This window comes from Bacteroides intestinalis DSM 17393 (genome assembly GCF_000172175.1).
In the GTDB taxonomy this organism is placed as follows: domain Bacteria; phylum Bacteroidota; class Bacteroidia; order Bacteroidales; family Bacteroidaceae; genus Bacteroides; species Bacteroides intestinalis.
Map to the genome: position 1 here is coordinate 288,358 of NZ_ABJL02000007.1, position 57,671 is coordinate 346,028.

A 57,671-nucleotide genomic window follows, 5' to 3' on the forward strand; every position below is an offset into this window, starting at 1 on the left:
TTCTTTCTTTTTGAAAGTGTAATGGATATTTTCTCCTTCCAATGATAAGACTTTTCCTTGTTTGTCCCTGTCTCCATCAGGAAATAGAATAGCTTGTGTGGGAGTGACGGATCGGTTGTCCGGTTTAGTAAAAAAATGTATTTCCGCATGAATGTCGTTGTTTTCAGCAGAATAACTGATTTCCGGAGATATCGCTTCGGATACGGGATCGGATATATAAATCAATTTATGGGGAAAGTACTCTTCACCTATATTCTGCATGAACCAAGTATAGGCCCTGAGAGAATAGTTGCCTTCCGGCAGGTCTTCACCCAATGGAATATGTCCGTAAAAACACCCCAAAGAGTCCGGTCTTATTTTCACTCTCTCCACCAGGTTGCCCAACGGATTCACCAACTCTACATATACATATCGGCTGGCATTAGCTTGCTTTAGCATAAGGGCATCTACTAAGTGCGCCCTGAACCAAAGGGTTTCACCGGACATGTAGATGCCACGGTCTGTCTGAAGGTAAATCTTTTCCTGGGGGAAATTTGACAGTTGCTCTCTAAATAGATTTTCAAGGGTATCTGTCGGTACAGACTGGGGAGCGGTACCATCTGCCCAAAGGCTGGGAGACAGCATCAGGCAGCACAACCATACCATGTATTTGACAGAACTGTTCGCAATGTTCTTCATTATTTTTTCTTTTTAATTATTAATTCACCACAGAATACACAGATTAACACGAATACTTTCTCATTATCAGCATTGTAGAGTAACAGATTGCTTTCTTCCTTGTTTTCCATTGGAAAACAAGGAAGAAAGCAATGGAAAGATTTCACAAGTACTTATTAGTAAGTAGGCATTGGAGAATCTGGATAATAAACTACTCCATCCAAAACTTGACTCATTTTTACAGAACGGACTATTTGGCTCAAAGGCTCTAAATTAGTTGTTTTATACACACAGTAGTTTGTACATGCTGGTAATGATGAACCATTACCAGGAGATAATTTGGGACACCCTCCATCGTAAAGACGAATATCTAAAGTAAAAGTCGCATCCGGACGATCCCAAAATCTATCTAATTGTGGATGGCTAATTTTTATTACCTCGGACATAGATGAAGTAAGAACCGGGAGATCAACCCAATTCGTAATATCTTCAACATCATATACAGGTGTAGGGGTATAAGGGTAATAAGGAAGGTATTCATAATGATCGAAGCTCTGAACATGCAAGATATATAACAATAACCCTCTTTTAGGAAACTCTCCTCTCGAAAAATAGAAATTATGCTCCAAGTCTACGCCTATACTTAATACTGGATATCGTGGGTTATATCCATGACTACATCTTGGTGGCTTAGCAGGATCATTCATAATACCGAGTGAAATAGTTATTGGTTGACCAACATATCCATTAGAAGAACGACCTCTTACTGTCGCTGTCACAGGTCCACTGTATGATGCAATAGAGGACAAAAAAAACTTCTCACTTCCAGAGTCGTTACTACTTGAAAATGAACCCAATGACATACCAGATCCAGTAGATACTCCTACTTCGATGCCAACATACTTACCAAATGGCTCATTCCAAGAAATAGAAACAACATTCCCTGACAATGATAAATCAAGAGAACCCGACGGCCCCCTTGTCGTTGCAGACGAAGGGTCATTTTTTTCTTCTGTGATCGGATCATCTTCTCCTTTACATCCAATACATAATAGCATCAGAAACAAACAATAAAATAAATGCTTCATAATGGTTCAGCTTTAAAAATTTGACAATATTTACTTATAGAATGGTGTTTCTCACGAAGCACCATTCTTAAACTAATGATAATAAAAAAGTCACAATCTGTTTTTTTACCTTAAAAACACCTTTCTAATAATCGTACTTTCTATTTTCTTCCATCCAGTCGTTTATCTTGCGTACTTCATCATCGTTCTTACGCTCTTTATACACAAATCCCCGCGTTTTCTTCAACATACCATCCTCTCTGAAAGTATACCACAAATCGTACACTTCCATTTCGGGGTAATACTTACCGCCACCACTGACAAGGTTAAACTTATCCCAAGACTTTAAGGTTACTGAATTATCTGAATTTATGGTGATATTAAAGCAATAATCAGGTCTGTAGTCTGTAGCACCTTTTGACCACTCATTCTTTTGATGATACATACGTACAGTGTTACCATCAACTACAGCTTGCAACGTGCGAGGCGACTTATAGATAACGGAATCTTTCGGATTATCAGCAGGCTTAATCACACCATCCATATAATAAAGCCCTGAATAGTCATTCATCAGATTCAGACGGATTAGCACCACTGTATCTTCTTTAGCCAATTCAAAACGAGATGTTCCACTAAGTTTAAACGCCATCATATAGAGCGAATCTATATGCAAAGTGGATGGGTCAATGTGAACAGGATACGTGCCATAGGTTTCACCCTTTTTCACAACTACATTTTCTTGTGGAAAACTATAGATACCATTTGTCAACGTACGATACTTTATATCATCCGAACCGAGTTCTTTCTGGTTATAACTTTCAATACCAGAAGGAAATTCTTCAACAGTAACAGTTACATCTTCCTTGGCAAGCAGCGAACCGCTGATGGCAACCGATGCATATATGGTATCTTTTTCATAACCTATATTCAGATCTCTATTTATAATCTTATCTTTTGCCCCAACCAGATAAACCGTTTCGGGCCATAAATTCTCTTCCATAGGTATTTTATTGTCGCAACCCGCCATACATGCCAACAGCAAGGTTATCGAAAAAAATGCTATTTTCTTCATATTATCAACTTTTAGTGTTTTCATTTTAATTCCATCCCGGGTTCTGTACCAATTTACCGTTCTTTCTCAGCACATTTCTGTCAAGCGGCCACAGATACATCTTGTTGGAAAACATACGTTTCATGGTTTTTTCTGTATTCCAAATTCTCTCTGTATAGAACTGTTCGCGTTGTGATTCGCGAGCACTTACATCCAATCCTCTGATGGGTTTGTTGTAAGCGTCATAGGCATCTTTCCAACGGCGCAAATCCCAATAACGATGACTTTCGAAAGCAAATTCAATCAACCTTTCATGCTTAATCAGTTCACGCATCCTGCTTTGGTCGGCTGCATCGGCAGTTGTGATTCCCGGTTGACCGGCACGATAACGAATCTGATTGAAATATTTCACCATCTGATCCACATCACGAGTAACCGTCACCTGCCCATCTTCGTCCGTATACGAACCTTCCATTTCGTTCATCGCTTCTACATACCCCAACAATACTTCGGCATAGCGGAATATCGGATAAGTTTTCGCTTTTACCACTCCATTCCAAAAGATACAATCATCCTGATGCACATATTTCCGGCAGGTATATCCGGTCCTGGTTCTGTTATCATTATTATTCATATCAGATGCACTACCTCCGTAATAATAGTCGGTAACATAGTTTCTGGTACCTGCTGACAAACCGTCACGGTGGGAAGTTGTAGGCCAGATACAAGCATTGAAACCAATAGTCGCATAAAAACGCGGCTCACGACCATCATCACGATGAGCTCTGTTTCCGGAAAGAAGATAATCTGACGAGAATGTTTTATCTTGTCCCACTGCCTGCCATGATTTTTCCGCCTGAGTAGCTTCACTAAACGGTCTACCGTCAGCCATCCGGTATTCATCAATCATATCCAAAGTAACACTAAATGAAGATATTCCCCCCAATTTGGAAGGTGTCACAAGAATATAGTTTCCATTATTTTTTGAAAAATAGATGTATTCTTTAACCAACTCAGGCTGGTAAGTGCCATCAAACAGCGTCTTGTATGATTTATAGGGATCTATGCCTCCGGCTCCATCAGGGAAGTTGGCATCGGATACCGTCTCGGGAAGAGGCAATGTGCCTGTACCCTTTTCATTCACTATTTTAGGTACAGTATGAATGGCATACTTATTCATATCAATAATCCGCTTGAACGTGGCGGCAGCTTTTCCCCACTTAACCTTGTCTTCCGTCTGGGCAATGAAATTCCTGCCCTCTGAGTCTTTCCAATCGGAATAATAACTGTTACCATTGAAAAGGGGGCTGGCAGCATAGAGCTGCATACGAGCTTTGAACGCCAAAGCAGCACCCTTGGTAGGTATATACTGCAATGCATCTATACGACTTGGAGGCAGCAATTTAGCTGCTTCTTCAAAGTCGGCACAGATTTTCTCTACACACTCATCGTAAGTGGAACGCTCGAATGAAACTGACGCTACATCTTCGTCCGTATCGAAAGGACGGTCGGGAAGTACAACCACAGGCCCGTACAATCTTACCAAATAGAAATAGAAGTAAGCCCGCAGAAAATAAGCCCTTCCCTTGAAATCACGCATTTCCATCTCGGTAAGCTCCTGGTTTTTGGATATATTCTCCAATACGATGTTGGCCTTACGGATTCCTTTATAGCAATCGCCCCACGGATTAAACCATGTGTTCGTTTCTTTCACTTCATCATAAAGTATAGCATTTCCATTCGTTACAAACGGAACGATTGCTTCATCTGAGCCCAATCCACTGGGTAATGTAGAAGACCATCCCCAACCATTCATAAGTATTGATTCATCAGGAAGCAGTGCAGCCGCTCCATTGATATACTCTTCCGTTCTGGAGCGGGAAAGGAAAATGGAGTCCAGCGTGGTCTGATCGTACACATATTTGTCAATGTCCAAGTATTTTTCGCACGAACCGAACATAATGCTTGAGACCAAAATAACGGTTATTGCGGCTATTCTACCGAGAAAACCGAATTCTCTTTTATAATTTCCAAATTTTATCATAATTGTCAGGTTATATTAGAATGAAAGATTAAGCTGTAAAGTATACACTCGCTGGACAGGATAGACTGTTCCATTGTCTCCTGCTTGTGCGGGATCCAGCATCTTCTCTTTAGACCAAACTGCCAAATTGTCTCCAATCACACTAATTACTGCTTTCTGAAGACCAAACTTTTTCAGGAATTGGTTCTTGAGTGTATAAGAGACTTGCACATTCTTCAGACGCAAGTAACTACCATCAGACAACCAAAAAGAAGATGATTGACTATTATTACTGCTACCTCCATAATAAAGACGAGGGTACTTGGCGTTCGGATTCTCGGTGGCAGGGTCGCCTGAGATTTCACGTGAAATCCATCGGTTTGCCGGATTGGCAAAGTCTGTAATCACATTACCAGCTGTACTACCCGAGAATGGCTGATACATATTTCCACCTTTAAAATAGGTCACGCGGCTTACTCCCTCGAACAGGACACTTACATTAAAGTTCTTCCAGTTAAACTCTGTGGCAAATCCATACTGTATCTGAGGCACATAAGAATACTTCAAAGGTACAATATCATCCCAATTGACAATGCCATCACCATTGACATCCTTATACTTGATGTCACCAGGCAAGTAATTGCCAAAATCCTGACGAGGACTATTATCTATATCTGCCTGGTCTTTAAACAGGCCCAAAGCTATCAAGCCTCGGTTAATTCCACTTTGATATCCTACGGCTGATTGGTAATCGTATTTCTTAAGATCTTCCTCGAAATTGGTGATTTTGTTCATGGACTGTGTGTAGTTGGCACGTATAATCAGGTATTTGTCATTGTCACCCAAAGGCTGCGTATATGAGATATGTCCATCCATACCCCAGCTCTTCATTTCACCTACATTGGCCCAAGGTAATGACGGAAGTCCCATCTCTTCGGGTACACTCTGGCGTTGTTGATAAATACCTGAACGTATATCCTGGAAGAAATCGACTGTCATTTCAAAACGTTCGTGGAAGAAACGTGTATCAATACCGATGTCAGCTTTCTTGGCCTTTTCCCAGCGCAGGTTGCTGGAACCCACTTGCGTTTCGGTCAAACCGGAACCGTTATTCCAACTGCCGGAACCTGTGTGACCAATCAAAGTCAGATAGGGAAAACGTACCGAGTCATCCCAAGTGAGACGGTCATTACCTACTATACCATACGAAGCCCTGATTTTGAAATAATTGATAAAATTGTCCTTATTACGCCAGAAGCGATATTGCGTGGGAGCCCAACCTATAGAAACAGCGGGAAACCAACCAAATTTCTTACCTTTCTCAAAAGCCTCCGAACCGGTGTAACCCATATTAAATTCGGCCATATAAGTATCATCATACGAATAAGAGAAACGGCTTGAGTAACTATTATAACGTTTAGGGATAGCAGTCAGCAATTGATTATATTTCGATGCTTCATAATCGCTCCATTCGGCCTTCACCAAAGCACCTACCTTATGTACCTTATTAAATGTCTGGTCGTAATTCAGTCGGAAATCCCAATAAATTCTACGCTCAGTGTCATTCCAATTTGTATAATAGGGCTCCACTGCATCAGATATTTTCTCCAAATCGAGTGTTCCATCACGTTTATAACCATGAGCATAATAAATGGCCGGCATTTTTTCGCGAACTTGGGTTCTCGCACCTATCGAATTAATGTTGACCAATCCTGCAATACTCAGTCCGGGAGTTATCATCTTCAAATCCTGATTGAGCTGCATCGTGATTTTATTGTCATTGGAATAGAACTTACGATAACCCGTCATATTCAACAATACATACGGACTGATATTCGATTTATCAGTGCCATATCCAGGTGCCTGCCCTGTGGTGTACATCAACGGTACTGTCACCGGAGTCAGATTGGATTGTGCCTGCCACAATACCTTACTGTCGTTTCCATATCCCGGATAATTCTGAGTAACAATCACAGTCTCTTCATTCAGCGAGAGCGTAGTGGTGGGAGTGACATTCACATCCACATTGGCACGGAAATTAAACTTGTTGTAATTTACGTTCGTATTGTATTTGTTTACCCCTTTGTCTTGCTTAAAAATAGCATCTTTTGTCGTAAAACCAGCACTGATGTAATAACGAGCCACTTCACCACCTCCCGATGCACTCAGGAAGTATTGTTGGTTCCAGGTATAGTCTTTCAAGATAACATCCCGCCAATCCACATCCGGATGAAAATCAGGATCCATGTGATTTCTAAACAGTGCCAAATCCACATCCGTATAAACAGGAATACGTCCACGTGTCACGGCAGCTTCGTTGGCGAGTGCCGCATATTCCGCAGCACGTACATATTTGGGCATTTGAGGAGAATAAGAAATACCAGTATTTGCCTTCACCTGCAAATTCAGCTTTCCCGCCTTACCCTTCTTGGTACTTACCAATACTACACCGTTGGCACCACGCACACCATAAACCGCCGTAGAAGAGGCATCCTTCAAGATAGAGAAACTTTCGATGTCTTCGGGGTCGAGCGTATTCAAGTTACCTTCGATACCGTCAATCAATACCAAGGCACCCTGTCCGGCACCAAAGGTACTAATACCACGCACCCAGAACTCGGAGAAATCCTTACCCGGCTCTCCACTACGTGTAACGGAAATGATGCCCGGAACACGTCCGCCCAACATGTTGCTTATGGAAGTGGCAGGAGTTTTCAACGTAGCCACCTCAACTCCAGTAATGGCACCTGTCACATTAATCTTCTTCTGTACCTTACCCGATGCCGTAATCACAACCTCGTCCATTACATTCGAACTCTCCTTCAACACCACGCGCATGCGCTCGTCACTCTTGTTCATCTTTATCTCCTGAGGATCATACCCCACATAGGATATGACCAACGTATGCCCGGCTTTGATACCCCCTATCTTGAAACGACCGTCAATATCCGTAATGGCACCCATAGAAGGAACTTCCTTTACAGAAATCGATACTCCGATTAAGAGTTCGCCTTTCTCGTCCATAACCGAACCCGAAGCTACCACAGTCTGTTGCGCATAGGCCAAATTCATAGAACTTACCCATGCCATAAGAAACAGTAATATATGTTTAATCTTCATCTTGATTCATTTTATATGATTTCTACTTTTATTCAATTGTCATTTTCCGGATTGCCTTTGAAGATTCTTCACCAATGAAGAAGTTCTCTTCCGAATCCAAAGCAATACACAATGGATTATCAAACAATGCATCCGTAGGGAATCCGTTAAGTCTTCCTGACCGATCGGGAGCTCCCGCTACCAAAGAAACAAGCCTTCCTTTGATTTTCACAATGCAATGGCTATTTTTGCAACATACATAGAGTTCACCGTTACTATTCACCGCCATTCCGCAAGGTTCTTTCAATACGGCATCGGTCAATCTATCTCCAAAAGCTGTAGCCAACCATCCCGGTTGGAAGCCGGCATAGCGTTCCACTTGCCATGCGCCCGAAGTATCTTTCCATATCTTCACAATGCCATTACTCTCAGGATAAGAAGCGAAAAAACACTTATCGTATTTACTATAAGTCAGATAATGCCTCCACTGGCTGGTATTCACTCCATCAAAAGCCGGGTAATCTGATGTAGCAAATAACTTTGTATAACCTTTATCTTCCAAATCTATTTCATAAAGACCATCACCGGACATTGCATACAAATAGCGGTCATCTTCGGCATAAGCCAATGCCCCCTGGCAATCGCCTTGGAAAGGTATTGTGAGACCAAGAGAGTTTAAAATCCATCCATCCGCACGGGTAGCTGTGTATAAAGCACCTCCACTACGGGGCATGATGCTCACTTTTTCTCTTGAACTATCAACTGCAACAGCACCCATATAACCAATATTAATCAGACGAATCACCGTATTATCCTCTAATGACACAAAATAGGTACGGTCGCCCCATCCTCCTCCAACGAAAATGAAATTATCACTCTTTTGTCCTGCAACAGCTACAATTCCTGTACACTCATTCATTCGGAATTCTTCTATTTTACTGTCATCTGACGATGTCCATCCGTCTTCACCAAATTTTCCCAATATTGTTTTCACAGATTGAGTTTGATAATACTTAAACTTCACATTGTCAGAGGTGTACCTTTTACCTTCCACTTCCAATGTTATCTCGTTATAGCCGGGCAACTGCTTGGGGATAAGCCCATACAATTCATTTCCGTTGTTGTTTACTATAACCGCTTCCTTGTCGGCAAAGAAAACTTTGACTTTTCCGGTCGTGTCAACCGGAAAGTTTCCTTTGATAATAAAAGAATCGTTGATTCTTCCCCAGTCGGGTGACATGGATTTTAACTCAATAGGCTTGCTCGAATCATAATAGTTGCCTATTTCAGGCCATTTCTCAATTACTTCTTCGCCATTGCAACTTGCGAACAAAATACTTAAGAAAAGAAAAACAAAATAAAGCTTGTTGTTCTTCATAATATATAAGTAGTGGGGTTCTATGCTTTTCATTACTAATAGTAGTCATTGGTACCAGCCCCCCTTTAAATACCAAAGCTACGTAAAACTCATTGCAGATTACCGAAAGTGATATGTATCGTTACGGTTATCTCTGATTTTACAATCTTTACATAAATAGCTGACTTAACCGTCATCATCATACATACATTTCATAAGATTAACTTGATTAGATTTAACATTACAATAACTCCATCGACATACATTCCGTACATCGATACACAAAGCTACAGAAGTGTACCCAATACACTTTTAGATATTAGATATATAATTTTAGATATTAGATAATCTATACTACAAACGATAAAAAATAGGAAAAAGAAGTAAATTAGACCTCTGTAGGAGACTTACCAAAGTACTTTTTAAATACCGTACTAAAGTAACTGATACTGGAATAACCACAAAGTTCGCTAACTTCCGTGATGGTGTATTTATGAGATTGGAGTAATTCTAAAGCTCGGTTTAAACGAATGGATTTAATAAACTCAATAGGTGATTGACCTGTCAATGCTTTTATTTTTTTATATAATAGTGAACCGCTCACATGCATTTCCATAGCAAAGCTTTCTTTGTCAAAATCCAGATTTTGCATATTATTATGAATTACTTCCACGGCTTTTTTCACAAACTGATCATTAAGCTCATTCGCCAAAATAACCTGTTGCTCATCATTCTCCGGTTTTATCAATTTCAAAGCTTTCTCTCTGACAATTTCCCTGTTTCGCATAAGGGACTTTATCCGTTGCTCCAAAAGTGATATATCAAAAGGCTTTGTGATATAATCTTCTGCCCCCAGACCTAAACCTTCCAATTGGTCACTTTTATCACAAAGTGAAGTTAACAGGATTACCGGAATATGCGAAGTTTCAAAAGTAGATTTAATCAATTTACATAACTCAAACCCATCCATATCAGGCATCATCACATCCGAAATAGTCAATTCAGGAGATTCTTTCTGAAGCAATTCCCATGCTTCATTGCCATTGCCAGCCTCTAAAATGTAATATTGATTTTCAAAAGAACACTTCAGGAAGTTCCGCAAATCCTTATTATCATCTACGATTAATATAGATTTCTTCTTTCCGGATCTATCATCTTCCTGTTTATATTCCGACTGATCAGACGGACCATCGGCAGATATGATATTACCCAGTTCTTCATGTCCAACAGGTGCAACTTCAACCACTTCTTTATAAGGGATGTTTATTTTGAATAAAGAACCTTCATTCTCCTTACTTTCAAGCGAGACTTTTCCCTCATGCATCAAAACGTAATTTTTCACCAACAACAGGCCTATCCCGGAACCTACCATGCGTGAATTAACCTTATTATCTCCCCTATAAAACTCTTTGAACAACTTTTTCTGAGCATTATCCGAGATACCCAATCCATAATCTCTTACCTCCAAGCTCCAATAGTACTCATTACAATTCAATGTAAGCTCCACTTTACCATTCGTATGGGAATATTTGATTGCATTAGATATCAAATTATCAACGACTTTCTCTATTTTCAATTCATCGACAGCTGACATATAAGATTCCTTGTTAGAGACAAACTCTAATATAACATTCTTTTTCCCTGCTGTAGACTTGAACATCGTTTTCCGCCTATATACCAAATTAACAATATCAACCATTACCAAAAACAGTTGTCCTTTTCCCATATCTACTTTCTGGAAATCCAGAAGTTGGGTTGCAACATTAGATAAGCGTTCAGACTGTTCCATAGCCAGATTCAGATAATAATGTCCTTTCTCTGACAATTCTTCCTCTTTATTCAATTCCTGAATAGGTGCATTTATCAGCGTTATCGATGTACGAAGATCATGAGCAGTATTTGTGAAAAAACGAATTTTATCTTCGGCATGGCGCTGTTTTAAACGATTTATATAGAATTTAAGCACAAAGAATGTAGTACTCATTATAATAATGAATATCACCAGGCGGAACCACCACGTCTGCCAGTAAAGCGGAATAACGTGTATATCCAATGTACGTTCATCAACTATCTGAGAAAGTGAATTATTGTACATTCTTACTTTAAGCCGGAAATTACCATTAGGAATATTGGTATAAGTAATTATTTGCTGACTGGAAGGATGTGACCACTCCACATCAAGACCTTCCATTTTCCATGAAAATTTTATTTCTTTGGAAGAAACACCAATAGGCAATACCTCAAGCGTCAGAGTATTCTGATCATATTTGAATGAAATATCAGTTTGCTTATTTACCGGGATTCCACGCAACAAATCCTGATTTTCTCTGATAGAACTACCGGAAATATTGATATTCTGGAAATAAATCTGCCCGTTGAGCTGGGTATGATATAACTTATCTGGATTAAACATTACCGCTCCATTATTGGTACCCCACATCAATTCGCCATTGCGTAATTTGCAGCTGGCATTCACATTGAACGAAGCACTGGAAAGAGCCAAAGTGGAATAATAAGTATGTACCGTACTGTCGGCAGGATTATAGCGACACAATCCATTTTCCGTTCCTAACCATAGATACCCATTATCATACATAACACTGTTAACATAATTAGATGGCAATCCGGATTCCACTGTTATTTTATGAGTTTCACGATTCGTATAATTATAGTGTAGCAATCCGTCTCCGGAAGTAGCCACCCAAATATCATCCTCCATTACTAAAATATCTTGTGCAAGGCATTCTGGTAAAAAAGATATTTGCCCTGTTTCTTTGTCTAACAAAAGCACAGAATAAGTACAGGCCAACAACATTTTTCCTGGAGAAAACTCCATAAACGTACGCATGGGCTGTGCACCATACGTATGAAAACGTTTTTCTTTCGTCAAATAACATATTACATCTTGGATACCCCCAATCCAAATATCACCCTCGCTATCCTTATATATATTCATTATGAATTTACCATCAGACTTCAAATCCGATGTATTCCGTGGATAATGAACCAATTCTTTTCCGGTATTCCGATCTAAAACATAAAATCCGGATGAGAACGACCCCGCCCAGATGTTTCCTTCATTATCTTCACATAATGCCAGAAATACCTGTGCCTGTGCCTGTTTATTCTGATAATAAATATCCCATTCATTAGTGGCTACTCTCCACCTGCTTATCCCATTATTCGTAGCAAACCAGATATCTCCTTTGCTATCTTCAAGTATCTTGTTTACATTATCATTCCCTAAAGAATTCGGATTATTAACCTGATGGGTAATTTGATTAATTAATGGAGACTTCCAGTCGAAAAAAGAAAGTCCACCTGTATAGGTAGCGACCCATACTCTTTGCTTACCGTCACAATAAATATCATAAACTCCATCCCCGCGAAGAGAGAAAGGATTATCAATATCTTCTTTCAGAATGTTCAGAACCGTTTTTTTATCCTTATCCAATTCCCATACTCCCTGCCCGTCAATCCCAACCAATAATGTTGAATCAGAACTTTCCGTTATCACTCCGATTGGCTGTTTTGGAAAATCAGAAAATGGCAATAACGATTTTTTTTTCATGTCCAGATAAAAAAGACCGTCAGTAGAAGTCCCTATCCATAAAACCTCTCCTTTATTATCATAAAAAAGACTGCTTATCTGAAAAGTATTATTTATTTCATATACACTTTTTTGTTCCAATGTATTCATATTCAGCAAACTAATGCTATCCTGATGTGTTACAAGCAAATGTGTCTGATCATAAGGTACTATACTCTGTGTCATGATTTGTTTCTCGCCTATTTGGGAAAACATTCCATTCTTATATTTACACAATCCTCCGGAAGTGGGAATCCAGAGAGCCTGTTCATCATCAATAACAACTTTGCCTACACTTAAATAAGAATTTTTTAATGAAACCCTAAGATCCAGAAATAAATCAAACCGGTCATACAGTTCATTATAATGAAAGAATTGGCCATTATTCGTATATGCTATTAAAAACGAATTATTATAGGCCAGCTTGACATTAATGATATTGGCTGTTTTATAAGGAAGCTGATAGATGCGATAATCACTTTCCGTAATTCTCAATATACCCGTTTTAGAAGAAGCCCAAATAAAACCATTCTCATCTTTGCAGACAGAAGCCATCTCCCGCATGGAAATTCCATACATCGTATTAATATTATAAAACTTCACATCCGAAGCATATATATTAAAAATAGAAAGGAAAAGAAAGAATATAAGCAGTCGTGATTTCATAATATTACAGTTAGCTGTTGCAAATATAATATATTTGAAAGCAATCAACCAATATATGCATTATTTTGTCTAATTTTGCACCTCGTTTCACAAAAAGTACAGATTATTTATGAAAGCGTTCGAATTCAAACCAAAGCTATTCACGGCTTTGAAGAACTACTCGAAAGAATTATTCATGGCAGACCTGATGGCCGGTATCATAGTAGGTATCGTTGCTCTCCCGCTTGCCATTGCATTTGGTATTGCATCCGGTGTATCACCCGAGAAAGGTATTATCACGGCAATCATTGCCGGATTTATTATCTCCATGTTGGGAGGTAGCAAAGTACAGATCGGTGGTCCTACAGGAGCTTTTATCGTTATTATTTACGGCATTATCCAGCAATACGGAGAAGCGGGATTGATTGTTGCCACGCTAATGGCGGGAATCATTCTTATTCTGTTAGGGATATTCAAGTTGGGTGCCGTAATTAAGTTTATCCCTTATCCTATCATCGTAGGATTTACCAGTGGTATTGCTGTCACTATTTTCACCACCCAAATAGCTGATATTTTCGGACTTAGTTTCGGTGGTGAAAAGGTTCCCGGAGATTTTGTCGGGAAATGGATGATTTATTTCCAGCATTTCGACACCATTAACTGGTGGAATACGATTGTCAGCATTGTAAGTATTGTAATTATTGCCATAACCCCGAAATTCTCAAAGAAGATACCGGGATCGCTGATTGCTATCATTGTAGTAACAGTAGCGGTATATTTGATGAAGACTTATGCCGGAATCAACTGTATAGATACCATTGGTGACCGTTTCAGCATCAAAGCGGAACTGCCGGACGCAGTAATGCCTTCACTGAACTGGGAAGCTATTCAGGACTTATTCCCTGTAGCCATTACCATTGCAGTATTAGGAGCCATCGAATCACTGCTTTCTGCCACGGTAGCAGATGGTGTTATCGGTGACAAGCATGATTCCAATACGGAATTGATAGCACAAGGAGCTGCCAATCTAATAACACCTTTATTTGGTGGTATTCCTGCCACCGGTGCTATTGCACGTACAATGGCCAATATAAACAATGGTGGTAAAACCCCTGTTGCAGGTATGATACATGCAATGGTGCTTTTGCTTATCCTTCTATTCCTTATGCCTTTGGCACAATATATTCCAATGGCATGTCTGGCAGGTGTACTCGTAATAGTCTCTTATAATATGAGTGGATGGCGTACGTTCAAGGCATTGCTGAAGAATCCGAAATCAGATGTCACTGTATTGCTGATTACCTTCTTCCTGACAGTAATTTTCGACTTAACCATCGCTATTGAAGTGGGTCTTGTCATAGCTTGTGTACTTTTCATGCATCGCGTTATGGAAACCACTGAAATTTCTGTTATTAAAGATGAGATAAATCTGAATGAAGAATCTGCCAGCAAAGAAGAAGAAGAAAACTTGTCCATCCCTAAGGGTGTGGAAGTATATGAAATAAACGGTCCTTACTTCTTTGGTATTGCCACTAAATTTGAGGAAATCATGTCCAGACTGGGAGACCGTCCTAAAGTGCGCATTATACGTATGAGGAAAGTACCTTTCATCGATTCAACAGGTATTCACAATCTAACCAATCTTTGCCAGATGGCGCAACGGGAGAAGACAACAATCGTACTTTCCGGTGTGAATGAAAAAGTACACAAAGCGTTGGAAAAATCCGGTTTCTATGAGCTTCTGGGTGAAAAGAATATCTGCCCGAATATCAATGTGGCATTGGAAAGATCGAAAGAATTATTGAATGAGTAAAACAAGGTAATAATATAAAGGAGGGAATGAAAAAATCATTCCCTCCTTTATATTATTAAAGATATTTATTCTCTCATCCATGCTCCAGTAATCTCTGCTACATAAATATGATGTAAACCGCCATGGGCACCACCATACCATTGCTTACAAACACTTGGATCAATGAAACAATCTTCTTTCATTACATTCGTATAGAGCTTACGGCATTCCATACTGAGACGTCCTTGTTCAAAAAGAATATTTCCTTTTTCAGTAATAACCGGTTTCAGTCCCGTCTCTTTTACCTTGTCTACTTCCCTACCCGACTTGCTTCCACATATCTTATGGATAGCTCTATTCTCTTCTCCCAGGAAAGAAAGCGTGAAGTATTCACTCTTCTCAATAAACTCAAACGTGTAACGTTCCGGACGGATAAAGATATAGACCACTGGTTTGTTCCATAGGAAGCCTATACCACCCCAACTGGCAGTCATCGTATTGAAATGATCTTTATTACCTGCCGTCACTAGCATCCATTCTTTACCAATAACTTCAAAGAAGTTCTCTGAAAGGTCTTTAATTGCAATAGGTTTCATTGTATGCATATTATAAAATTATTCACTTTAATATTTCTGATAAATTCCATACTTGTACATGACGTATATCTTCTCTTGAAGACCAATAGTTTCGATTATAATCGAAACTAATCCGTTACTTTATATAGTCTTAATTCAAACGCTTATTACTCCATTATTTCCCGTTTGCAGGATCTATATACCCAATATATTGGATATATAGATGGGACGCGCTGGATATATAGATGGGACACATTGGATATATAGACCCAATACGTTGGATATATAGCTCCTGTAAACCGCTTAATAAGAAACACTAACCGGAAGACCTTCTTCTTTAATTAAAGAAGCAATGCGGTCCAGTTCTTCATGAGTAGCCTTACAAAGATCATGATCAGGTGTTTCACGATCAATGGTATAAATCATCACCTGGTGGGGTTTTATCTCTTTCACAACCTCCAGCCACGGAAGAACGTACTTATCCGAAGTATTATCCACGTCTTTCCCTTGATAACTGCCTTTCATGAACATGGTCTGAATAATGCAGTTTCCTTGAAAAGCTTTCATATGTTCTATGATTTCGTCTATGGAATAATGCCCTGTAGGACGATCCACAGTATGAATATAATCCTCGTCTACCGTATCAAGTTTCAATATGTTGTTATCTATCTTATTCAGCGCATCAAACACTGCAGGGCGGTGAATAAAGGTGGAATTACTCAATACACTGACTTTGGCATTCGGGAAATACTTATCACGAAGCATCAACGTATCTTCTATGATTTCAGGAAAATGCGGATGAGCTGTAGGCTCACCATTTCCGGCAAAGGTCAATACATCCGGTTGAGGTCCGTTCTGTTGCATATCTTGCAATCTGGCTTCAAGAGCATCGCGAACCTCTTCGCGGGTAGGCAATGCTTTCTTGGGACGATGGTCTGCATTGAAACCGCATTCACAATAAATGCAGTCGAATGAACACACCTTACCATCTTCCGGCAACAAGTTAATCCCTAAGGATACTCCCAAACGGCGGGAATGAACAGGACCGAAAATGGGAGACGGATAAATTACAGTCATTTTATTTACTATTTGACAATTGACGATTCAAATTACTGAATTACTATAAAAAACAAATACAGTATTTTCAGCGTTTATAACGGCAAAGTTAACTAAATCTTTATACGAAGTTGCATTTGTAAGTCGGCTTTTTTGTTTCCTTGTATCAGGTCGTTACCCGAACCAATATTTTCACGATCTTCGTAGATAGTCTGCCCGAATTTAACAAGGAACATAAAAACTTTGTTCACATCATACCGGACACAAGCAGAAAAACGAAATCCTTGCCCATAAAACGAAGGTGTATAAAAGGTATAAAGCAATCCTTTTTCAGAAGCATAAATACGGGAATCGTAATCATCCGTATGGAAATAAGTACCCTGCACAGATATCTTTATAGGAAAAGAAAAAGCATACGAGCAGGATTGTGTAAACTGATATCCCTGGCTTCCCTCCTGCCCCTGCGAATGAAAATGATTATAATCCACCGTTGTTCGTAACTGTAGATGATCCGGTGAATAAGTCAGTCGGTAACGAAGACTATGCTGATAAGTAGGAAGGATAACTTTTCCATCCGTACCCGCCACATCTCTCTCTTTTCGCTTATAGCGATAATTAACATACATAGATAAATTTCGCTTAGGAGAATAGAGTGATTGAAACATACCATCCACACCTTGCGACGGTTTACTGATGCGGTATTTCCACCAGGGAAAAGAAAATAAATCCAAAGAAGCGAAGAACTTCCAATGTGCCAAAGGCGATGCTTCGGTAGCCAGATACCAACCATTTTCATTTTGCGGTGCACTACTTTCACCAAACGAACGTGCAAACATTGCCCAGTAATCATGGCTATAATATCTATGAACAATCAGCAGTTGATAACCGGTTAATATGTTATATTTCAACTGGTTCAACAGTGAATAACCTTGTTTACCCATAGCTGCTTCACCTGTCAGAGTAAATCGATTCCAACGATATTTATAATCTACCCCCACATTATGAAAGTAATTCCCTTGCAGATTATACTTGGCATAGGTTCTTAATACCGGTTGATAACTACGGTTGAAAAAGTAGTAAATACCTGTCATTCCTACTTTTAGATTGTTCTTTTCATAGGTAATATTTCCACCCATCAACTGTAAAGTGAAAGCATTTACTTTATCTGCTTCCTTCTCCGTACGATGCAATCCGGTTTTATAAATAGAGGTAATTTCATTCCCTTCTATGACTCCATCCATAGAACGATGTGAATAAAAACCGGATAACTGAAGTGCAGGGATAACCTCCACTGTTGCCGCAGCACCCCTGAAATAATTATATTCATCCGTAGAACTATGCTTCCGGATACCACTATTACGGTTATCCACCGTTGAGAGAGAATAAGTTTTCCCTAAACGGAAATCAGTGCTGACTACCAACCCTTGCCCGAAACTTAATCTGTAATTTCCCAATGCCAACGTTTTCAACTTACCCAGATTACGAAGCAGAAAGTAAATAGAATAATAATCATATCCTTTTTCATTATGCAAGGCAAAGAAAGGTTCTCCTGCATCCTTTTCTGCTGTAACTCCCATTTGGAGGTAATCTCCATAACGATACCCATATCTCAGAGAATGATACATTGCAGGTCCCAAATAATTTTTCTGATAACCTTTACGGATATAAAAGGGCACATCCAGCCGGGTTAATACCTCCTGCTTACCATATTTCAACAGACTTTTCAACCGGGGAAAACCTTTCTTTTCCGCAACAGGATGCACACAAACAAAAGGGAGTAGCAAGTCAATGGTATGCTTATCCATTTCTTCCACCAATTGCAGTTCATAAATAGTTTGCATCTGCCCGTGTATATACACATAAGCCAAGATATTTTCAATTTGAATATCCGAAAGAAAAGAAAATTGCTCTAATTCATGTTTAGTAGTAACATTAATATTAACAGGTTCGTGCAAACGATCGGAAAGCTCTTCAAGCTCATCTTCCCAATTCTTTTCTTCCTCATCCATAGAGAGTTGCTCTATGTTCTCTTCCCATAGGGACACACTTGTATTTTGGGCTTCAAGTACAGGAGTCATCAACAGCATACTCAGAAAAACTCCCAACTTGAGTAATTTCATTCGTGTAAATAAGTTTAATTGTCGCGAAATTACCATAAATAAGTTAACAAGGCAAGGAAAACATCGACAATCAAACCAAATATAAAGATAAACACTTAATTTTGTGGCATGAACGCACGGCTGAACATATTCATTATCGTAGTCTTCCTTCTGTTCGGAACTTCCCTATGCCAGGCACAGGAAACGAAAACCGAAGGATACCTGGTTCCTATGTGCATTTACGAAGGAGACACTATCCCGTATATAAAGATACCTACCGTTTATATTTTCAAACCTCTCAAATTCAAGAACAAAAAACAGTTGAATGAATATAACCGACTGGTATATAACGTAAAGAAGGTATTGCCTATCTCCAAAGAAATCAACCGCGCAGTTATTGAAACTTACGAATATATGATGACTTTACCTGATGAGAAAAGCCGTCAGAAACACATGAAAGCGGTAGAAAAAAGCCTGAAAGAACAATATACTCCACGCATGAAAAAGCTTTCTTTCTCTCAAGGAAAGTTATTAATCAAGTTAGTGGACCGCCAAACCAATTCCACGGGTTACGAACTGGTAAAAGCCTTCATGGGACCTTTTAAAGCAGGTTTCTATCAGACTTTCGCCGCACTGTTCGGTGCCAGTCTGAAAAAACAATATGACCCTACTGGAGATGATGCGCTTACCGAACGGGTTATTCTGTTGGTAGAAAGCGGACAGCTCTAATAATGTTAAGAACATTGTTAGTAATGAAAAACAGTCATTATAGAAAACCATGTATTTCAAACACTTATCTATGTTGAAAACTTCTATGAACCATTGTTCATTTCTCTATCGATAAGGACATGATGACCACTGTTTGAACAGGGTTCAAACAACTTATCAACACCTTGTTATTTCAGTTTCTTAAATAAATCCCAGATAACGATACCGGCAGTTACAGATACGTTCAATGAGTGTTTCGTACCATATTGGGGTATCTCAATACATCCATCAGAATGGTCAATAACCTCCTGCTGAACTCCTTTCACCTCATTGCCCATAACTACTGCATACTTTTTAGTACGGTCTAAAGACAACTCATCCAACATGATACTGCCTTCCGCCTGCTCTACGGAATAAACAGTATATCCTTCCTTTTTAAGGTTATCAACAGCTTCAACACAGTTATCAACATACTTCCAGTCGACAGTGAATTCAGCACCTAAAGCTGTTTTATGCATCTCAGGATGGGGCGGAGTAGCTGTAATGCCACACAGGTAGATACATTCCACCCGGAAAGCATCCGAAGTACGAAATACAGAACCAATGTTATGAAGACTGCGGATATTATCCAATACCACCATCAGAGGCAGCTTCTCAGCTTCCTTAAACTCCTCTATACTAATACGATTCAGTTCTGTTATTTTCAGTTTACGCATGACAACTATACTCTTTAAATAGCTTTTATTAATAGATTGATTTACAAAGACTTGTTTAACACAAGTGTTTTATTTGCACCACACTTGTGTTTCATTTATACAACACAAGCATTACAGACAAGCCACACAAGTGTAGAACAAACAACGTACTTATACGTTATCTTTTTATTCCTGTTGCAAAGATACTTCTTTCCGTTCACATCCCTGTTAATAACCGTTGAAAAGCTGTCAAAAGAGTAGGGAAAGAAATTCAAAAATAATTCTTGCAATATTCAAAACAACGTATATGCATCCACCGAAATGAACATTCCAAAAAAGTTAAGAGAAACTTTCTGAGGTTATATAAACACATTTTTCAGCCCTATTACACCGGTTTATAACCATAAAGTTATTAACTTTGCACTTTATCAACAAGGTGTTGAAAGAGTTTTATAGATGGCTTATTATCAAGAGATATACCTTTTATTTGCCCGTTGATAACGTACGAATAAAGTTTTATCTCATACTAATAACTTCTCCGGCAAGAAAAATCGTATTTACTTGTCGACACTATTAACAGCCTATCATCACCATCAAAGGATTTTTAAATTAGAAAGAGAAATAAAAAATATAATTATGAATAATCTCATAGAAGCTATCAAGCAACTTAAAAAGGAGAAGAACGCGATTATTCTGGGGCACTATTACCAGAAGGGGGAAATACAGGATATAGCCGATTACGTCGGCGATAGTCTGGCATTAGCTCAATGGGCAGCTAAAACGGAAGCGGATATCATTGTGATGTGCGGTGTTCACTTTATGGGTGAAACAGCCAAAGTGCTTTGTCCGAATAAGAAAGTGCTGGTTCCTGATATGGCAGCCGGTTGTTCGTTGGCGGACAGTTGTCCGGCGGACAAGTTCAGTCAGTTTGTCAAAGAGCATCCCGGATATACGGTGATATCTTACGTGAATACGACAGCTGCCGTGAAAGCAGTGACAGATGTTGTGGTAACTTCTACCAATGCGAAGCAGATCGTGGAAAGTTTCCCCAAAGATGAGAAAATAATCTTTGGTCCTGACAGAAATCTGGGGAATTATATTAACTCTATCACGGGGCGCAATATGTTATTATGGGACGGCGCATGCCATGTACACGAACAATTCTCGGTTGAAAAGATTGTTGAATTAAAAGCGCAGCATCCCGATGCAGTGGTCTTGGCACATCCCGAATGTAAGAGTGTAGTTTTGAAGTTGGCTGATGTGGTAGGTTCAACCGCAGCATTGCTGAAGTATGCAGTGAATCATCCCGAGAAAGAGTATATTGTTGCTACCGAATCGGGCATCCTTCATGAGATGCAGAAGAAATGTCCGCAAACGACGTTTATTCCGGCTCCTCCTAACGATAGTACCTGTGCCTGCAATGAATGTAGCTTCATGAGATTAAATACGCTGGAAAAGCTTTATAATTGCTTGAAAGACGAATCTCCGGAAATAATAGTAGATCCTGAAATTGCCGAGAAAGCAGTGAAGCCTATCAAGAGGATGCTGGAGATTTCGGCAAAACTAGGGCTTTAATAAACTTTGGTTGTATGAATTATTAGCTACGCTTATATTCTGTTAAAGTCGTATGAAATGACAATAAGGGTGTATCAAGATAAATGATACGCCCTTATTGTTTTCACCATCCCATTGAGGAATATTTTCAAATAAATAATTTTCCTGTTTATTTGCAATACGATGCTTTTACAAAGGGAGCTTCAAGTAAATAGTCTAGGCTTTGCTTTACACTTTCTTCTACAGGACAACTGTATTGTTCGATCTCTGCCACTAAATGGTGCACACCTGCTTTATCTGTATTTTTAAAAATAGCATCGTAACCTACCATACCGCTTTGCCCTATTTCGCGGTGGTCTTTAATGTGGAGCATTGTGAAGCGTCCGGGATATTTATTGAAGTAATCTACCGGGCTGTTATCTCCACGCACTACCCAGTAAACGTCCATTTGGAAGAATACATATTCGGGGTTGGTGTGTTGCAGCATATAATCCAGCATTATTTCCTTGTCTTCTACTTTTTGGAATTCGTGAGCATGGTTGTGGTAACCGTATTTCAGTCCGGCAGCATTACAACGCTTGCCCACTTCATTGTAATAATCACAGTAGGTCTGCAATTCTTTCAAAGTCTTGGGTACGCCAAGCCATGGAGTGACAATGTATTCCATACCGGCAGCTTTGTGATCAGCTATACATTGATCCCACCATGCCAGAGCTTCCGTAAAGTCACCTGAAGATAATTCCTTGTCCGACAAGCCGTGCGATGTGTGTGAGGAAAGTACTTTCATTCCATTGGTCTCTACCATTTGTTTAAACTCTTGGGGCGTCTTGCCATAGAATTTTCCATCATTGTAGTTAGCAGCTTCCACACTGGTATAACCCATATCTGCCAAGTCTTTCAGAATTTTGTTGAGGTCTCCGCCATTGTTTATCAAATCTCTCACGGAATAGAGTTGTATGGCGACTTCTTTTTTTTCTTTTTCCTTCTTTTGGGGGGATTGGGGTGTGGTACATGCTTGTGGCACAGTCAGACAGAAGGTTGTCAGCACTGTAAGTAAATAATTCTTCATTATCATGTTTGTTAATTTTTCATGGATTATATTGGATAAATGCCTGCAACGAGGCTGTCGCTTTTAAAAGCGATGATTCTCATTGCAGGCATCGTTATGTTTGAAAAGAAAGGATTAGTCAAGAACCTTCACGCGGATGTTACGGAACCAAACGTCGTCTCCATGGTCTTGTACACCAATGAAACCTTCGTGATTGTCTCCGCCACAGTTGTTCAGGAGTTCAAATGCCAAAGGCCATTTTTCTTCACTGAATTTGCTGGCCTGTAACATATCTGTCCATTGCTTGGTCCATAAGTGGTATTCCAATACGTTCTCGTCGTTTTGTCCATGAACTACGGTGCCTTTGTATACCATAATTTTGGCTTTATTCCATTCACCGAATGGTTTGGCATTCTGAGGAACTGCTGGAATCATATCATACAGAGAAGCTGCCTGACGGTTATTGTCCTTGCCCAGTTTGGCATCGGGATGATTAGCGTTGTCCAGTACTTGGAATTCGGGAGCGGAGATGTAGATAGGTTCCAACACTTCATTACCGTCCTTGTCTTGAGAAGTGACTTCCTGAGCCAGATAGAAGATACCGGAGTTACCACCTTTCGAAATCTTCCATTCTAATTCCATCTCGAAGTTTTTGAATTTGTGGGCGAAGATTAAATCGCCTCCTTCACCAGTCTGTCCTTCACCAGTACCTGTGCCGTTAAATTTAAGACAGCCATCTTCAATAGTCCATCTGGAGGGTACTTGGTCTTTGCCATATCCGCGCCATCCGTCTAAGCTTGTTCCGTCGAAGATAGTTATATAGCCATCAGCGTCTATCGGTAGGGTCAGACTATCTGTTTCAGCTCCCTTTAATGATTTGGAATAAGATAATGTAACGGTAGTAGGCGTACTTTCTTCCGTAACATTTTGTTTTTTGGCACCGCCTCCACAAGAAGCTAGCATACCACCAATGAGGCAGCAAGCCAAAGGATAATAAATTTTCTTCATAATAAAAAAATATTAAATAGTTTATGTTTGATTGTTATCTTGGCATATCGGGTAATTTCCAACCTTCGCGGTAGTTGTGCTTCACAAGTTCTTCGGCAAATGCTTTGGCATTGACAGGATCGGTCCATGTCTTGTCGAACGTAGGATGACCGTTGTGTATCTTGAAACCATCCTTGATGACTGTACGGATAGTTTCCTCGTCACCGATATTAGTAAAACGCATATTGGCACCATCCCATTCCAATGTCTTATTTAAACCCTGTAGACGGATTGCTAATACACCCATAGCTACCATTTCGTTCATTGGGCCTGCTTCCGAGAAGTCAGATTTCGGCATTACACGGTTTGAAGCGCTTTCTTTGCAAGCACGTACCCAGTCCATTTCATGACCGCCATTCATAGCCTTCGGTACACGACGGCAGACTTTCGGTGCATTGGGTACACGACCTGAAAGCAACCATGGGTTTTGTCCATAGCAACCGCAAATTAGTGTGTCTTTGGTACCATGGAAGATGGTTAGACCACCACCACTTTGCATCAGTTGTTTTCCTTCGGGGAATCCTTTCGGACGTTCAGGCATCATGCCACCGTCGTACCAGTGAACTTCCACTTCGGGCATAGCCACTTTCGGCATATTTTCGCGTGCGGGGAAAGTCAGCTTCACATGCTGTGCTTGCGGAGCACAAGAATTGAGTAATAATGTAGACGAGCCTTCCACCTTAGTAGGATATTGTAACTTCAAAGCCCTAAACGGTTGGTGCAGGATGTGGCAGGCCATATCGCCCAAAGCACCTGTACCATAATCCCACCATCCGCGCCAGTTCCAAGGATGATAGATTTCGTTATAAGGATTCAATTTGGCAGGACCAGTAAATAAATCCCAGTTTAGTGTACGAGGAATACGGTCTTCCTTTTCAGGAACGTTCAGTCCTTGCGGCCAGATGGGGCGGTCGGTAGCGCATTCCACTTTTATTACATCGCCAATTTCACCGTTCCATATCCATTCGCATACTAAGTCAGTACCTTCATCTGAAGAGCCTTGGTTACCCATTTGGGTAACTACACCAGTGGAAGCGGCCAGACGAGTGAGTAGACGAGACTCATATACAGAGTGCGTCAGCGGTTTTTGGCAATATACGTGTTTGCCCATTGTCATGGCATCGGCTGTAATGATGGCATGTGTATGGTCGGCAGTAGCAACGATCACTGCATCAATGGATTTTCCCATTTCATCGTACATTTTACGATAATCCCAATATTTCTTTGCATTGGGGAATTCGTCGAATACACCTTTTGCGTAGCGCCAATCTACGTCACAGAGGGCTACGATGTTTTCTGTATTCTTCACATGGTTGATGTTGGTGTGTCCCATTCCACCTATACCAACGGCAGCAATGTTCAATCGGTCACTAGGAGGTACGTGTCCGTGGCTACGACCTAAAATGGTACTTGGAGCAATTGTAAGTCCTGCCAAAGCTAAACCTCCGGTCTTAAGAAATTCTCTTCTTGTAAATTTAGACATGGTTTTTTAGATTTAAAAAGTGGTTAATATTATGAATCTTAAAACAATCAATATTACAAATATGTCAGACTACAGTTCTTTTCGGACGAAGGAGTCCGTAGCCTTCTTTCATATACTTTCGGCGTTCCCTAATTTCTTCTAGTGTCTGTAAATCTCCGATAGCGGACAAGTCATTTCGGTGTGCATCTTCCAAGAATGTCCAACCATATTGGGATGCGATTGCAGAATCACGCATCTGCGGAAGCCGTGGGTCACGTTTTCCACTTTCAATAGAATTAGCCATAATGTCACAAAGCTTGTCTAGATTCTTCCCGCCAAATGGCTTTTCCAGACGAAGTGTACGGTTCACTCCGTGAAGTTCCACTACAGCAGTTTGGAAATCATGCGTCATGCGTACAATACCTTTTGTACCAATGATATCCGTATATGCGTTATGAGTTTGATTTTTGGAGAGTTGTCCGTAGACGAAACCTTGTGTAACATCAAATACAATTCCGTTTTGGAAAGTACCGTGGCACTGTACCCACCAGGGATCTTTATAGTTCCACATTCGTATACCTTGTGCATGCCAAGTTTTATATTCGCTATTGGCATACCAACGGGCAATGTCTATGTAGTGCATGCCGCAATCGTGGTAAGCAGGGCCTTCGTACTCGTGTCCTTCGCCTGGTGCCAGTCCTGGAGTCATGTGACAGATTCGTAGAATGGCTAGTTCACCTATTTCACCTTCTTCAATAAACTGTTTCATGATCTGATGATACCATGAGTTACGCAAGTAAAGATTTACTGTGGAAAAAATATCACTTTTTTCCACTAGATCTACCACTTCCCATTCTTTATCGATGGTATCGGCAACGGGTTTTTCCGAAATAATGTGTTTTTTACTTTGAATAGCTTTCTCTATTTGATCTTTCCGTGAATCAGCTAACGTAAAGAGTCCTACGGCCTGTACGCTGTCATCATTGAATATTTCCTGTTCATCGGATATGATTTTGGATGTAGGTGAAAGAGTTCTTGCCAATTCTCGAGAAGCGGAATCTGTGTCGCAGATATATGCAATGTCCCACCGATTAGTCTTTTGCATGCTTTCCAAATACATCTGTCCCATTCGCCCGAACCCAATCAAACCAACTTTTATTTTCATGGTGTTTTTCTATATTTTATATTGGTTTGCTACAAAATTAGGACAATTCGTTATAGAAAGAAAAACAAAAATATAAAAAATAAAAAATAAATTATAACTTTATGTTATTTGATAAATGCAATTTTCGTAACAATCCCCTCTTTTCCTTCACTGTCTGCGGCAAGTACCATATATATTCCTGTGGCCACTCTCCTACCCTGCTTATTTCTTCCATCCCAAGTGAATTGCCCTCCCAGGGAAGTACCTTGATAAATAAGATGTCCGGCAGTGTCCACAATCTTCACATCACTGTCGTAGACCATCCCCGTAACAGTAATCACACCGCTGTAGTCCGGGCGTACCGGATTAGGATAAGCTCGTACATTACTCTCTTTAAAGCTGTCTTCAGCCTCTGTAGCGTCACTTTGGTAAGAAACAAGCCCTTTACCTGTTCCGATGAAGACTTCGCCGGTACGGGGATGTATAGCAATAGATACGATACTATTGGAAAGTAGCGGACTATTCTCTTCCGTAAAGTGATGAATCGTTTCCATTCCATCCGCACTTATCAGGTAAATTCCATTGGACGCCGTACCTATCCATTTTCTGTTGGCACCATCTATTGCAATGGCATTAATCGCTTCGTTCACCAATAAGAAATCAGCTAACCCACTGTCATCATTGCGCGGAACTTTAATCTGTGTACAATAGAAGTTATCATTGAAATAGCGGGAAGGATTGTTCAGTACCAAAGGACCTCTGTTAGTACCGATCCAGATGACTCCCTCTTTATCCTCGGCAATGCAATAAACCGCCAGCTGTTCTAAAAGGGCTCCGTCTTGATTCGTAAACCGGGTAATGAACCTGTGTTGGTCGTCCGAAGTATCTGCTATAGTGCCGTTATAATTCAAACAAAACAATCCTCCCGACTCTATACGCGAAGAAGTAGCCCACAGCCAACCTCTTTTATCAAAGATAGTCCGTCCGAAATTACTTGCTTTTACTATTTCCGGATAATGAAGACTTACCCAGTCACCATTTTTCATCAATACACTCACTGCATGTTGTGTCTCACAACTCACCATCCAAAGGTTATTTTCTTTGTCATAAATCAATCCGTTCACGCGTACATAACTATCTGCCCAAGGTTCATTAGGTACAGCACTTTCCAACGGACTGTTATGCATACTATACCAGTTTATGAACTTCCCATCTTTAAATTCGTAAATCCCTTCTCCTGCTGATGCTGCAAAATGATGAGCAATGTCTTTAGGATCTTGCACAATACAGTTTATGTCATCGTATCGATGTTTGGTTTGTTCACTGATCCCTTCTTCCTGAAAACTGTTCCAGGTATTATTTTCAAAGGTCATAATGGTTCCGGGCCTGTCAAGTCTGTTAGCTATATGTCCTCCTCCGGTAATCAGCAATCGTTCTCCGGCAAAATTCATATAATACGGATAGTTCCGTACAGGACTATTCGGAGTAATGTTTTCGGGTACTTCTCCTTTAAAAGGAATATCGTGGTATTGCGAGAGGAATTCAGAGGTATCATCCGACACTTTCTTCCAGTTCTTAATATCCAGCAGATTTTCTGTCAATAACCCTGCAAACAACCCTTCGGAAGTAGCGGCATAAAGATGATTATCCGATACATTACATGCCAGAACGTTTTTATTCAGAGGATAGTAATTGCTGATTTCCCGCTTTTTCAGATTGATACAAAGAATACCCGACGCAGTGGATAAATACGTGTATTCCTTATAAAAACAAGCGTGGTTGATCGTCTTATCCTGTGTCATATTCTTGTTTTTATAATCGGGAAGGTTATAGATATCTTCCTCATTCACCAACAGGTCTATATTTGCATTGGAATAAATAATGACCAATGATTTATAGGCTGATTGGTAAGCAATATAAGATATTTCCGTATCGCTTAGCGGAAAAGATTTTGAATAAGTTCGTATGCTGGTATCTTCTTTATCATAAGCATATAAATCACCATTGGCAAGGATGAAGAGTTTACTTCCAATGACTTCACTGCGGGTAGGGTTATGATAAGAAAGGTAAGTTTGCCACTCTCCTATCGCATTTTGCGAATAGGCAGGCAGAAAATAGATTAAGCAGAGAAGAACTATATATTGAAATCTCATAAAATCAGAGTTATATTAGTTTGTAAGCAACACACTTACAAACTAATAACTCCATATTTTCGGGTTTATTGTATGCTATTAAGGAATTTGCAAAGTTTGTTTGTAGCTATGGCACGGTGGCTGATTTTGTTTTTAAGTTCGTTGCCCATTTCTGCAAAAGTCTGTGTATACCCTTCGGGAACAAATATAGGATCATATCCAAAACCGGAGTTTCCTCTTCTGGTTTTGATGATTTCTCCTTTGATTACACCTTCGAACAAATGCTCTTTTCCGTCGATAATCAGTGCGAATGCAGTGCGGAATTGTGCTTTCCGGTTTTCTATTCCTTCCATGGCATGTAGCAGTTTCAGCATATTTGCTTCTGCATTATGTCCGTCTCCGGCATAGCGTGCCGAATAAACTCCCGGTTCTCCATTCAAAGCTTCTACTTCCAGACCGGTATCATCGGCAAAACAATCCATCTGGTAGTTTTCATAAATGTACTGTGCTTTCAGTAAAGCGTTTCCTTCCAAAGTATCGGCAGTTTCAGGTATGTCTGTATGGCAATGAATGTCTTTCAGACTAAGAAGTTCTATTCTGTTACCTAAAATAGCGGTTACTTCTTCCAATTTGTGTGCATTGTTTGTGGCAAATACGAATTTATGTTTCATATGTTGATTGGTTCTTATTTCACTTTCAACCGGTCAAAACCTTCTCCATATACTCCGATAACGGAACTTTGAGAGATAAATGCGTTCGGGTCAATGTCTTTCACCAAACGGAAAATGTCGATTGACTGGCGTTTGTAAGCCAGAACGACGAGTACTTTTACATTGTGTTTACTGTACCATCCTATACCGTCCAGAACGGTTACACCGCGGTGTGTCTCTTTCGTAATACGGTCGGCTATTTTTTCATACTCTTTGGAGAAGATAAAGAATTGCACGGACTGGCGGGCACTGTTCACAATATAGTCTAATACGAAACCGATAACAAACAAAGTTACAAAACCAAATATCACGCGTCTCCAGTCGTGGAATACGAAGTAACAGGAACTGATAATAATCACATCGCAAAGCATCACCATACGTCCCAGTGTGACGTCTTTATACTTATGTATGATAGCGGCGATGATATCCGTTCCTCCCGTGCTTCCGTTGCAATTGAATACGACTCCAAGACCTGCACCGCACATCACGGCACCTATCATACAAGCCATGAAGTCCTGTCCCGGTCCCAGTATAAGTGGTGGTGTATTGTCTGGACCATTTACAAGCATTTGGAAAAACCATAAAAAGAATGTCAGCCCGAAGATGGCAAACGTAGTTTTAATACTGAATTTAGGACCCAGTATTTTAATGGCAAATGTCATTAAGACAGCATTGATGATGAAGTATGACCATTGGATAGGAAACCCCGTGGCGTAATAGATAATTGCACCGATACCCGTAGTTCCTCCTGTCGTTATCTGATAAGGAATCAGAAACAACGCCCATCCCAAGGCATAACTGATAAGACCGACAGTGATGAAGATATAGTCCCGTAACTCTCTCATCATTTCGGCTTTGGTTGGTTTTGTAATTTGCATATTAATCAGTTACAAGATATTAGCTACGAGCTATAAGTTACGAGCTACAAGGGAGTGAGTCAAGTTGCCTTTTCCTTCTCTACTTGTAGCTTGTACCCCGTAGCTCGTAACTAATTTATTTAATAACAATGTTTACGATCTTCTTCGGAACGACAATTACCTTCACTACTGATTTGCCTTCCATCCATTTAGCTGAACGTTCATCTGCCAATACGGTGCTTTGAATGACTTCTGATGTTTCGTCAGCAGGGAATTCCATATTGAAGCGTGCCTTGCCATTGAAAGATATGGTGTAGTTGATTGTATCTTCCACCAGGTATTCTTCGTTGTAAGTAGGCCACTTGGCATCGCAAACTGAATCTGTATGGCCCAGTGTATCCCACAACTCTTCACATACGTGCGGAGCGAAAGGAGCCAATACGATAATCAGTTGATTCAATATCTCTTTCTTGCTGCATTTCAGGCTGAATAACTCGTTTACACAAATCATGAAAGCACTGACGGAAGTATTGTAAGAGAACTGTTCAATATCACTCGTTACTTTCTTAATCAGTTTATGCAAAGATTTCAGTTCTTCCTTGGTTGCAGGCTCATCCGTCACCATATAGTTTCCGTTACGGTCGTAGAACAGTGACCAGAACTTTTTGATGAAGCGGTACACACCGTCGATACCGTTCGTATCCCAAGGCTTGGATTGCTCTACCGGACCGAGGAACATCTCGTACATACGCAATGTATCCGCACCGTATTTCTCAACAATCATATCGGGATTAACGACGTTGAACATGGATTTACTCATCTTCTCCACAGCCCAGCCGCAGATGTATTTACCATCTTCCAGGATAAATTCAGCGTTGGCAAATTCAGGACGCCATGCCTTGAAAGCTTCGAGATCCAGAATATCATTGGATACGATATTTACATCCACATGGAGTGGAGTGGTGTCGTATTGATTCTTCAGATTCAGAGAAACGAACTTGTTGCTGTCTTTGATACGGTAAACAAAGTTACTCCGTCCCTGTATCATACCTTGGTTCACCAATTTCCGGAACGGTTCTTCTACGATAGACACTCCTACGTCGTACAGAAATTTATTCCAGAAACGTGAATAAATCAAGTGCCCTGTAGCATGTTCCGTACCACCTACATAAAGGTCGACGCTTTTCCAGTATTCATCTATTTTCTTATCAACCAATGCTTTGTTGTTGTGCGGGTCCATATAACGCAGATAATATGCGCTGGAACCTGCAAAGCCCGGCATGGTATTCAGTTCAAGAGGGAATACAGTAACGTTATCTATTTTTTCATTCTCTACCACACATTTGTTTACGGTGTCCCAAGCCCATTTGGTAGCATGTCCCAACGGTGGTTCTCCGGTTTCGGTAGGAAGGAATTTGGCAACTTCCGGCAATTCAAGCGGCAGACAGCTTTCATCGATCATATAAGGCATTCCATCCTTGTAGTAAACCGGGAACGGTTCACCCCAGTAGCGCTGGCGGGAGAAGATAGCGTCACGAAGACGATAATTCACTTTTACGCGTCCCAGATTATGTTCTTTTACATAGCTCTTGGTCTTTTCGATAGCTTCTTTAATGGTCAGTCCGTTCAATGTAAGATCACAATAAGGAGTTACATCAGGTCTCGGAGAGTTGCAAACGATACCTTCTTTGGCATCAAAGCTTTCTTCACTGACATCACAACCTTCTACCAACGGACGGATTTCCAATCCGAAATGTTTGGCGAAAGCATAGTCACGACTATCGTGTGCAGGTACAGCCATGATGGCACCTGTACCATAACCGGCAAGTACATAGTCACTAATCCAGATGGGCACTGCCTCACCAGTGAAAGGATTAATGGCATAACTTCCGGAGAATACACCCGTCACGCTGCGGTCAGCGATGCGATCGCGTTCAGTACGTTTCTTTGTACGTTCCAGATAAGCGTTAACTTCGTCCTTTTGCTCAGGAGTAGTCAGCTGGGCTACCAATTCGCTTTCCGGTGCCAACACCATGAAAGTAACACCGAACATCGTATCTGCACGAGTCGTGAAGATAGTAAATTCCAGATCGCTGTCTTTTACCTTGAATTGTACTTCGGCACCTTCGCTACGGCCGATCCAGTTCCTTTGAGTTTCTTTCAGAGAATCTGTCCAGTCGATGGTATCCAGACCGTCCAGCAGGCGTTGTGCATAAGCAGAAACGCGAAGACACCATTGACGCATCTTCTTCTGAACTACGGGGAAACCTCCACGTTCGGATACACCGTCTATCACTTCATCGTTGGCCAGAACCGTACCCAATTGGGCACACCAGTTTACCATCGTTTCACCCAGATAGGCGATGCGATAGTTCATCAGGATTTCCTGTTTCTCTTTCTCGCTCTTGGCTTTCCATTCTTCGGCAGTGAAGCTGAGTTCTTCGCCACAAGCCACATTCATACCGTTGGTACCTACTTGCTCGAAAGCCTGTATCAGCTCTTCGATAGGGCGGGCCTGTTGTTCATCATTGCAATAATAGCTGTTGAACATCTTCTGGAATGCCCATTGCGTCCAATGATAATATTCCGGTTCGCACGTACGTATTTCGCGGCTCCAGTCGAAACAGAAACCTATCTTATCCAACTGCTCACGGTAACGGTCGATATTGTTGATCGTAGTAATTGCAGGATGTTGTCCCGTTTGTATAGCATATTGTTCGGCGGGAAGTCCGTAAGCATCATATCCCATGGGATTTAGTACATTGAAGCCCTGCAGTCGTTTGTAACGGGCATAAATGTCCGAAGCAATGTATCCCAGCGGGTGTCCTACGTGTAGGCCCGCACCGGAGGGGTAGGGGAACATGTTTAGTACATAGTACTTCTGCTTCGTCTCATCTTCCTTCACTTGGTAGGTTTTCTCTTCCACCCACCTTTTCTGCCACTTCTTTTCAATCTCCCTGAAATTGTACTCCATAATGGTTTTCTTTCGTTATTTTATGGTTGATACTTAGTTATATACTTTATTAAACGGTGCAAATTTACGGGTTTATTTTCAGATTCATAGCTTAGTACAATAAAAAAGTATTTGTCTGTACCATACCAGGGATACACTTGCTCCGTACCAAAGCCGTACTTTCTCCGTGTAGAAGTACTTTTGACCGGAGAATGTACGGAGCAAGTACGGTTCGGATACGTTTCAGACAGGTAGCGGAACATTTGAAAATATATATTTTTTCCTGTTTAATGATAAAGTAGCAGAAAAGGTAGAAAAAATATAAATAAATACTTGACAAAGTAATTTTTATTGCTTATATTTGTGAAGTGCTTATTAAAACTAATTCAAGTAATGTAATACAAAAAATGGCTAAGTTAATTCAATAGGATTTTACACAAAAGTGTTTTTAGGATATTTCAAGGGATGAAGTCTGAGAAGATTACATCCCTTTTTGTTTATTTTTCTGCCAGATTGCTAAAAAGCACTCTAATCATGTTGTTAATAAACGTGGGTAAAGTTTTTAAAAAACGTCACCCTTATTTATTAAAAACGTTTCCGGTGTCTATTAAATCCCTTGTTTTATTGTACAAAAAGTAGAAATAGTATATCTTTGCCTCCAATTTATCGGGAACGTATGAATGAGAAGAAAAATTACACCTATCATCTGATAGCTATCTTCACCGTAGGAGTGTGGGGATTAACTTTTATCTCCACCAAAGTTTTAATAGCCAATGGACTTTCTCCGAAAGAAATCTTTCTGCTTCGTTTTCTGATTGCTTATATTGGTATCTGGTTTATATCTCCCCGCAAGCTGTTTGCAAATAACTGGAAAGATGAACTTTGGTTGTTATTGGGTGGTATTACAGGCGGTTCTGTCTATTTTCTGACGGAGAATATGGCTTTAGGCATTACATTGGCTACCAATGTGGCGTTTATTGTTTGTACGGCTCCGTTGCTCACCACTATCTTTTCACTGATGATTTATAAGAAGGAAAAGGCTACCCGTACTTTGATAGGCGGTTCACTGATGGCATTGGTGGGAGTGGCAATGGTGGTTTATAATGGTAGTTTTGTTTTGAAAATCTCTCCGTTGGGCGATTTTCTTACTTTGCTTGCCGCTCTTTCCTGGGCATTTTATAGTTTGATAATGAAGAAGATGACAGGGAGGTATAATACAATCTTCATTACCCGCAAGATATTCTTTTATGGGATATTGACCATACTTCCTGTTTTTCTGTTCCAGCCTTGGCAGGCAGATCTTTCTTTGCTTATGGAGCCTTCTGTCCTGTTGAACCTGTTATTCTTGGGCGTGCTTGCTTCATTGGTTTGCTTTGCGGTATGGAATGTGGTGCTGAAAAATCTCGGTACGGTGCGTGCTTCCAATTATATTTATCTCAATCCGTTGTTCACTTTGGTAGGATCGGCTGTCCTGTTGGATGAACATCTGACGATCATTGCGCTGATTGGTGCAGGCTGCATTATGGGTGGGGTATATATTGCAGGAAGAAAATAATCGATGGATTATTTTCAGCAAACAACATAATTTCTTCCGCTTGCGTGCTGTGTTCTGCCGTCAGGTTCCAGGAATTATCTTTCTTGTTCCATTTATAGCTTTGGTAACTCGTACCCATTGCGTTTATCTGGTAAACAGCTTTGGCTTTTACATCGGCATAAGCGTTCGTTTTGCTGTTCCATGCTACATATTCCACGTTTATATCCGTTCCGTCATAAGAGAAATTCAGGCAATATTGCTTTTCGAAACGTTGGTTTTCCTTATTCCATTTCAATACCTCTTTGGCTGATACTCGTCCTTCGGCATTGTACGCATAGTTATACTGCAAATGATTATGCAGATACTTCCGGTTCTCTACTTTAAATACGGTTTCCGTCTTTACGAGACCTTCGTTCATTTCCGTGTTATAGGCGAAATCCTTTACATTGTTCCCGCTTACTGCGTTTACTACTGATGTCAATGCGAATACTACTGATACTACTAAAGCTTTCATAATGATTTTATTTTTTAAGTTATACATTTTTGTTTCATTCGATGTTGCAAAGATAGGGCAAGGGTGCGGGATGGAATGTTATCGCAATGTTATCATTAGGTTAACACAGAAATTCCGGTGATTGTATTAACTGCAAATATGGCTTTGTATCTTACCAAATCCGTACCCGGGGGAAGGTGCTGAAATGATAGGATAATAGGCTTTTTTCATAATTTATCAGATGTTTCTTTTTCAAAAAGAAAGTATTTTGTATTTTTATCTTTTCCGGAAAGAAAGAAATTAAATAAACTGTCTTTATGAAGAGGAAGAAATAAATGCGGGTGAATATACGATTCGTGTTCTTCCTGTATGGAAATGGATGCTGAAAACGCTATCTTTGTCCCCAAAATAATGATAAGATGAAGCTCCGTTCCCTTTACATCCTTTCTATTGTTGGACTGTTTCTCGTTGTAGTGATACAATTGGGAGGGATGATGTATGCCTATGACAGTTATAAGAAAGAAGCCAAACGTACACTGGACGAATGTTTCCGGCAGGCTTTTATAGAGACGGTAGATAATCAAATCAACAACCTGCCCTTTCCCGACTATACCATTCCTTTCTATTCGTACATACCTAAAGATGAGAATAGACCTATGGATAATGAAGTTTTTCTGGGATATCAACAGGCCGCTTCTTTCCTGCAAGATGTTTATCAGGTGACGATACCTCTGGATGAGATGGAAAGGACGTTGGAAAAGAAACTGAAATGGAAGAATATAGACCGGACCGTGTGGATTGATGCGGCTGAAGACCATAGCCAGTATTCTGCCTACAGGCGTTTCAAGACAGTGGTCTCCGATACTGCATGGCTAAATGAAAAGAAAGGGGAAGCTATAGAAGCGGCTATTATCGCCCCTTTCCTTCCGCTTGTAAAAGATGTATTCTTCTTGTTTCTTCCTACTTTGTTGCTGACCGCTTTTCTTATTTATAGTTGGGCGCAACAGATGAAGTATATCATCAGCCAACGGCGGGGCATTGAAGAACAACGTTCTGCCTTCTATACTTTGGCGGAGAAAATGAGACAGCCGATAGGTGAAGTGCGTAGCCGGATTCCCGAACAACGGTGGGAAGAGATAGAAACATCGGGTAAGCATATTCTGGATATGACGGAAGAAACACTCTCCGCTGCCAAAGAAGAAGAATGGAAAAGGCAGGCGCATAAGCAGCACTCTTTCAAGATATTCTTTATAATCAGTCTGCTGGCCAGCTGTTTGTTGATGGTGGCCTGGTTCGTTTATTTGTATCGTACGGCTGCCCGTGAGACGGTTTATCAGGTGAATGACTGTTTTGAGGCTGCTTTTTATGATGAAGTGATGTATAACCGTTATCCTTTGTTCCGCTCGCAACTCGGAGAAAACAGAGAATCTGAAGAACGGATAAAAAGGAGCGAGTCGCCTTTTGCCGAAGAGCAAAGAGAATATTTAAAAGGAAAAGAGGCAGAGTATACTATAAATATATTGTATGTGGTGCATACGCACAATACGATTGATCAAAATTACCGTCTTCGTGCAGCTTTGATTATGCAGAAACACTTGGAAGGAGTAGAGATGAATTTCCAGTATCTGGATTCTGCCTTTGCCGGATATCTCAGCCGGTTGGGAATGAAATCACGCAGTGGAATCCGTCAGTTCCGCTATCCTTCGGACAGTACGGTTGCACAGGTAGGATATACTTCTGTGAAGTACGGTGACTATACTTCCCGGTTTATACCGTTGAAGGAAGACAGTACGCTTTGCGTGCAGGGAGTTGTGAAGAACCCTTATCGTTATGTGGCGACTTCTATCTGGTATCTTTTGTTGCCCCTATGGATTACATTCCTGGTGATGCTCGATTGTATCTTCGGTCAGGTGAAAGTGCTTCGGATGCAACATCGCCTGGAGCAGTTTCAGAAAGACTTTACTTACGCTATGATTCATGATATGAAGTCTCCGTTGAACTCCATACTGATGGCGGCACATGTGCTGGCAGGGGGGAAACTGGCGGATAAGCCTGAAAAAGAAGAGAAATACCGACGGGTGATGACGGAAGAAAGCGAGCATCTACTGGCTTTATCGAACAGGGTATTGATGCTGACACAATTGGACGAAGGGCATTTGGAGTTGCATAAGGAAGAAGTCGCCCTGCGCCCCTTGCTCGATGATCTGGTTGCGAAGATTTCTCTGAAAGCCGGTAAGAGGGTGGAATTCAATACGGTTTATCATCGCTGTGAGACGGTCTATGCGGATGCTTTCTGCCTGCGTGAAGTGCTGGGAAACTTATTGGACAATGCGATCAAGTATTCTTGTGAAGAGGTGAAAATAGATATAATCTGTGAGTCGGAGAGGGGAGTCTGCAAAATTAAAGTATGCGATAACGGGTTGGGTATCTCCTTGAAAGACCAGTCGCGTATCTTCAATCGCTTTGAACGCTCTGCGGCGGCAGCACGCAGTAGTAAAGGGGGAGCCACAGGCTTTGGCTTAGGTTTGAACTATGTGCAGCAAGTGATGCTGGCACATGAGGGCAGGGTAGAAGTGGAGAGTGAAGAAGGCCGTTTCAGTGAGTTTACTCTTTATTTTCCGGTACGATCCTGACATTACCATATATGGAAACGCAACTCCTGTGAACAGTCGTTGATAAATGCATCTTTGCCGAATGAACGCAGTTTCCAGAGGATGCAGATGTCGTCTATGCTACCGATAAGTAAGAATGTTCCGAATAATGTGAAATAATAGCTCCCTGTTGCCATGCCGTACAAAAGCGGAAGGATGCCTAACAACAGAATAGGTAAGAAGCAAGTTGTGCGATATTGCCACATTCTGATGGGTTCGTTGCAGTGGCAGAAGCGTATGCCTCCCTTATGCTTTACGAAAGAGATAGACCGGAAACCTTTGGACGAAAAGATTCCGAAGAAAAGTGCATGAAGCAATAGATTTACTCCAAAACCTGCCAGAGCGCACAACCAGAATATCAGCAATGATACATGAGCCATATTTTCTCCATGTATCCATCGGAATAAGAGCAGTATGGGTACTGTAAAAAGGATTGCAGCCAGCATTCCATACTTATTGATCTTATTTCCCGAAACCATGATTTCGGTTCCTTTCTTGCTTTGTACAATTGAGATATCCGCTTTCATCATCTGTTCTTTTTATTAATTGAAGAATATATTTCCAATAGCGTGTTTCAGTCCTGTATATATAGGATTGACTACAACCATTGATACGTGAACTGCCAAAACGATTGCAATGCCTTTTGCCTGTACGATTCCTATTTTCTGAAATTTCTTCATGATTTGTTTATTATTTAAGTGATACATTGGGTTTATTTCGGTGTTGCAAAGGTAAGGCGGTGAGCAGAGAAGGAATGTTATCGCAATGTTATCTTTAGGTTAACGATTATAAGTCGGCATGCAAGTTTAGTAAGGTATAAAGAGCTAATAAAACTTGCTGGCTGAATAAATCCTTTCTGACGGGATATGAACATACTTTCCCCTCCTGATTCGCATGAATAATATAAGTTTCAAAGGTTAAGCCGCCGCATTGCCACTTTTATCTCTTTTTGTTGCGACGGTTAAGTAAAATTGTAGTAGGTACTTATTCTTTCCACCATGGAGAAAGTTGCTTTCCATCACAGGGAAACTTTCTTTCCACCATGGTGGAAAGAAAGAAACTCCACGGTGGAAAGAATAAACGTTCGGATGGAAAAGGCTAACCGTTGGAAGGGAAAAAGTATAGGAATGCCTAAGAACGGAGCTAGCTATTGCATTTAATTCATTTTTTATCAAGCATGAATTAGATTATTATCCCTGTTTTGCCTGTTATTCTATCGGGCCATTCCCCTTATCATTGAAAATATCCCCTTGCCTCTTCTCTGCCTGATGATAATAATCAGTTGAAAAACATAGGTTTATAGTGAAAATGTTACTTTCTATTTGTCCCCCCTGTTTCTTTCCTGTTTTATGTCTATCTTCTTATTTTTGTTCCGTTCTCGTAAGTAGATACGATATAACTATTATTAATCTATATCAGAAAGTAAAATTATGGAAAACCAGGGAATACTTCTTTATATCGGAATAGCCCTTATCATCTTATTGGTACTTTGGTATATCTGGACTGCCAATAATCTGATTGCAAAACGGAATCGGGTAAAGCAATGCCGTAGCGGCATTTGTGTGGCATTGAAGCAGCGGAACGATATGATACCGAATTTGGTAGCTGCCGTAAAGTCCTATATGGGGCATGAGAATGAGACGCTAACCCGTATCGCAGAACTTCGCTTACGAACTTTTCAGCCTTCACAGGAGACTGAAAAGATAAGAACCGGTAATGAGCTTTCTTCTTTAATCTCCAAACTTCAATTATCCGTAGAAGATTACCCGGAACTGAAGGCAAGCGAGCAGTTCACCCGACTGCAAAGGAGCATTGAAGATATGGAATTACAACTGCAAGCCATACGCCGCACCTATAATGCTGCGGTCACCGACTATAATAACTCCATTGAGATGTTTCCCTCTTCCATCGTAGCCGGCCGGCAGAATCATCATCAGGAAGAACTGATTGATATTCCCGAACAGGAACAGCGGAATGTGGATGTCAGTGCACTTTTAAAGTAGTAGACGTAATATGGAATCAATTGACTTCAGAAGCCTTTCCGAAAGGCTTCGTACCGAACTTTCCCGTGTATATTTCTGGCAGAAGATTGTTCGTATTCTGAGCATCATAGTCTATCTCTTTGTGTTTTGCTGGATGATGTTCGTCCTGTTTGGGGGCTATCTTGTTGGATATATCGGCTTAGAGAACTACAGTGTGGTTACGCAATACATTTTCCCGGTCTTTATGGGATTTATTGTGCTGAACTTCGCATTCAGCCGCTCTCTTATGAAATTCCAAGGGCAGGAAAATGATATCATGCGCAGCATTATGTCTGCTATGTTTCCATCCGTTCTTTTCTCCTTCTCTTCGCAACTGGACCAGCGTATATTATCCGGTAGCAGGCTCTTTAATTCTTCTTTCTCCGATCCGGCACTGGCGGCTACCACCTATGCTTATCTGGAAGTGCCGTGGGGAGATCGTACCCTTTATATAGTCGATATAGGGGTTTCCTATGGACTGATGAATAAGTTGGAACTGAATTCTGTAACAGGCTATTTGGTGATGCTTTACCGCTATGTACTCCGTCCGCTGTTCGCCTCCAGGTACGAAAGTAGTGCGCATAACTTCCGCGGGATGTTTGGCTGGTGCCGTCTGGAGCGTAGTTTTAAGGGCAGCACGATTATCCTGCCCGACCATTTGGAACAAAAGGCCGGCTATCTGGCAAAGAATATCCAGGGCTTGAAGAGACGCTATAATGCCCGCTTCGTTCATCTGGAAGACCCGGATTTCGAAAAGTATTTCGTGGTTTATGCCGATGATGAAGTAACCGCCCGTATGATACTGACACCGGCGGTCATGCGCCGGATTACCCGTCTGCGCGAAACATTCGGGCACGATATGATGCTCTCTTTCAACAAAGGTACTTTTTATTATGCAGGAGTGATGCCCGACGGTTTCCTCTGCCTTCGCAAGCGGGCACTGGACAATGAACATCTGCTTGAAGAGATATACAATGATATAAACCTTGCCTGTCAGGTGACAGATATTCTTTAAAACCATATTATAACATGAAACAAACACTTACATTTATTCCTCCCGTAGTGGACTCCACGCAAAGTTCCATTCATACGGAGGCTTACGAAAAGAGCGTGGACTTGTATAACCAAGGCGAGTACCTGCAAGCTTTCCACAGTTTGCTGGATTACCTGAATGCGGACTTCCGGACGAAGTATGGTAATGCGGATGGTACTGAATTTCATATTCCCCACGGTTCTATCCTGGTGCATATTTCTGTAAAAGACGGATTTTACCGTATCAGTGCCGACTTCCTGAACTTGCCCGAGAAAGGGCGTGTAGCCATGCTTCGACAGATTGCAGACCTGAATCTGAACAAGTTGCTGTTGCCTCGCTTTGTGAAGGACAACGATAAGTTGAGAATGGAGTACACGTGTTCTCTCTCGCAGAGCCATCCCCATAAGATGTACTTCGTGTTACAGAATATCTGCCACATCGGCGATAAATATGATGACGAGTTCTGTACGAAGTTCGGTGCTACACGGTGCTATGAGCCGCAGGTCACCTCTTATCCGCAGCAAGAGATAGACCGCATTTATGAAGGTTTGCAAATCTTGGGCCGCGAAACACTGGAAGCTGTGAAAGAGTATGATGCCGACCGGAAATATGGCTACTCCTGGAATGTGCTCGATACAACTTTCTATCAGATTTCCTACTTTGCCCGTCCGCAAGGCCAGTTATTGAATGATCTTGATAAAGCGGTGGACGATATGGATGCCGAACTGCCTACTGCCGAGGTGGTAGCGAAAGGAAAGGCTTTTCTTGAGAAATTGCTCGCCATGCCTAAGGAGGAACTGGCGGCTGATCTTTATTTCGTAGATACATTGGTGTCTACCAAGCGCCGTTCGTCTCTGAAGAATATGCAGGAAAACTTTATAAGTGTCTATAAAGAAGCTACTGAAGCCATTCAGACGGAAAACTATGAGCGGAGTGCGGTACGTCTGCTCTATATTTTCTATGAAGCTTACTTCTATAATGATGTGCAGGATGACATTAACGTAATTCTTTCGCATGCGCTTGAAAAAGCAAGCGGCAAGTCGATGGAGGATGCATCTGAAATCCTTTACAATGCGATGGATAAAATAATGGAAGGTGACCTGGAACCGGATGAAGATGACCTGGAAGAGATATCGGCAGAAGCCATCGAACAAATGCAGGGTATGGCAGCATCTCTGCAAGAGGAAATCATGAAGGCGCAGGCCGATATGCAGGCTGCCATGATGAGGGGAGATATGGCCGAGTATATGCGTCTGGCGCAGGAACTTCAACAGAAGATGATGCAACAGGCACTTGGCGGACAACAATAACAGATTAAAAACAATGAATCAATGGAACAGAACAATATATATCAGTTGGTTTTCAAAGTAACCCATGCAGGTGGATCAGGCAGCTGTTTCTATCTGAAAGACTATGATCTTTTTGTGACGAACTACCATGTGGTGAAAGGCTTTCATGCAGTGGCGGTACATGATAATGACCGGAATCCTTATCTGGCTAAGGTGGTACTGGTGAACCCTTCATTGGACATAGCCCTGCTGTCCGTAGACGGTGATTTCTCGGCTCTGCCTTCCCTGAATCTGGCAGGAGATAATTCCTTGTCCATCGGTGGAAAGGTTTGTGTGGCCGGTTATCCTTATGGCATGCCTTTTACGGTGACCGAAGGCTCTGTGTCTTCGCCCAAACAGCTGGTGGATGGAAAGTACTATATACAGACTGATGCGGCAGTGAATCCCGGTAACTCCGGCGGTCCTATCTTCAATGAAAAGAACGAAGTGGTAGGTGTAACGGTGAGTAAGCTGAGTAATGCCGACAATATGGGTTTCGGCATCCGTGTGGAAGCATTACGGAAGCTGCTTGAATTTGTGGAGGCTGTGGACCGTACAGCTTTTCAGGTGCAGTGCGACAGTTGTGACGAGCTGATATCGGAAGAGGAAGAATTCTGCCCTTCATGCGGTGAAAAGCTGCCCGAGGGTATCTTTGAAGAACGTGAACCGTCTTCATTGAGTACCTTCTGCGAACGTGCCATCCGTGAGATGGGAGTTAATCCGATCCTTGCGCGTGACGGTTATGACTCCTGGACATTCCATAAAGGCAGTTCCGAAGTGCGTATCTTTGTTTATGAAAATACTTATCTGTTTGCTGTTTCTCCTATCAATCTGTTACCAAAGAAAGAGGTGGAAAGGGTGCTCGATTATATCCTGGGTGAAGATTTCAGTCCTTACAAACTGGGTATTGAAGGACGCCAGATCTACATAGCATATCGTGTACATCTGTCTGACATTACGGATGCATCGGAAGATGAAATCCTGACTAATCTGGTGAATCTGGCATTGAAAGCCGATGAGATGGATAATATGATGGTAGAAGAGTTTGGTTGCGAATTCTCTGAATATTCTAAACACGAAGACTGACTTTAAGTAATAATTGCAAAACGCGGCTGCCTATAAAGATTATCGATTATCTTTTGGCAGCCGCGTTTTTTCATTGGAAACTGTAAGAGAGAATTCTTGTTAGAGTAATTATCTGTTTGCCAGCAAAGCGTTGTTCCAATTTGTTGCATTGTGTTCTGTTACCAGATTCCAGGAGTTGTTTTTCTCATTCCAGTTGTAAGCCATGTAGTTCATGCCATTCTCGTTCATCTGATAAACGGCTTTGGATTTCACATTCGTGTAGTCACCGTCTTTGCTGTTCCATGCTACATATTCCACGCCTACTTCATTATCGGTGTAGCTGAAGTTGAGGCAATACTGTTTTTCGAAGCGGCTGTTGTCCTGGTTCCATTTCAGGATTTCCTTTGCTGATACACGTCCTTTTTCATCATGTGTGTAGTTGTATTGCAGGTGGCGTTCCAGGTACTTGCCTTCTTTTATTTTATAGACTGTCTGGGTTTCTACCCCGTTTTCCTGTTTCTCACTGTTGTAGGCGAAGTCTTTTACATTGTTACCACTTACTGCGTTTACTACTGATGTCAATGCGAATACTACTGATAATACTAAAGCTTTCATAATGATTTTATTTTTTAAGTTATACATTTCGTTACTTTTGATGTTGCAAAGATAGGGCAGGGGCATGAGGATGAATGTTATCGTAATGTTATCATTAGGTTAACGACACTTTTACGACTCTGGAGAACTCTCTTGTTTTTTTAGAGTTGTATGTATTTTTGTATTCCTCTTTTAATCAGTAAGATGCTGATTTCCGTTCGTTTCTTTTCCTCATGCCTTGCCATTGGCTGGAAAGAACGCATTCTCGTCCGATATAAAAAGTAGTGCATTACTTCGTGATCCATAGTTATTTGCTATTTTTGCAGGCGAATATAAACGGATAAGATGAAATTACGTACTGTCATCTCTCTTTCACTGGTGAGTCTGATTGCTATTGTGTTGATACAGTTGGGCGGAATGCTTTATGCTTTTCATGCACAGATGCAGGAAGCGGAGAAATCACTGAACAAGTGCTTCTGGATGTCTTTCACGGAGACAGTGGATAATCTGGTGAACAACCTTCCTTATCCTGATAATTCAATAGCTATCATAGCGTATGCACCCAATCCTAAATACAAGCGGATAGATGGGGATGAAAGGAATAAGCGCACTTCCCAACAGGCGGCACAGGCTTTGCAACGGGTGTATGGAATAAAAGAAATTCCGTTGGCCACCATAGATAGCGTGTTGCACAATAAGTTGCGGAAGTTAGACATGGATGGGACGCTGACCGTGGAGCGCATTAATGTAAATACAAATGAGGTGCTGGCAACTACCAATCCTCAGGTAAGTAACCGTAACTTTGCCGCTGTTACTTCCGAAACAGCTTTCACCTTTAAATCCCGTGGGGAGGCTGTCCGTGCCATTCTTTCTTTCCCTGCCAAGGAGATGGAGAAGAGACTTCTGTTACTGTCATTCATTACATGGCTATTGCTGGGTACGGCTGTCTATGCCTTGATTGTACAGATGAAGTCGGTATTCCGCCAACGGCATGACTTGCAGAAACAACAACAGGACTTCTATACGTTGGCCGAAGAAATGAAACATCCCGTCAGCCGGATGAAGAACTTGATAACCACAGAAAACTGGCAAGAGATAGAGGCACAAAGCAACGTACTCTTTGAGAGAACCAATGCTACTCTGACACATGCCAAAGCAGAAATCCGGCAAAGAAGTACGGGCAGGCCTATTTCTCTTAAAGCAATTTCTATGGTCAGCTTGGCGGGAGTATTCCTGTTGCTGGCTGTCTGGTCGGGATATTTGTATTACACGACCTCTCAAAAGATACGGTATCAGGCGGAGGAGCAATTGGAAGAGGCTTTCTACCGGGAGGCAGACTTACATAGATATCCGCTTTTCACTAAGGCTAACCCTGATTTTAATTGGGATAGCTCGCCGGGAGAATTTCTCCCTTATCCGCTGCGTATGATGGACGAGCTTTATAAGGTATATCTGGAGAAAGGTTATCGCTACCGGATACAGTTGCTTACCATTCGGCATCTTTACAATAAGTTTGATGAAGGCTTCCGTATGAAGATGGCTTATGATATACAGGATACGATCAGTCTGCGTAGCCGTGTGCCTATTCCGTTTTCCTTGCAGTTTGCCGACAGTGTGTTCAGAAAACAGCTTTTGGAAACAGGTTTTCCGGATAGGGCGGATATCCATTGGATCAGATATCCGTCCCGGGAGTTGATACTTTATACAGGTAGTCCGGCTGTTGACTTCGGGGATATCACTACCCGGTTGTTTCCGTTGGATAAGGATAGTACGAGCTGCATCTTTGCTGTGGTTCGTTCACCACAACGTACTATAATGAGTGCCACTTGGTATATGCAGGTGCCGCTGCTTATTGCTTTCCTTTTCGTATCTCTCTGTGTTTTCTTTCAGATACGTATGTTGCGGGTACAGCGTCGGTTGGAACAGTTTCAGAAGGACTTTACTTACTCCATGATACATGATATGAAGTCACCGTTGCAGTCTGTTATGATGGGAGCGCATATCCTGGCAGGTGGTAAGTTGGCGGATAAGCCGGAGAAGCTGGTCCGCTACAGGCAAGTGATGGGAGATGAGTGCGAACATCTGCTGACACTTTCCAATCGTGTAGTAATGCTGACAGAGATAGACCGTGGAGAACTGGAACTACATAAAGAAGAAATTGCCCTAAGACCGTTGCTGCGGGATATAGCGGAAAAGTATCAGTTGAAAGCGGTGAAGACGGTTCATTTTGATATCGATTGTGAAGAAGGATGTAGTGTTTATGCGGATGCTTTCTGTCTGCGTGAGATACTTTCCAATCTGGTGGACAATGCTGTCAAGTACTCTAATGAAGAGGTTCTGATTATTCTTTCAGGTAAAAAGACAGAGGATGAAACCATTGTTAGAGTGCATGATAACGGTATTGGTATTCCTTTGAGCGAACAGCATAAGATATTCAATAAGTTCGAGAGGATTGCTTCCGGCAGTCGTAAGACGGGTGCATCAGGTTTCGGGTTAGGATTGAATTATGTGTTGCAGGTGGTGAGTGCCCACGGCGGTATGGTGAAGGTAGAAAGTATGGAAGGGAGTTACAGTGAATTTACGCTACAATTCCCCTTGCGTTAAAAAAGCCTGCTGGCAAAGATGAAATGTGCTCAACTATTTGTTATTCAGATAGGCTTTTACTATTTTTGTATACAGAGTCCGTAAAAAACAAAGGAGGTAGATTATGACACGCAGGGTTGGCATATCTTGGCTCCCAATTCGTTGGGGATTATTTTTTCTGTTCATTTCTGGTTTGCAGTTGCTTTCTGCACAGGAAGATGGTGCACGTTTCACTCTTGATAGCATGTTGATAAAGCCGAAAGCTGCATTTCAGCTTCCATCCGTCAACCTGCTTCCCGAAAAGACTGTATATCCTTTGATTAATCCTATACAGTTAGGTGATTTACCTTCTTTCTCCTTGAAAGAGGAACTCCGTATCCCCTATCATATAAATCCTTCTCCACTATTCCGGGGCGATTATAGCACAGGAGGTGTATTAAGGCAATTTCCTCATGGAGCGGTATTCGGTTCCGGGAGCCAGACCAGTCTTCCGGGCATCGGGCGTTTCAATAATGCTTCCTTAGGATATCAGCATATCTTTAACGATCGGCTATCGTTGCAACTTCGTGCCAATGCCATGAAGATAAATATGTCTCATATCACCGGGCAAGCCTTCAGTACTGCGGGCAGGCTGACTTATCGTGCTTCCGACCGGGTTGCCTTCAATGTCTTCGGTTCGTATGATATCGGTAATTCTTACGGGATGAGCACTAATAGTTATGGTGCTACGATATCTCTTGATATGTCCGAGCGTTTTGGTATGGAGGTCGGTGCCCAGCGCTATTACGATGCCATGCGTGGAGGTTGGCAGACGGTTCCCGTTGTGATACCCTATTATCGCTTCGAGAAGTTTAAGCTGGGGTTGGATGTAGGTGGAATAATATACGAGATTCTGCGTAGCGCGGTGTTTGATAATCGTGGCGGCGGTGACTTTGGTGGCGGCCCTACGATTAGGCCGCCAAAGTTCTCATTTCCGATAAAATAGAAGAAGTAGATATTTACTTCAGGTAATCGTTTATATTCAGTAGTTTGTATTCGGGAGAACATTCAAACAGATAGTTCAGGATGTTCATGTGCGCTGCGCCGAAAATAACCAGTATCCGTTTGCCGGCGGTATCGGGAATCCGCTGGATATTCCTGAGTATCCTTAGATTCCGGTTGAACCATCTTCCGGATTCAAAGTCTGTTCCGGTATAATCGCCTTTGACGGATTCATACTTGAAATGCTTGATAAGATAGTTTCCTAAATCTTTCTTGATATGTACCGGATCGTTGAGATGTATCAGTTGTGCAAGTATCCCTTGCTGCTTGAATATGGGTTCATCTTCATAGTACAAAGCAGAGTCGGGAGAGTTTGAGAAGCTTTCTTCAAAAGCCAGATATTCATTACTTTCATCATCATCCAGCAGTTTCTCTATGTGGGTAGTGTGTGCTCCCCAAGCATCTGCACAGTATATCTTGGCATTGCACATTCGGGCTATTCTGAAACCTAACTGCTGAATTTCATTTCTGTTCAGCTCATGCTTGCCGGTAAGGTATGAGTTATAGAGAGAGTCTATCTCTGACTGTTTGTATAAAGGCCATTCAATGACAATGGCATCCGGTTTGAATTGTGCCAGTTTCTTGGATATTAACTCTATCTCTTTTTGATATTGAGGAGATAGTACATCTATCTGGTCTTCTTCGGATATTTGTTGCACATCCAGATTGGGAAATTCGAAGTGGAAGACTCCCAACGTAAGGACTTCTGCCTGTTGGGCATATCCTTTTGTGAAGAGCATGCTTGCGGTAATCAGAATAAGAATGATTTTATTCATCGTAATTACTTTTAGTTTGGTGCCCAAAAGTAATGATTCTTTTTGGCATGACCATACGATCCTGATTTTTGATGTTGTAAAGACAGGGTAGGAGCAATAAGAATGAATGATATCGCAATGTTATCTTCGGGTTAACGAATAATTTATTACTTTTGTGGCATACAACCGGAAGTTAATACAATTCATATCAAAGACATGGATACAATAAAGTTATTGTTAGTTGAGGACGATCCCAGCCTGCGTTACATCGTTCAGAGCGGATTGGAAGATATCATAGAGGGCTATGAGGTGTTGGCAGCTGCCAATGGTGAAGAAGGATTGGCAATGTGGAGGGAGCATCGTCCCGATGTCATTCTTTCGGATATAGAAATGCCCATCATGGATGGTTATGAGATGGTGAAGCGTATCCGTGAGGTGGATAAAGAGACGCCTATAATCTTTTCTTCCGGTTTGGTTTCTCCCAAAAATGTATTGAAAGGCTATGAGTTGGGAGCCAACAATTATATCAAGAAACCTTTCATTCCCGAAGAACTGGATGCCCATATTCATGCTTTGTTGAAACTCTCCAAAGGTGAAAAGAGTAAGGACGAAAGCGAATGTTACAAGATTGGAAAGGAATATGTGCTTGATGCTACGCACGCCATATTGAAACATTCATCCGGTGAAAACAAAACATTGACCGCCCGTGAAGCAGGACTGTTGCAAATGCTTTGTGAGAACAGAGGGGATGTAGTACGTCGTGAAGCCATTCTTGATAAGTTCTGGAATACGGAAGATGATTATTTTGCTTCCCGCAGCCTGGATGTATTCGTCACAAAACTTCGTAAGTTGATAGCTGAAGATTCATCAGTCAGCATTAAAACGGTGAAAGGTGTGGGGCTGATGCTGGAAGAATGAAACATTAGTAATTAAGAATGTAAATACCGGGATAATGAGATATAAATTTCATTATCCCGTTTTTTTTGGAATACAAGTTATAAAGGAAGTTGCTTTTCTTGCAGATGAATCGGAGAAAATATCTGATTCCTGAAAAAGATGTTATCCGGTTCGGGAAAGTGAATCAGATAGTAGTAATTATAAAAATATGGGGACAAGCAAGAAAGTATATGTCTGGTAGCAGGTAATGTTGCTCCTTCATTGGTTCTTTATGAAAAGCTATTGATGGAATCAGTTCCTTTATGCAAATGTCCCCTTATTTGTCTATCCTTTCTATCGAGTTATTATTTGAAAAACAGTTGTTTAGTTTGTGGGTTGTCCCCTTCATTTATCCCCCACGATTGTTTCATTATTTACAGGTTACTTTTTACTTTTGTTTTCATACGATAACCAGGAAAGATGGAACTATTATTAATCATTATAAAAAGTAATATTTATGGAAAATCAAACAAAACTCTACCCAAGCTATATGGGTGAATTCTATGCAGCAAACCCGGTGAAATTTGAAAAAAGAAAGAACAATGTTAAGCCGATGCTTTATTATGGATTGGCTGTAGTCGCTGTTATTATTGTTATTTTTCCTGGTTTTATCCCTGTAGCGGGTTGGTTGGTTCGGACGGTCGGAGTAATTGCTGTATTAATATGCCTGCTTGCAGCGTATTTGAGCAATTTCGATTATTATAATAGCGAGAGTGGGGGTAAGATCAAAGAGGTGGGTTTGAAGAAGTTCAAGCGCGATGAAACCGATATAAACAGAATCCTGGAAGCGTTTCTCAGAAAAGACTTTGAGTATTTGGCAGAGTTGCCCGGAGCATACAGCGCACCGGTTCAGATTCATGTGGAAGAGGATAAATTAGGGCAGGAGATGTATTGCTTACTGACTTCTTACGATTCTGACAGCAATATTATCGGTCTGACCAATGTCCTGACCTTATCAGGAAACGATTATCTCGATCATGCGGATGTAATTAGGCAGATGCTTAAAGATGCGGAAAACGATTGATACGCAGAAAAAAGTGGCGCTATGGAAAATCATAGTGCCTGTTTTCGTCTTTCTTTTCCTTCTACATTGCAGGGTGTGGCATACGGAAGAAGAGATGTTGATGCATACCGCATTTTCTTCCGGTGGTTATTTAGGGCTGAACCAGAAGATTGTTGCTGTGCTTATGGCGATAACGATGTGCAGTTGGATGGCGTATACCCGTAAGAGAAGTACAGGGAAATGGTATCATTGGAGAAACTTTGTCTATGCTTTTATGTGTGGAGCTGCCGTAGTAGGGTTGTGTACCAATATACTGGTGGTTTTTCTGTTCTGGCTGAACAGTTGCTTTACTTCCGGGGTACAGACCCGTGAGTATATAATTGTCAATATCGCTCCCCACGACCGGACGCGTAAGAGTCACAATCCACGTTCTGCTGCATGGTTACTGAATACATTTTCTTACGGGGAGATATTTATACAAGGTGACCGTTACACTCGCATCTACTTGCCCATTGACTCTGCATATCGGCTCAGTGGTGAACGAGGCATCTATCTTAAAATAGAGTTGGAGGACGGCTGGCTGGGATGGGGAGTAATACGGAAGATTAACTTGGTGACTGCAACAAAAGTGTCGGAAAAAGTAGAAGTTCGTTTTCCTGAAGATGAGCAGGCACAGGCGTCTGATTCTTGTTTGCACGAAAATAGTGAAAAAGCTTTTAAGTATACATGGAGGGATATTCATATCTTTGCCAAACTGAGGAATATTAATTTATCAGATACTACCCACGTCAGTGTAAATCAGTATATAGACGGGCAAAAAGGTATTCCGGTATGGGAGATTGATATACGCGATTCCATTCAGCCGGATATGGCCAGAGTGATATTGATTCATGGAGAGACTGGAGAAGTGATGATGGATTCGTACGAATAACACGATATTGAAGATGAGATTGAAGAGTTTGATAGGAATAATCCTGTGGGGCGGTATGTTGGTTTCTTGTGGACCTGATAATCGCGTGGTCTTGGCGGAGAAGCTGATGGCGGAAAAGGAGACAGACAGTGCCATAGTAGTGATGAATGAGATTAAAGAACCGTTGCATAACTTATCGAAACGCGATTATGCACTTTATGCCTTACTGATGTCCGAGGCTGTCCACAGGAAGCAACAGTTGAATGCAACTACAGATACCCTGCTGCTACCTGCAATTAAATATTTCAGCCAATCGGGCGATTCTCTTTATGCCGAACGGGCTCTTTACTGCAAAGCACATCTGGACAGACGGCTTAACCGGATGAGCGATGCCATGCAATCTTTTCTGAAAGCTCTGCTTTTCCTGCAAAATAGTGGTAATCATGAGCAGCTCTACCGGGTGAATACCTGGTTGGGAGTTGTCTGCCTGAATCAGGAAGAATATTCCGGCAAGGTGCGTTATTCCAAAGAAGCCTTGAAAGCGGCTTTGGATTTGGGAAATATGTTCTATAAGAATATGGCCTTGTGCGATATTTCTACCGGATATTTGTTTCTGAATCAATTGGATAGCGCCCTTTATTATGCTCAGGCGGCCTATGAGGCGGCTTTAGCCGATTCTGTTCCTCGGCAGCTTCCTTTCATCTATACAAATCTGGGTAGTATCTATTCCCAGCAAGGAGAGCCTGCCAAAGCACTGGATTATATAAATAAATCAATAGCTCTTCGTCCGGCTAAGGATACTGTGAGAATTCTTTCGCTCTATGGGGCAAAGTTGGAGTTGTTTGGGAAACTGGGACAATATGATTCGGCATATCACTATTTTCAGAAAGTTATCTCCAGCCCAAATCCTTCTTCGGTGGCTGACGCCTATAATAATATGGCGAAAATATATCATAAGATGGGCCGTGCTTCAGATGCCTATCCTATGCTACAGCGCTTCATTGAGTTGTCCGATACCATACGCAAGTATCGTCATACTGAGGAAGCCATTGCATTGCAAGAGCTTTATAAACACGAACAGCTTTCGGTAGAAAACCTGTATTGGCGTACCCGGGCTGCGGAAAGGCAGCGTAATGTGTATTGGATGACTACAATCTCTCTGTTGCTGGTTTGGGTGGCAAGTGCGGTATATTTCATCTATCGCCGTAACCGCAACCATCTGATGGCGCAGCAGCATCAGCTTGTAAAAAAGGAAAAAGAATTGGCGCAGCAACGTGAGATCACTTCCGAAAACCTCCGGCGCATGGTGGAGCTGGAGCAGAAGGAAGCTAAGCTGAAAGAAACTTTTTTCAGGAGACTCAGCCAGAAGGTGGTGCAGGAAATTGAAAGAGGGGGAAATGTGATTCTTTCCGATGAAGACTGGGACGATATTGTGCAGAATGCCGACATCATCTTCAATAACTTCACGAAACGCCTGCAACAGACCTATCCGAGTCTGAATAAAGATGATTTGCGTTATTGTTGTATGGTGAAAATGCAATTATCCCAGTCGGGCATGGCGCAGGTGATGCATTTGGAGCGGGATTCTGTGAAGAAACGTCTGAAACGTATCCGTATGGAGAAGATGGGGGCGGATAGTGGTGTTACGTTGGAAGAACTGCTGTATAACTTTTAAAGTAAAAAGACAGCCTCGTTCCCTTGTTAACTCGTCTCCTCGTCAACTAATTCAAATCCGTGCAAATAGATACCAAGTTCTTCATACTTATATAGTTTGTTTGGTTTGTTGCAAATATATGGGGATTTGAATTGCAGTATTGTATACAGATTTGTTATACCAATTTTGCGGAGATGTTTTATTTGTCCTGGGACTCAGAAGAAGGAGGATGTGTCTGTAAAAACACATCCTCCCGTCTACCTTGCTTGCAGGTATACCAGAGCTGAAGTTTTCAGGTCTAATTTAAATAGTCAAAGGTGAGTAGCAATGCAATTGCGTTGCGTTTGCGACTTTTCGGCCGTCCGGCTTCCACATGGCCCGATTTGACTCACCTTTGAGTATTTTATTTTTTATATATTGATGCTAATTTGCTGCCAAAAGGATACAAAAAAAGCGTGGAACGTCACACTTTCAAATGTTCTAGAAGGAACTACCAATCCCAACAACACAAATGAAAGGAACGCCCACGCCTATAGAGACGCAGGCGTTCAGTCATTTTTCACGTGTTGTATGTTATGCCAAAGGCACAACGAAAATTGGTAGTTTTCTAGAACGCAAAAAAGCTGAACGCTTCGATATTTTATTTCAAAGAACAGAAGGGATACCCCTTGCCGATTAACAGCAGCACAAATATAGTAAATTCTTGAATTAAAAAGCTTCTTACTCTTTTATTTTTCCTATAAAGCTTTCTTTTTTTACTTTCAAGAGGATGTCAAAAGTCTCCGTAACCCCAGTGTACAACAGTTTCCTTTCAGGTATTCTATTGATTTATCCAAAAGAAAAACTGGCTCTTGAGGCTGATGCCATTACATCCATTTGATAGGATGCCCCAATGCCCGTTTTATCGCTTCCATCTCGGCACTGTGCCACATTTCATGCTTGAAGCACCAGGCAAGGGCTTCATACTTATTATTGGCAACCGGATGTTTGAAGGGAATAGGCTCTAAATCTTCTGATAAAATACGGTCGTCCAGGCGGGACAGGTTACTGATACATATCTCATGAACAGCGTCCAGTTGTTTTTTTAGCTCTGCCACAGGAATTAAATTCTTTTCGGTGGAGCGGTGCAATGTACCCATTCCATTGAAAACCTTTACGTAATCGACCATCGGAATAAGTTTGCTGACGGCTTCATTCCTCCCGGTGATGCAGGTAATGGCATGAAAGTTCTGACTGATAATCAGATGTCCGATTTGCCATGCGAAGTTGGAGTCAGTGCCTTCGGGGATGGTGTACCACTGGTTTTCCGGAATTTCTGATACTAAACGATTCACAAAATTCCGCGATTCAATAATCTGTTCTTTTAAAAAATCAATCTTGCTCATAATTAGTTTATTTAAGTTATACATAGTAGTTAGTGAGCAAGCTTTCCATTCTGTGACAGCTCAGGGAATAAATTTTTCCCAGTAGTTCTTTCTTGGAAGTTCCTTTTCGAGCCGTTGGTAAACGTCGACGAGGCGGATAATCTTCTTGATGGCGGTATATTCTTTCTCCAGATTGAGCGAGGTGACTTGCTTGCATATCCGATATTTGCAGGTCCCCTGCGGGTTGTATAGCGGACAGGTGTCATTCATGAAGTGAGTAATCTTGCGGATGGAACGGGAGGAAATCTGACGGACGCTCTCTTCCGTTATGCCCATGATTTCACTGATTTGCTTATACGGCAGGTTGAGGTTTATTTTGAATATGAATATCAGCCGGGCATCGTTCGTCAGGCAATGGTTCTGGGCTGTCAGACACCAGTCGCAGCATGCTTTTATCCATTCCTGTTCATCCCGGTCCTGTCCGTTATAATCAATGGCAGGAAGTTCGCGGAATTCTCTCAACTCATTCATTGTGGCTATTCTTTCGTTCCGGGCATATCGCAGTATGGTGCGTTTGCATAGGGTGTATATCCATGTCGATAACCCGGATTCCCCGTTGAACGAGTCTATGCTTTTGATGATTTCGTACCAGACTTCCTGAGCCGCTTCTTTAGCGATTTCCTTGTTTTGTATCATGCGGTGTGCTATGGAAGATACCATGACACCATATTGTTCTACGATTTCCTTTAAGTCAGGTTGCATATTCTAAGGTATTGAGTTTGCGAATGTAGCTAATTTGTTTTATCCTGTTCTTCTTGCGCTTTTTATTCTTGTTCTGTTCGCTTTTGTGCGGACACTTGTCCGTTTATGAACACTCTCTGAAAATGAATAGTTATTGATAATCAATGCTTTATTGTTTTGGCACGGCAATTGACTATATATTGTCGAAGGCGGTTGACAAAGACTTCCCTTCAAAAACCAAGAAGTAATAACAATAAAAAAATAACGATTATGAAAACGAACTTAATTTCTAAAGCAGTGGTAATGATGGTAGTAGTAATGGCAAGCGTAATGAACTTCTCTGCAAGTGCAAGCAATCCTACCCAGTACGTAAAGAACGAAGAGATGACCGGTGAGTTGATGACCGCGAAGACTATCTTTAAGAACGAAGACGGTCGCCTGTTCCGCCACCTCCGTTACACGTATACTTACGATAACGAAAACCGCGTAGCCAGCAAGGAAGCTTCCAAGTGGGACAGCGTAAAAGAAGCCTGGGTTCCTTACTTCAAAATGAATGTAGAATACAATAACAATGAAATTGCAGTAAACTACGCCCGTTGGAACTCTAAGAGCAATGCTTACGACAGCAACATCCAAAAGAGTGTTTACGAATTGAACGATGCTGACGCAACTTTGATGCTGGCAAGTACAAAATAAAAATAGTAGTTTTCTTTAGAAATGGGCTATTGGAATATGTGAGATTTCCTAATAGCCTATTTCCTTTTTGTAGTAAATGCCTATAAAATTTATGCTATTTCTTGTTGTCATAATGGACAAACCCGATTGGTTTACATTTATTTTTTTGCGCAATCTGTTTTTGTTTGTCTGCCAATTGTGATAAGGCTAAATAAATATCATCAAGTTCTTTTCGAGTATCTTCGCTGAGGTCATTGATAGCAGCAATTGTATCTTCGTTTCCGTCTTCCAAGACTTTCATGCGCTGCTTTAGTTCTTCTATTTCCTTTGTAGTATTATTGGTGGAAGAAAGATATTGTCGCACAGAAACGAAAGCACGCATAATATTTCTATTTACTTCAATAGCAGTAGAAGAATGTAATACACTGCTTAACATTGCTACGCCTAATTCTGTAAAAGCAAAGGGCAGATATTTAATATTGCTACCTCTTCCTTTGGGAGATGTGTCAAAACTAAGGCACATCTCCTTTTTTTATATTTAAATGTTTTTTTTCTCTATGCGACTCTTTTTTCACTAATTTGGTAATACGCGGCTATATTCCTCGTATATTGCGTCATAATTGTTCTGATAAGAATACATATAATGCGTGCAGTCCCTCCCTTTCCTGCTTTTAGTAGTTTAGCACACATTTTTTTGATATTAAAAGCTATAGCAAAGAAAGCAAAGTCCATCGTAACCTTGTCTTCTCCTTTATGTCTGAACCGGCGGTATGCCATGTTGTATTTCATTTGTCCAAACACAGCTTCCGGTTCTATACACCTCCTGCCTCTATGCTTGATACCTTCCTCTGAGAGCAATTTTTCCCGTGCCTGCCGTTTGTATTGGTTTAACCGGTGATTGACTTCTATAATACGATTTCCCTGGGCTTTAAAGCAACTGCCACGCAAAGGACAACCCTCGCAATTTTGTGCTTTATAACGTGCACTTTCGGTGATGTATCCGCTTGCAGTTTTGTCACGTCTGGTCCCTATACGGTTCATGCGCTGCCCCATAGGGCAAACGTAATAATCCTCTTCTGTATTGTAATGGAGACTTTCCGCATGGAACGGATTGGGAGTATAACGGGGACGCTGTTCTTTATGGAAGAAGTTATACTTGACAAAGGCTTCTATCCCGTTCTCCTGCATGAACCGGTAATTTTCTTCTGAGCCGTAACCGGAGTCTGCCACCCCGACAGCGGGTAAGCGGTTATAGCGATGTTGGAAGGAGTGGAAGAAAGGAATGAGCGTCAGTGTATCGGTAGGGTTGGGAAACAGTCGGAAGTCTATGAGAAATTGTTTTTCAGTACCTATTTGCAAATTATATCCGGGCTTGGTCTGCCCGTTCTTCATGGCGTCTTCTTTCATACGCATGAATGTGGCATCAGGATCAGTCTTGGAATAGGAATTACGTTCTCCAAGAGTGTCAAGATGATTGTCGTATTCCATCAGCTTGTCACGATACCCTTCAAGTTCCTTGAGCTGTTTCTTCTTTTCGCGCAGGGCTTTCTTTTGTTCCTTATCCTTTGTCGCAGGCTGGTGTTCTAGGACTTCTTTAAGTTCATCCACTATGTCAGAGAGCATGGCGGGAGTGAATTGGGCGGGTGTGTCTTTTACGGAGTTCTCTTGTGCAATGGCTTCGTCCACCTGTTCCAGAAGGATACGAATCTTGTCCAGCAACTTCGTGCGGTGCTTTTCAACACTCTTGCGCCAGACAAAAGTATATTTGTTGGCTTTGGATTCAATCTTAGTGCCGTCGATATACTCCACCTCAAGACTGATGAAACCTTTGTCGGCAAGGACAAGAACTAACTGGGTGAATACATTATTTATCTCCTCCTTTACACGGTTACGAAAACGATTGATGGTGATAAAATCCGGATGCTCATTACCGGCAAGCCAGATATAATGAATGTCACGCAAGAGAAGCT

43 protein-coding genes and 1 pseudogene (2 of these 44 only partly in view) are annotated in these 57,671 nt (G+C 41.3%); 16 read left to right on the forward strand and 28 right to left on the reverse strand.

Translation table 11 applies throughout. The features are described from left to right. From BACINT_RS05145 to BACINT_RS05175, 7 genes are all read right to left on the reverse strand, one after another. Nucleotides 1–678: the 5' end (the start) of an MG2 domain-containing protein gene (locus BACINT_RS05145; RefSeq protein ID WP_007661135.1), read on the reverse strand. 1,998 nt of this gene lie to the left of the window's left edge; only the first 678 of its 2,676 coding nucleotides appear in the window; the start codon lies at nt 676–678; its stop codon lies off the left edge, out of view. A 155-nt stretch (nt 679–833) separates the two neighbouring features. Continuing rightward, on the reverse strand, nt 834–1,745 hold the full coding sequence (locus BACINT_RS05150; RefSeq protein ID WP_117707246.1) for a hypothetical protein: 912 nt from the start codon (nt 1,743–1,745) through the stop codon (nt 834–836). A 124-nt stretch (nt 1,746–1,869) separates the two neighbouring features. Next, nucleotides 1,870–2,796 (reverse strand): BT_3044 domain-containing protein, encoded by a 927-nt coding sequence (locus BACINT_RS05155; RefSeq protein WP_225663124.1) that lies wholly within the window; start codon nt 2,794–2,796, stop codon nt 1,870–1,872. 25 nt (nt 2,797–2,821) lie between these two features. Continuing rightward, the gene (locus BACINT_RS05160) at nt 2,822–4,819 is read right to left on the reverse strand and encodes a RagB/SusD family nutrient uptake outer membrane protein (protein WP_007661139.1); all 1,998 of its coding nucleotides are present in this window, start codon (nt 4,817–4,819) and stop codon (nt 2,822–2,824) included. 15 nt (nt 4,820–4,834) lie between these two features. Continuing rightward, nucleotides 4,835–7,918 carry a SusC/RagA family TonB-linked outer membrane protein gene (locus tag BACINT_RS05165; RefSeq protein ID WP_007661140.1) on the reverse strand — a complete coding sequence of 1,028 codons (3,084 nt, stop codon included), beginning with the start codon at nt 7,916–7,918 and terminating at the stop codon, nt 4,835–4,837. Nucleotides 7,919–7,946: 28 nt separating this feature from the next. After that, on the reverse strand, nt 7,947–9,275 hold the full coding sequence (locus BACINT_RS05170; protein WP_227073008.1) for an NHL repeat-containing protein: 1,329 nt from the start codon (nt 9,273–9,275) through the stop codon (nt 7,947–7,949). Between the two features lie 367 nt (nt 9,276–9,642). Next, nucleotides 9,643–13,509 (reverse strand): hybrid sensor histidine kinase/response regulator transcription factor, encoded by a 3,867-nt coding sequence (locus BACINT_RS05175; protein WP_007661142.1) that lies wholly within the window; start codon nt 13,507–13,509, stop codon nt 9,643–9,645. A gap of 109 nt (nt 13,510–13,618) precedes the next feature. Between BACINT_RS05175 and BACINT_RS05180 the strand changes: the two genes are divergently transcribed. After that, a complete protein-coding gene (locus BACINT_RS05180; RefSeq protein WP_007661143.1) occupies nt 13,619–15,301 on the forward strand; it encodes a SulP family inorganic anion transporter in 1,683 nt (560 codons plus the stop codon). Nucleotides 15,302–15,366: 65 nt separating this feature from the next. Here BACINT_RS05180 and BACINT_RS05185 read toward each other — a convergent pair whose 3' ends face one another. From BACINT_RS05185 to BACINT_RS05195, 3 genes are all read right to left on the reverse strand, one after another. Then, nucleotides 15,367–15,876 carry a flavin reductase family protein gene (locus BACINT_RS05185; RefSeq protein WP_044154878.1) on the reverse strand — a complete coding sequence of 170 codons (510 nt, stop codon included), beginning with the start codon at nt 15,874–15,876 and terminating at the stop codon, nt 15,367–15,369. A 282-nt stretch (nt 15,877–16,158) separates the two neighbouring features. Next, nucleotides 16,159–16,932 (reverse strand): radical SAM protein, encoded by a 774-nt coding sequence (locus BACINT_RS05190; protein ID WP_007661145.1) that lies wholly within the window; start codon nt 16,930–16,932, stop codon nt 16,159–16,161. A 92-nt stretch (nt 16,933–17,024) separates the two neighbouring features. After that, nucleotides 17,025–19,031 carry a helix-hairpin-helix domain-containing protein gene (locus BACINT_RS05195; protein ID WP_007661146.1) on the reverse strand — a complete coding sequence of 669 codons (2,007 nt, stop codon included), beginning with the start codon at nt 19,029–19,031 and terminating at the stop codon, nt 17,025–17,027. Between the two features lie 108 nt (nt 19,032–19,139). Between BACINT_RS05195 and BACINT_RS05200 the strand changes: the two genes are divergently transcribed. Further along, nucleotides 19,140–19,739 carry a DUF4294 domain-containing protein gene (locus BACINT_RS05200; RefSeq protein WP_007661149.1) on the forward strand — a complete coding sequence of 200 codons (600 nt, stop codon included), beginning with the start codon at nt 19,140–19,142 and terminating at the stop codon, nt 19,737–19,739. 167 nt (nt 19,740–19,906) lie between these two features. Here the strand turns inward: BACINT_RS05200 and BACINT_RS05205 are convergent, their stop codons facing one another. Further along, a complete protein-coding gene (locus BACINT_RS05205) occupies nt 19,907–20,434 on the reverse strand; it encodes an RNA methyltransferase (RefSeq protein WP_007661150.1) in 528 nt (175 codons plus the stop codon). A gap of 534 nt (nt 20,435–20,968) precedes the next feature. Here BACINT_RS05205 and nadA point away from each other — a divergent pair. Next, on the forward strand, nt 20,969–21,988 hold the full coding sequence (nadA, locus tag BACINT_RS05210; protein WP_167507420.1) for a quinolinate synthase NadA: 1,020 nt from the start codon (nt 20,969–20,971) through the stop codon (nt 21,986–21,988). A 148-nt stretch (nt 21,989–22,136) separates the two neighbouring features. Here the strand turns inward: nadA and BACINT_RS05215 are convergent, their stop codons facing one another. The 8 genes from BACINT_RS05215 to leuS form a co-directional block, all read right to left on the reverse strand. Next, on the reverse strand, nt 22,137–23,042 hold the full coding sequence (locus BACINT_RS05215) for a sugar phosphate isomerase/epimerase family protein (protein ID WP_007661153.1): 906 nt from the start codon (nt 23,040–23,042) through the stop codon (nt 22,137–22,139). A 108-nt stretch (nt 23,043–23,150) separates the two neighbouring features. After that, nucleotides 23,151–24,023, reverse strand: a complete 873-nt coding sequence (locus BACINT_RS05220) for a 3-keto-disaccharide hydrolase (RefSeq protein ID WP_007661154.1) — start codon at nt 24,021–24,023, stop codon at nt 23,151–23,153. A gap of 34 nt (nt 24,024–24,057) precedes the next feature. Beyond that, complete coding sequence (locus tag BACINT_RS05225) at nt 24,058–25,545, reverse strand: Gfo/Idh/MocA family protein (RefSeq protein ID WP_007661155.1); 1,488 nt, start codon at nt 25,543–25,545, stop codon at nt 24,058–24,060. 64 nt (nt 25,546–25,609) lie between these two features. Beyond that, entirely contained in the window at nt 25,610–26,689 is a 1,080-nt protein-coding gene (locus tag BACINT_RS05230; protein WP_007661156.1) for a Gfo/Idh/MocA family protein, read from the reverse strand. A 104-nt stretch (nt 26,690–26,793) separates the two neighbouring features. After that, nucleotides 26,794–28,821, reverse strand: coding sequence for a type IX secretion system anionic LPS delivery protein PorZ (gene porZ / locus BACINT_RS05235; RefSeq protein ID WP_007661157.1), 2,028 nt, complete (start codon nt 28,819–28,821; stop codon nt 26,794–26,796). Nucleotides 28,822–28,886: 65 nt separating this feature from the next. Further along, the gene (locus tag BACINT_RS05240; RefSeq protein WP_007661159.1) at nt 28,887–29,471 is read right to left on the reverse strand and encodes a non-canonical purine NTP diphosphatase; all 585 of its coding nucleotides are present in this window, start codon (nt 29,469–29,471) and stop codon (nt 28,887–28,889) included. A 14-nt stretch (nt 29,472–29,485) separates the two neighbouring features. Further along, nucleotides 29,486–30,388: a YitT family protein gene (locus BACINT_RS05245; protein ID WP_007661161.1), complete on the reverse strand. Its 903-nt coding sequence runs from the start codon at nt 30,386–30,388 to the stop codon at nt 29,486–29,488. Nucleotides 30,389–30,503: 115 nt separating this feature from the next. Then, complete coding sequence (gene leuS, locus BACINT_RS05250; RefSeq protein ID WP_007661162.1) at nt 30,504–33,341, reverse strand: leucine--tRNA ligase; 2,838 nt, start codon at nt 33,339–33,341, stop codon at nt 30,504–30,506. Between the two features lie 655 nt (nt 33,342–33,996). Between leuS and BACINT_RS05260 the strand changes: the two genes are divergently transcribed. Next, complete coding sequence (locus BACINT_RS05260; protein ID WP_007661164.1) at nt 33,997–34,875, forward strand: DMT family transporter; 879 nt, start codon at nt 33,997–33,999, stop codon at nt 34,873–34,875. On the opposite strand, the gene BACINT_RS05265 is transcribed toward BACINT_RS05260, so the two are convergent. Next, nucleotides 34,841–35,368 (reverse strand): DUF3836 domain-containing protein, encoded by a 528-nt coding sequence (locus BACINT_RS05265; protein ID WP_021967001.1) that lies wholly within the window; start codon nt 35,366–35,368, stop codon nt 34,841–34,843. The genes BACINT_RS05260 and BACINT_RS05265 overlap by 35 nt on opposite strands. 398 nt (nt 35,369–35,766) lie before the next feature. On the opposite strand from BACINT_RS05265, the gene BACINT_RS05270 reads away from it, so the two are divergent. Continuing rightward, nucleotides 35,767–37,980, forward strand: coding sequence for a sensor histidine kinase (locus BACINT_RS05270; protein WP_007661168.1), 2,214 nt, complete (start codon nt 35,767–35,769; stop codon nt 37,978–37,980). 2 nt (nt 37,981–37,982) lie between these two features. On the opposite strand, the gene BACINT_RS05275 is transcribed toward BACINT_RS05270, so the two are convergent. Further along, entirely contained in the window at nt 37,983–38,528 is a 546-nt protein-coding gene (locus BACINT_RS05275) for a metalloprotease family protein (RefSeq protein ID WP_007661170.1), read from the reverse strand. Between the two features lie 12 nt (nt 38,529–38,540). Beyond that, the gene (locus tag BACINT_RS24345; RefSeq protein ID WP_021967004.1) at nt 38,541–38,678 is read right to left on the reverse strand and encodes a hypothetical protein; all 138 of its coding nucleotides are present in this window, start codon (nt 38,676–38,678) and stop codon (nt 38,541–38,543) included. Between the two features lie 750 nt (nt 38,679–39,428). On the opposite strand from BACINT_RS24345, the gene BACINT_RS05280 reads away from it, so the two are divergent. Genes BACINT_RS05280 through BACINT_RS05295 form a run of 4 tightly spaced genes read left to right on the forward strand, consistent with a single transcriptional unit; the run spans nt 39,429 to nt 43,466 of the window. Next, nucleotides 39,429–40,001, forward strand: a complete 573-nt coding sequence (locus BACINT_RS05280; RefSeq protein ID WP_007661174.1) for a LemA family protein — start codon at nt 39,429–39,431, stop codon at nt 39,999–40,001. 10 nt (nt 40,002–40,011) lie between these two features. Then, nucleotides 40,012–41,034, forward strand: coding sequence for a DUF3137 domain-containing protein (locus BACINT_RS05285; protein WP_007661176.1), 1,023 nt, complete (start codon nt 40,012–40,014; stop codon nt 41,032–41,034). 14 nt (nt 41,035–41,048) lie between these two features. After that, nucleotides 41,049–42,362, forward strand: a complete 1,314-nt coding sequence (locus tag BACINT_RS05290; RefSeq protein WP_007661177.1) for a hypothetical protein — start codon at nt 41,049–41,051, stop codon at nt 42,360–42,362. Nucleotides 42,363–42,383: 21 nt separating this feature from the next. Continuing rightward, the gene (locus BACINT_RS05295; RefSeq protein ID WP_007661178.1) at nt 42,384–43,466 is read left to right on the forward strand and encodes a trypsin-like peptidase domain-containing protein; all 1,083 of its coding nucleotides are present in this window, start codon (nt 42,384–42,386) and stop codon (nt 43,464–43,466) included. A gap of 108 nt (nt 43,467–43,574) precedes the next feature. Here BACINT_RS05295 and BACINT_RS05300 read toward each other — a convergent pair whose 3' ends face one another. Next, on the reverse strand, nt 43,575–44,126 hold the full coding sequence (locus BACINT_RS05300; protein ID WP_007661179.1) for a DUF3836 domain-containing protein: 552 nt from the start codon (nt 44,124–44,126) through the stop codon (nt 43,575–43,577). Between the two features lie 258 nt (nt 44,127–44,384). On the opposite strand from BACINT_RS05300, the gene BACINT_RS05305 reads away from it, so the two are divergent. Beyond that, nucleotides 44,385–46,643, forward strand: a complete 2,259-nt coding sequence (locus BACINT_RS05305) for a sensor histidine kinase (RefSeq protein ID WP_007661180.1) — start codon at nt 44,385–44,387, stop codon at nt 46,641–46,643. Between the two features lie 103 nt (nt 46,644–46,746). Further along, on the forward strand, nt 46,747–47,607 hold the full coding sequence (locus BACINT_RS05310) for a hypothetical protein (protein WP_007661182.1): 861 nt from the start codon (nt 46,747–46,749) through the stop codon (nt 47,605–47,607). A gap of 13 nt (nt 47,608–47,620) precedes the next feature. On the opposite strand, the gene BACINT_RS05315 is transcribed toward BACINT_RS05310, so the two are convergent. Continuing rightward, nucleotides 47,621–48,439 (reverse strand): DUF5694 domain-containing protein, encoded by an 819-nt coding sequence (locus BACINT_RS05315; protein ID WP_007661183.1) that lies wholly within the window; start codon nt 48,437–48,439, stop codon nt 47,621–47,623. A gap of 195 nt (nt 48,440–48,634) precedes the next feature. On the opposite strand from BACINT_RS05315, the gene BACINT_RS05320 reads away from it, so the two are divergent. From BACINT_RS05320 to BACINT_RS05335, 4 genes are all read left to right on the forward strand, one after another. Then, nucleotides 48,635–49,336 carry a response regulator transcription factor gene (locus tag BACINT_RS05320; RefSeq protein WP_007661184.1) on the forward strand — a complete coding sequence of 234 codons (702 nt, stop codon included), beginning with the start codon at nt 48,635–48,637 and terminating at the stop codon, nt 49,334–49,336. Nucleotides 49,337–49,811: 475 nt separating this feature from the next. Further along, the gene (locus tag BACINT_RS05325) at nt 49,812–50,378 is read left to right on the forward strand and encodes a hypothetical protein (RefSeq protein ID WP_007211368.1); all 567 of its coding nucleotides are present in this window, start codon (nt 49,812–49,814) and stop codon (nt 50,376–50,378) included. Then, complete coding sequence (locus BACINT_RS05330) at nt 50,362–51,288, forward strand: hypothetical protein (RefSeq protein WP_007661186.1); 927 nt, start codon at nt 50,362–50,364, stop codon at nt 51,286–51,288. Before BACINT_RS05325 ends, BACINT_RS05330 begins: the two co-directional genes overlap by 17 nt. A gap of 13 nt (nt 51,289–51,301) precedes the next feature. Beyond that, complete coding sequence (locus tag BACINT_RS05335) at nt 51,302–52,942, forward strand: tetratricopeptide repeat protein (RefSeq protein ID WP_007661187.1); 1,641 nt, start codon at nt 51,302–51,304, stop codon at nt 52,940–52,942. Between the two features lie 845 nt (nt 52,943–53,787). On the opposite strand, the gene BACINT_RS05340 is transcribed toward BACINT_RS05335, so the two are convergent. Next, the gene (locus tag BACINT_RS05340; RefSeq protein ID WP_021967396.1) at nt 53,788–54,306 is read right to left on the reverse strand and encodes a DinB family protein; all 519 of its coding nucleotides are present in this window, start codon (nt 54,304–54,306) and stop codon (nt 53,788–53,790) included. A gap of 60 nt (nt 54,307–54,366) precedes the next feature. Continuing rightward, the gene (locus tag BACINT_RS05345) at nt 54,367–55,047 is read right to left on the reverse strand and encodes an RNA polymerase sigma factor (RefSeq protein WP_007661190.1); all 681 of its coding nucleotides are present in this window, start codon (nt 55,045–55,047) and stop codon (nt 54,367–54,369) included. 249 nt (nt 55,048–55,296) lie between these two features. Between BACINT_RS05345 and BACINT_RS05350 the strand changes: the two genes are divergently transcribed. Then, nucleotides 55,297–55,722, forward strand: coding sequence for a DUF3836 domain-containing protein (locus BACINT_RS05350; RefSeq protein WP_007661191.1), 426 nt, complete (start codon nt 55,297–55,299; stop codon nt 55,720–55,722). A gap of 94 nt (nt 55,723–55,816) precedes the next feature. Here BACINT_RS05350 and BACINT_RS05355 read toward each other — a convergent pair. Continuing rightward, a pseudogene (locus tag BACINT_RS05355) lies at nt 55,817–56,176 on the reverse strand (ORF6N domain-containing protein); the annotation flags it as partial. Between the two features lie 80 nt (nt 56,177–56,256). Further along, on the reverse strand, nt 56,257–57,671 hold the 3' portion of the coding sequence (locus tag BACINT_RS05360; RefSeq protein WP_007661193.1) for an IS1182 family transposase. Its footprint extends 247 nt past the window's final position; the window shows 1,415 of its 1,662 coding nt (coding positions 248–1,662); its start codon lies off the right edge, out of view; it ends in the stop codon at nt 56,257–56,259.

What these genes read in the sequence shown, in the direction of transcription:
- BACINT_RS05335 (WP_007661187.1), top strand. Translation starts at nt 51,302, where the DNA reads ATGAGATTGAAGAGTTTGATAGGAATAATCCTGTGGGGCGGTATGTTG.
- BACINT_RS05325 (WP_007211368.1), top strand. Translation starts at nt 49,812, where the DNA reads ATGGAAAATCAAACAAAACTCTACCCAAGCTATATGGGTGAATTCTAT.
- BACINT_RS05180 (WP_007661143.1), top strand. Translation starts at nt 13,619, where the DNA reads ATGAAAGCGTTCGAATTCAAACCAAAGCTATTCACGGCTTTGAAGAAC.
- BACINT_RS05330 (WP_007661186.1), top strand. Translation starts at nt 50,362, where the DNA reads ATGCGGAAAACGATTGATACGCAGAAAAAAGTGGCGCTATGGAAAATC.
- BACINT_RS05340 (WP_021967396.1), bottom strand. Translation starts at nt 54,306, where the DNA reads ATGAGCAAGATTGATTTTTTAAAAGAACAGATTATTGAATCGCGGAAT.
- BACINT_RS05225 (WP_007661155.1), bottom strand. Translation starts at nt 25,545, where the DNA reads ATGTCTAAATTTACAAGAAGAGAATTTCTTAAGACCGGAGGTTTAGCT.
- BACINT_RS05240 (WP_007661159.1), bottom strand. Translation starts at nt 29,471, where the DNA reads ATGAAACATAAATTCGTATTTGCCACAAACAATGCACACAAATTGGAA.
- BACINT_RS05175 (WP_007661142.1), bottom strand. Translation starts at nt 13,509, where the DNA reads ATGAAATCACGACTGCTTATATTCTTTCTTTTCCTTTCTATTTTTAAT.
- BACINT_RS05155 (WP_225663124.1), bottom strand. Translation starts at nt 2,796, where the DNA reads ATGAAGAAAATAGCATTTTTTTCGATAACCTTGCTGTTGGCATGTATG.
- BACINT_RS05350 (WP_007661191.1), top strand. Translation starts at nt 55,297, where the DNA reads ATGAAAACGAACTTAATTTCTAAAGCAGTGGTAATGATGGTAGTAGTA.
- BACINT_RS05220 (WP_007661154.1), bottom strand. Translation starts at nt 24,023, where the DNA reads ATGAAGAAAATTTATTATCCTTTGGCTTGCTGCCTCATTGGTGGTATG.
- BACINT_RS05170 (WP_227073008.1), bottom strand. Translation starts at nt 9,275, where the DNA reads ATGAAGAACAACAAGCTTTATTTTGTTTTTCTTTTCTTAAGTATTTTG.
- BACINT_RS05245 (WP_007661161.1), bottom strand. Translation starts at nt 30,388, where the DNA reads ATGCAAATTACAAAACCAACCAAAGCCGAAATGATGAGAGAGTTACGG.
- BACINT_RS05195 (WP_007661146.1), bottom strand. Translation starts at nt 19,031, where the DNA reads ATGAAATTACTCAAGTTGGGAGTTTTTCTGAGTATGCTGTTGATGACT.
- porZ (WP_007661157.1), bottom strand. Translation starts at nt 28,821, where the DNA reads ATGAGATTTCAATATATAGTTCTTCTCTGCTTAATCTATTTTCTGCCT.
- BACINT_RS05305 (WP_007661180.1), top strand. Translation starts at nt 44,385, where the DNA reads ATGAAATTACGTACTGTCATCTCTCTTTCACTGGTGAGTCTGATTGCT.
- leuS (WP_007661162.1), bottom strand. Translation starts at nt 33,341, where the DNA reads ATGGAGTACAATTTCAGGGAGATTGAAAAGAAGTGGCAGAAAAGGTGG.
- BACINT_RS05230 (WP_007661156.1), bottom strand. Translation starts at nt 26,689, where the DNA reads ATGAAAATAAAAGTTGGTTTGATTGGGTTCGGGCGAATGGGACAGATG.
- BACINT_RS05190 (WP_007661145.1), bottom strand. Translation starts at nt 16,932, where the DNA reads ATGACTGTAATTTATCCGTCTCCCATTTTCGGTCCTGTTCATTCCCGC.
- BACINT_RS05215 (WP_007661153.1), bottom strand. Translation starts at nt 23,042, where the DNA reads ATGATAATGAAGAATTATTTACTTACAGTGCTGACAACCTTCTGTCTG.
- BACINT_RS05300 (WP_007661179.1), bottom strand. Translation starts at nt 44,126, where the DNA reads ATGCCCCTGCCCTATCTTTGCAACATCAAAAGTAACGAAATGTATAAC.
- BACINT_RS05260 (WP_007661164.1), top strand. Translation starts at nt 33,997, where the DNA reads ATGAATGAGAAGAAAAATTACACCTATCATCTGATAGCTATCTTCACC.
- BACINT_RS05150 (WP_117707246.1), bottom strand. Translation starts at nt 1,745, where the DNA reads ATGAAGCATTTATTTTATTGTTTGTTTCTGATGCTATTATGTATTGGA.
- BACINT_RS05320 (WP_007661184.1), top strand. Translation starts at nt 48,635, where the DNA reads ATGGATACAATAAAGTTATTGTTAGTTGAGGACGATCCCAGCCTGCGT.
- BACINT_RS05200 (WP_007661149.1), top strand. Translation starts at nt 19,140, where the DNA reads ATGAACGCACGGCTGAACATATTCATTATCGTAGTCTTCCTTCTGTTC.
- BACINT_RS05290 (WP_007661177.1), top strand. Translation starts at nt 41,049, where the DNA reads ATGAAACAAACACTTACATTTATTCCTCCCGTAGTGGACTCCACGCAA.
- BACINT_RS05185 (WP_044154878.1), bottom strand. Translation starts at nt 15,876, where the DNA reads ATGAAACCTATTGCAATTAAAGACCTTTCAGAGAACTTCTTTGAAGTT.
- BACINT_RS05265 (WP_021967001.1), bottom strand. Translation starts at nt 35,368, where the DNA reads ATGAAAGCTTTAGTAGTATCAGTAGTATTCGCATTGACATCAGTAGTA.
- BACINT_RS05345 (WP_007661190.1), bottom strand. Translation starts at nt 55,047, where the DNA reads ATGCAACCTGACTTAAAGGAAATCGTAGAACAATATGGTGTCATGGTA.
- BACINT_RS05315 (WP_007661183.1), bottom strand. Translation starts at nt 48,439, where the DNA reads ATGAATAAAATCATTCTTATTCTGATTACCGCAAGCATGCTCTTCACA.
- BACINT_RS05310 (WP_007661182.1), top strand. Translation starts at nt 46,747, where the DNA reads ATGACACGCAGGGTTGGCATATCTTGGCTCCCAATTCGTTGGGGATTA.
- BACINT_RS05160 (WP_007661139.1), bottom strand. Translation starts at nt 4,819, where the DNA reads ATGATAAAATTTGGAAATTATAAAAGAGAATTCGGTTTTCTCGGTAGA.
- BACINT_RS24345 (WP_021967004.1), bottom strand. Translation starts at nt 38,678, where the DNA reads ATGAAGAAATTTCAGAAAATAGGAATCGTACAGGCAAAAGGCATTGCA.
- BACINT_RS05285 (WP_007661176.1), top strand. Translation starts at nt 40,012, where the DNA reads ATGGAATCAATTGACTTCAGAAGCCTTTCCGAAAGGCTTCGTACCGAA.
- BACINT_RS05165 (WP_007661140.1), bottom strand. Translation starts at nt 7,918, where the DNA reads ATGAAGATTAAACATATATTACTGTTTCTTATGGCATGGGTAAGTTCT.
- BACINT_RS05295 (WP_007661178.1), top strand. Translation starts at nt 42,384, where the DNA reads ATGGAACAGAACAATATATATCAGTTGGTTTTCAAAGTAACCCATGCA.
- BACINT_RS05275 (WP_007661170.1), bottom strand. Translation starts at nt 38,528, where the DNA reads ATGATGAAAGCGGATATCTCAATTGTACAAAGCAAGAAAGGAACCGAA.
- BACINT_RS05270 (WP_007661168.1), top strand. Translation starts at nt 35,767, where the DNA reads ATGAAGCTCCGTTCCCTTTACATCCTTTCTATTGTTGGACTGTTTCTC.
- BACINT_RS05205 (WP_007661150.1), bottom strand. Translation starts at nt 20,434, where the DNA reads ATGCGTAAACTGAAAATAACAGAACTGAATCGTATTAGTATAGAGGAG.
- BACINT_RS05280 (WP_007661174.1), top strand. Translation starts at nt 39,429, where the DNA reads ATGGAAAACCAGGGAATACTTCTTTATATCGGAATAGCCCTTATCATC.